Origin of the sequence: Micromonospora sp. DT43 (assembly GCF_049841645.1) — a bacterium.
Taxonomy (GTDB): Bacteria; Actinomycetota; Actinomycetes; order Mycobacteriales; family Micromonosporaceae; genus Micromonospora.
The window spans coordinates 1-55,916 of record NZ_JBNCKR010000004.1; the positions used below are offsets into that span (position 1 = coordinate 1).

The 55,916-nt window shown below is 71.6% G+C and carries 55 protein-coding genes, 2 tRNA genes and 1 other RNA gene (1 of these 58 running past the window's edge); 33 read left to right on the forward strand and 25 right to left on the reverse strand.

All coding sequences use genetic code 11. The features are described from left to right. The first annotated feature begins 152 nt into the window (after positions 1-152). Positions 153-383, forward strand: a complete 231-nt coding sequence (locus ACLQ26_RS11500) for a hypothetical protein (RefSeq protein WP_425744412.1) — start codon at positions 153-155, stop codon at positions 381-383. Positions 384-421: 38 nt separating this feature from the next. Further along, positions 422-1,360 carry a cyclase family protein gene (locus ACLQ26_RS11505; RefSeq protein WP_425744413.1) on the forward strand — a complete coding sequence of 313 codons (939 nt, stop codon included), beginning with the start codon at positions 422-424 and terminating at the stop codon, positions 1,358-1,360. Positions 1,361-1,381: 21 nt separating this feature from the next. Here the strand turns inward: ACLQ26_RS11505 and ACLQ26_RS11510 are convergent, their stop codons facing one another. After that, a complete protein-coding gene (locus ACLQ26_RS11510; RefSeq protein ID WP_425744799.1) occupies positions 1,382-3,202 on the reverse strand; it encodes a VanW family protein in 1,821 nt (606 codons plus the stop codon). A 200-nt stretch (positions 3,203-3,402) separates the two neighbouring features. Between ACLQ26_RS11510 and nudC the strand changes: the two genes are divergently transcribed. From nudC to ACLQ26_RS11525, 3 genes are all read left to right on the forward strand, one after another. Beyond that, positions 3,403-4,323 carry an NAD(+) diphosphatase gene (nudC, locus tag ACLQ26_RS11515; protein ID WP_425744414.1) on the forward strand — a complete coding sequence of 307 codons (921 nt, stop codon included), beginning with the start codon at positions 3,403-3,405 and terminating at the stop codon, positions 4,321-4,323. Between the two features lie 447 nt (positions 4,324-4,770). After that, positions 4,771-5,325, forward strand: a complete 555-nt coding sequence (locus tag ACLQ26_RS11520; protein ID WP_393298119.1) for a DUF6230 family protein — start codon at positions 4,771-4,773, stop codon at positions 5,323-5,325. 80 nt (positions 5,326-5,405) lie between these two features. Next, complete coding sequence (locus ACLQ26_RS11525; RefSeq protein WP_425744415.1) at positions 5,406-6,986, forward strand: DUF6114 domain-containing protein; 1,581 nt, start codon at positions 5,406-5,408, stop codon at positions 6,984-6,986. 48 nt (positions 6,987-7,034) lie between these two features. Here ACLQ26_RS11525 and ACLQ26_RS11530 read toward each other — a convergent pair whose 3' ends face one another. Continuing rightward, complete coding sequence (locus tag ACLQ26_RS11530; RefSeq protein WP_425744416.1) at positions 7,035-8,705, reverse strand: DUF885 domain-containing protein; 1,671 nt, start codon at positions 8,703-8,705, stop codon at positions 7,035-7,037. Positions 8,706-8,812: 107 nt separating this feature from the next. On the opposite strand from ACLQ26_RS11530, the gene ACLQ26_RS11535 reads away from it, so the two are divergent. Beyond that, positions 8,813-9,823 (forward strand): DMT family transporter, encoded by a 1,011-nt coding sequence (locus tag ACLQ26_RS11535; RefSeq protein ID WP_425744417.1) that lies wholly within the window; start codon positions 8,813-8,815, stop codon positions 9,821-9,823. 154 nt (positions 9,824-9,977) lie between these two features. Here ACLQ26_RS11535 and ACLQ26_RS11540 read toward each other — a convergent pair whose 3' ends face one another. Next, positions 9,978-11,048 (reverse strand): PHP domain-containing protein, encoded by a 1,071-nt coding sequence (locus ACLQ26_RS11540; RefSeq protein ID WP_425744418.1) that lies wholly within the window; start codon positions 11,046-11,048, stop codon positions 9,978-9,980. A gap of 29 nt (positions 11,049-11,077) precedes the next feature. Beyond that, a complete protein-coding gene (locus ACLQ26_RS11545; protein ID WP_425744419.1) occupies positions 11,078-11,845 on the reverse strand; it encodes a M23 family metallopeptidase in 768 nt (255 codons plus the stop codon). 62 nt (positions 11,846-11,907) lie between these two features. On the opposite strand from ACLQ26_RS11545, the gene ACLQ26_RS11550 reads away from it, so the two are divergent. The 4 genes from ACLQ26_RS11550 (at position 11,908) to ACLQ26_RS11565 (ending at position 13,862) form a co-directional block, all read left to right on the forward strand. Continuing rightward, a complete protein-coding gene (locus tag ACLQ26_RS11550) occupies positions 11,908-12,297 on the forward strand; it encodes a hypothetical protein (protein WP_425744420.1) in 390 nt (129 codons plus the stop codon). 112 nt (positions 12,298-12,409) lie between these two features. Next, the gene (locus tag ACLQ26_RS11555) at positions 12,410-12,577 is read left to right on the forward strand and encodes a hypothetical protein (RefSeq protein ID WP_167626078.1); all 168 of its coding nucleotides are present in this window, start codon (positions 12,410-12,412) and stop codon (positions 12,575-12,577) included. Between the two features lie 117 nt (positions 12,578-12,694). Continuing rightward, positions 12,695-13,222 (forward strand): tRNA adenosine deaminase-associated protein, encoded by a 528-nt coding sequence (locus ACLQ26_RS11560; protein ID WP_425744421.1) that lies wholly within the window; start codon positions 12,695-12,697, stop codon positions 13,220-13,222. Positions 13,223-13,418: 196 nt separating this feature from the next. Beyond that, on the forward strand, positions 13,419-13,862 hold the full coding sequence (locus ACLQ26_RS11565; RefSeq protein ID WP_363686794.1) for a nucleoside deaminase: 444 nt from the start codon (positions 13,419-13,421) through the stop codon (positions 13,860-13,862). A gap of 70 nt (positions 13,863-13,932) precedes the next feature. Here ACLQ26_RS11565 and ACLQ26_RS11570 read toward each other — a convergent pair whose 3' ends face one another. Next, the gene (locus ACLQ26_RS11570; protein ID WP_425744422.1) at positions 13,933-15,087 is read right to left on the reverse strand and encodes a sensor histidine kinase; all 1,155 of its coding nucleotides are present in this window, start codon (positions 15,085-15,087) and stop codon (positions 13,933-13,935) included. Then, a complete protein-coding gene (locus ACLQ26_RS11575; protein WP_193376595.1) occupies positions 15,084-15,740 on the reverse strand; it encodes a response regulator transcription factor in 657 nt (218 codons plus the stop codon). The genes ACLQ26_RS11570 and ACLQ26_RS11575 overlap by 4 nt, the downstream gene beginning before the upstream one ends. Positions 15,741-15,880: 140 nt before the next feature. Here ACLQ26_RS11575 and ACLQ26_RS11580 point away from each other — a divergent pair, with 140 nt between their 5' ends. From ACLQ26_RS11580 to ACLQ26_RS11595, 4 genes are read left to right on the forward strand one after another with little or no spacing between them, the layout of a single operon-like run. After that, positions 15,881-16,393 carry a hypothetical protein gene (locus ACLQ26_RS11580; RefSeq protein WP_425744423.1) on the forward strand — a complete coding sequence of 171 codons (513 nt, stop codon included), beginning with the start codon at positions 15,881-15,883 and terminating at the stop codon, positions 16,391-16,393. Next, a complete protein-coding gene (locus ACLQ26_RS11585; RefSeq protein ID WP_425744424.1) occupies positions 16,390-17,475 on the forward strand; it encodes a peptidoglycan-binding protein in 1,086 nt (361 codons plus the stop codon). Before ACLQ26_RS11580 ends, ACLQ26_RS11585 begins: the two co-directional genes overlap by 4 nt. Beyond that, the gene (locus ACLQ26_RS11590; RefSeq protein ID WP_358102724.1) at positions 17,472-18,167 is read left to right on the forward strand and encodes an ABC transporter ATP-binding protein; all 696 of its coding nucleotides are present in this window, start codon (positions 17,472-17,474) and stop codon (positions 18,165-18,167) included. The genes ACLQ26_RS11585 and ACLQ26_RS11590 overlap by 4 nt, the downstream gene beginning before the upstream one ends. Next, positions 18,167-19,366 carry an ABC transporter permease gene (locus tag ACLQ26_RS11595; protein ID WP_425744425.1) on the forward strand — a complete coding sequence of 400 codons (1,200 nt, stop codon included), beginning with the start codon at positions 18,167-18,169 and terminating at the stop codon, positions 19,364-19,366. Before ACLQ26_RS11590 ends, ACLQ26_RS11595 begins: the two co-directional genes overlap by 1 nt. 162 nt (positions 19,367-19,528) lie before the next feature. Here the strand turns inward: ACLQ26_RS11595 and deoD are convergent, their stop codons facing one another. Further along, entirely contained in the window at positions 19,529-20,236 is a 708-nt protein-coding gene (deoD, locus tag ACLQ26_RS11600; RefSeq protein WP_074315244.1) for a purine-nucleoside phosphorylase, read from the reverse strand. Positions 20,237-20,311: 75 nt separating this feature from the next. Between deoD and ACLQ26_RS11605 the strand changes: the two genes are divergently transcribed. Further along, positions 20,312-20,398, forward strand: a tRNA-Ser gene (locus ACLQ26_RS11605). Positions 20,399-20,454: 56 nt separating this feature from the next. On the opposite strand, the gene ACLQ26_RS11610 is transcribed toward ACLQ26_RS11605, so the two are convergent. Continuing rightward, the gene (locus tag ACLQ26_RS11610; protein ID WP_425744426.1) at positions 20,455-21,204 is read right to left on the reverse strand and encodes an SDR family oxidoreductase; all 750 of its coding nucleotides are present in this window, start codon (positions 21,202-21,204) and stop codon (positions 20,455-20,457) included. A 131-nt stretch (positions 21,205-21,335) separates the two neighbouring features. On the opposite strand from ACLQ26_RS11610, the gene ACLQ26_RS11615 reads away from it, so the two are divergent. Continuing rightward, positions 21,336-21,968, forward strand: a complete 633-nt coding sequence (locus tag ACLQ26_RS11615; RefSeq protein WP_425744427.1) for a TetR/AcrR family transcriptional regulator — start codon at positions 21,336-21,338, stop codon at positions 21,966-21,968. A gap of 202 nt (positions 21,969-22,170) precedes the next feature. Here the strand turns inward: ACLQ26_RS11615 and ACLQ26_RS11620 are convergent, their stop codons facing one another. The 4 genes from ACLQ26_RS11620 to ACLQ26_RS11635 form a co-directional block, all read right to left on the reverse strand. Further along, positions 22,171-24,609 carry a hypothetical protein gene (locus tag ACLQ26_RS11620; RefSeq protein WP_425744428.1) on the reverse strand — a complete coding sequence of 813 codons (2,439 nt, stop codon included), beginning with the start codon at positions 24,607-24,609 and terminating at the stop codon, positions 22,171-22,173. A gap of 159 nt (positions 24,610-24,768) precedes the next feature. After that, on the reverse strand, positions 24,769-25,263 hold the full coding sequence (locus ACLQ26_RS11625) for a hypothetical protein (protein WP_425744800.1): 495 nt from the start codon (positions 25,261-25,263) through the stop codon (positions 24,769-24,771). A gap of 92 nt (positions 25,264-25,355) precedes the next feature. Further along, a complete protein-coding gene (locus ACLQ26_RS11630) occupies positions 25,356-25,910 on the reverse strand; it encodes a hypothetical protein (protein WP_425744429.1) in 555 nt (184 codons plus the stop codon). Positions 25,911-26,018: 108 nt separating this feature from the next. Then, positions 26,019-26,729, reverse strand: coding sequence for an alpha/beta hydrolase (locus ACLQ26_RS11635; protein ID WP_425744430.1), 711 nt, complete (start codon positions 26,727-26,729; stop codon positions 26,019-26,021). An 85-nt stretch (positions 26,730-26,814) separates the two neighbouring features. On the opposite strand from ACLQ26_RS11635, the gene ACLQ26_RS11640 reads away from it, so the two are divergent. After that, a complete protein-coding gene (locus ACLQ26_RS11640; protein ID WP_425744431.1) occupies positions 26,815-27,384 on the forward strand; it encodes a TetR/AcrR family transcriptional regulator in 570 nt (189 codons plus the stop codon). A 35-nt stretch (positions 27,385-27,419) separates the two neighbouring features. Here ACLQ26_RS11640 and ACLQ26_RS11645 read toward each other — a convergent pair whose 3' ends face one another. Both ACLQ26_RS11645 and ACLQ26_RS11650 read right to left on the reverse strand, forming a co-directional pair. Further along, on the reverse strand, positions 27,420-27,611 hold the full coding sequence (locus ACLQ26_RS11645; protein ID WP_425744432.1) for a DUF397 domain-containing protein: 192 nt from the start codon (positions 27,609-27,611) through the stop codon (positions 27,420-27,422). Next, on the reverse strand, positions 27,602-28,369 hold the full coding sequence (locus ACLQ26_RS11650) for a helix-turn-helix domain-containing protein (protein WP_425744433.1): 768 nt from the start codon (positions 28,367-28,369) through the stop codon (positions 27,602-27,604). Before ACLQ26_RS11650 ends, ACLQ26_RS11645 begins: the two co-directional genes overlap by 10 nt. Before the next feature lie 195 nt (positions 28,370-28,564). Between ACLQ26_RS11650 and ACLQ26_RS11655 the strand changes: the two genes are divergently transcribed. Continuing rightward, a complete protein-coding gene (locus ACLQ26_RS11655) occupies positions 28,565-28,804 on the forward strand; it encodes a flavin reductase (RefSeq protein WP_425744434.1) in 240 nt (79 codons plus the stop codon). A gap of 49 nt (positions 28,805-28,853) precedes the next feature. Here ACLQ26_RS11655 and ACLQ26_RS11660 read toward each other — a convergent pair whose 3' ends face one another. Together ACLQ26_RS11660 and ACLQ26_RS11665 are read right to left on the reverse strand one after the other, a co-directional pair. Next, positions 28,854-29,681 (reverse strand): class I SAM-dependent methyltransferase, encoded by an 828-nt coding sequence (locus tag ACLQ26_RS11660; protein WP_425744435.1) that lies wholly within the window; start codon positions 29,679-29,681, stop codon positions 28,854-28,856. A gap of 119 nt (positions 29,682-29,800) precedes the next feature. After that, positions 29,801-29,885 (reverse strand) — tRNA-Ser (locus tag ACLQ26_RS11665). Between the two features lie 82 nt (positions 29,886-29,967). Between ACLQ26_RS11665 and ffs the strand changes: the two genes are divergently transcribed. Both ffs and ACLQ26_RS11675 read left to right on the forward strand, forming a co-directional pair. Next, positions 29,968-30,057, forward strand: an RNA gene (gene ffs, locus ACLQ26_RS11670) — signal recognition particle sRNA small type. Between the two features lie 181 nt (positions 30,058-30,238). Continuing rightward, on the forward strand, positions 30,239-33,298 hold the full coding sequence (locus ACLQ26_RS11675; protein ID WP_425744436.1) for a DNA polymerase III subunit gamma and tau: 3,060 nt from the start codon (positions 30,239-30,241) through the stop codon (positions 33,296-33,298). Between the two features lie 152 nt (positions 33,299-33,450). Here ACLQ26_RS11675 and ACLQ26_RS11680 read toward each other — a convergent pair whose 3' ends face one another. Continuing rightward, positions 33,451-34,128, reverse strand: coding sequence for a DUF998 domain-containing protein (locus ACLQ26_RS11680; protein WP_425744437.1), 678 nt, complete (start codon positions 34,126-34,128; stop codon positions 33,451-33,453). A 392-nt stretch (positions 34,129-34,520) separates the two neighbouring features. Here ACLQ26_RS11680 and ACLQ26_RS11685 point away from each other — a divergent pair, with 392 nt between their 5' ends. The 7 genes from ACLQ26_RS11685 (at position 34,521) to ACLQ26_RS11715 (ending at position 41,576) form a co-directional block, all read left to right on the forward strand. Then, on the forward strand, positions 34,521-34,829 hold the full coding sequence (locus tag ACLQ26_RS11685; RefSeq protein ID WP_425744801.1) for a YbaB/EbfC family nucleoid-associated protein: 309 nt from the start codon (positions 34,521-34,523) through the stop codon (positions 34,827-34,829). Between the two features lie 8 nt (positions 34,830-34,837). Continuing rightward, entirely contained in the window at positions 34,838-35,431 is a 594-nt protein-coding gene (recR, locus tag ACLQ26_RS11690; RefSeq protein WP_007466277.1) for a recombination mediator RecR, read from the forward strand. 315 nt (positions 35,432-35,746) lie between these two features. Next, positions 35,747-37,408, forward strand: coding sequence for an ABC transporter substrate-binding protein (locus ACLQ26_RS11695; protein WP_425744438.1), 1,662 nt, complete (start codon positions 35,747-35,749; stop codon positions 37,406-37,408). Positions 37,409-37,490: 82 nt separating this feature from the next. Then, the gene (locus ACLQ26_RS11700) at positions 37,491-38,495 is read left to right on the forward strand and encodes an ABC transporter permease (RefSeq protein ID WP_355238747.1); all 1,005 of its coding nucleotides are present in this window, start codon (positions 37,491-37,493) and stop codon (positions 38,493-38,495) included. Then, positions 38,492-39,454, forward strand: coding sequence for an ABC transporter permease (locus ACLQ26_RS11705; protein WP_363686715.1), 963 nt, complete (start codon positions 38,492-38,494; stop codon positions 39,452-39,454). Before ACLQ26_RS11700 ends, ACLQ26_RS11705 begins: the two co-directional genes overlap by 4 nt. A gap of 8 nt (positions 39,455-39,462) precedes the next feature. Further along, positions 39,463-40,476 carry an ABC transporter ATP-binding protein gene (locus ACLQ26_RS11710; protein ID WP_425744439.1) on the forward strand — a complete coding sequence of 338 codons (1,014 nt, stop codon included), beginning with the start codon at positions 39,463-39,465 and terminating at the stop codon, positions 40,474-40,476. Then, complete coding sequence (locus tag ACLQ26_RS11715) at positions 40,473-41,576, forward strand: ABC transporter ATP-binding protein (protein WP_425744440.1); 1,104 nt, start codon at positions 40,473-40,475, stop codon at positions 41,574-41,576. The genes ACLQ26_RS11710 and ACLQ26_RS11715 overlap by 4 nt, the downstream gene beginning before the upstream one ends. Before the next feature lie 90 nt (positions 41,577-41,666). Here the strand turns inward: ACLQ26_RS11715 and ACLQ26_RS11720 are convergent, their stop codons facing one another. After that, positions 41,667-42,059, reverse strand: a complete 393-nt coding sequence (locus ACLQ26_RS11720; protein ID WP_425744441.1) for a hypothetical protein — start codon at positions 42,057-42,059, stop codon at positions 41,667-41,669. Continuing rightward, complete coding sequence (locus ACLQ26_RS11725) at positions 42,059-42,700, reverse strand: HNH endonuclease family protein (RefSeq protein WP_425744442.1); 642 nt, start codon at positions 42,698-42,700, stop codon at positions 42,059-42,061. Before ACLQ26_RS11725 ends, ACLQ26_RS11720 begins: the two co-directional genes overlap by 1 nt. A 107-nt stretch (positions 42,701-42,807) precedes the next feature. Between ACLQ26_RS11725 and ACLQ26_RS11730 the strand changes: the two genes are divergently transcribed. After that, on the forward strand, positions 42,808-44,301 hold the full coding sequence (locus ACLQ26_RS11730; protein WP_425744443.1) for an MFS transporter: 1,494 nt from the start codon (positions 42,808-42,810) through the stop codon (positions 44,299-44,301). A gap of 30 nt (positions 44,302-44,331) precedes the next feature. Here ACLQ26_RS11730 and leuA read toward each other — a convergent pair whose 3' ends face one another. Together leuA and ACLQ26_RS11740 are read right to left on the reverse strand one after the other, a co-directional pair. Continuing rightward, a complete protein-coding gene (leuA, locus tag ACLQ26_RS11735; RefSeq protein WP_425744444.1) occupies positions 44,332-46,083 on the reverse strand; it encodes a 2-isopropylmalate synthase in 1,752 nt (583 codons plus the stop codon). Between the two features lie 237 nt (positions 46,084-46,320). After that, complete coding sequence (locus ACLQ26_RS11740; protein WP_425744445.1) at positions 46,321-47,592, reverse strand: MFS transporter; 1,272 nt, start codon at positions 47,590-47,592, stop codon at positions 46,321-46,323. A 72-nt stretch (positions 47,593-47,664) separates the two neighbouring features. Between ACLQ26_RS11740 and ACLQ26_RS11745 the strand changes: the two genes are divergently transcribed. Next, a complete protein-coding gene (locus ACLQ26_RS11745) occupies positions 47,665-48,657 on the forward strand; it encodes an ArsR family transcriptional regulator (RefSeq protein WP_425744446.1) in 993 nt (330 codons plus the stop codon). 5 nt (positions 48,658-48,662) lie between these two features. Here ACLQ26_RS11745 and ACLQ26_RS11750 read toward each other — a convergent pair whose 3' ends face one another. After that, complete coding sequence (locus tag ACLQ26_RS11750) at positions 48,663-49,193, reverse strand: nitroreductase family protein (protein WP_425744447.1); 531 nt, start codon at positions 49,191-49,193, stop codon at positions 48,663-48,665. Between the two features lie 84 nt (positions 49,194-49,277). Further along, entirely contained in the window at positions 49,278-50,066 is a 789-nt protein-coding gene (locus ACLQ26_RS11755) for a hypothetical protein (RefSeq protein WP_425744448.1), read from the reverse strand. A 267-nt stretch (positions 50,067-50,333) separates the two neighbouring features. Between ACLQ26_RS11755 and ACLQ26_RS11760 the strand changes: the two genes are divergently transcribed. Together ACLQ26_RS11760 and ACLQ26_RS11765 are read left to right on the forward strand one after the other, a co-directional pair. Next, positions 50,334-51,599 (forward strand): aspartate kinase, encoded by a 1,266-nt coding sequence (locus tag ACLQ26_RS11760; protein ID WP_007466238.1) that lies wholly within the window; start codon positions 50,334-50,336, stop codon positions 51,597-51,599. A gap of 5 nt (positions 51,600-51,604) precedes the next feature. Further along, positions 51,605-52,666, forward strand: coding sequence for an aspartate-semialdehyde dehydrogenase (locus ACLQ26_RS11765; RefSeq protein WP_425744449.1), 1,062 nt, complete (start codon positions 51,605-51,607; stop codon positions 52,664-52,666). A gap of 26 nt (positions 52,667-52,692) precedes the next feature. On the opposite strand, the gene ACLQ26_RS11770 is transcribed toward ACLQ26_RS11765, so the two are convergent. Beyond that, positions 52,693-54,069 carry a diguanylate cyclase gene (locus ACLQ26_RS11770; protein ID WP_425744802.1) on the reverse strand — a complete coding sequence of 459 codons (1,377 nt, stop codon included), beginning with the start codon at positions 54,067-54,069 and terminating at the stop codon, positions 52,693-52,695. A 214-nt stretch (positions 54,070-54,283) separates the two neighbouring features. On the opposite strand from ACLQ26_RS11770, the gene ACLQ26_RS11775 reads away from it, so the two are divergent. Both ACLQ26_RS11775 and ACLQ26_RS11780 read left to right on the forward strand, forming a co-directional pair. Next, the gene (locus ACLQ26_RS11775; protein ID WP_425744450.1) at positions 54,284-55,063 is read left to right on the forward strand and encodes a phosphodiesterase; all 780 of its coding nucleotides are present in this window, start codon (positions 54,284-54,286) and stop codon (positions 55,061-55,063) included. Between the two features lie 10 nt (positions 55,064-55,073). Then, positions 55,074-55,814, forward strand: a complete 741-nt coding sequence (locus tag ACLQ26_RS11780; RefSeq protein ID WP_425744451.1) for a histone deacetylase — start codon at positions 55,074-55,076, stop codon at positions 55,812-55,814. A 52-nt stretch (positions 55,815-55,866) separates the two neighbouring features. Here ACLQ26_RS11780 and ACLQ26_RS11785 read toward each other — a convergent pair whose 3' ends face one another. Beyond that, on the reverse strand, positions 55,867-55,916 hold the end of the coding sequence (locus ACLQ26_RS11785) for an alpha/beta fold hydrolase (protein WP_425744452.1). Its footprint extends 748 nt past the window's final position; only the last 50 of its 798 coding nucleotides appear in the window; its start codon lies off the right edge, out of view; its stop codon occupies positions 55,867-55,869.

Here is a 55,916-nt window from a genome sequence, read left to right on the forward strand (position 1 = left end):
GCGCCGATGGTACTGCACTCGTGAGGGTGTGGGAGAGTAGGACACCGCCGGACAATCTTTCAGAAAAGCCCACCCCTTTCGGGGTGGGCTTTTCTGCGTTTCCGCGCCTGGCGCTGATGCCGACGGCCGATGCCATGGCCTAGGCTCGGCCCGTGGACGACGTCCTGATCTTCCTGACGTTCGCGTGCTGCGTGGCCGCGGTCCTGGGCGCGTTGGCGTGGCTGGGCGTCCGTGGCCGCCGCCGTGGGGTCGGTGGTGAGGTCATGGGGCCGTTCGAGGAGATGTGGCATCCGGCCGCGACCCGGTACCGGGCCGAGATCCGGATACAGGAGGAGCGCATGGTGCCGATGCCCTCAGCCGATGGGAAGGATCAGATCGCGTGACCGGAGGAGTCGAGGCGGGGATGACCGCGGAGCGACAGATGCCCACGCAGGACGACGTGCTCGGATACTTCGACACGCTGTCCAACTGGGGACGGTGGGGTGACGACGACGAGCTGGGCACCCTGAACCACATCACCGACGAGGTCCGGCTGGCGGCCGCGCGGGCCGTCCGCCACGGCCGGAGTGTGTCCTGCGCGTGGGAGGTCGCCGTACCGGTCGAGATGGAACGGTCGACCACGTCGTGCCCGTGTGCCGCCGACATGCCGGGTGCCGAGAACATGCCGGTCGCCGCCTTCCACGCCGACCGGCGGTGGGGCTTCTCGACCGAGCGGCTCGGCATGACCTTCCACGGCAACACCATCACCCACATCGACTCGCCGTGCCACCTCTTCTGGGACGGCAAGATGTACAACGGCCGGTCGCACTCGTTGGTCGACGTCGAGACGGGATCGGGGTGGGCGGCCGTCACCGCGGCGGCGAACGGGATCGTCACGCGTGGCGTCCTGCTGGACGTCGCGGGGGCCCGTGGTGTGCCGTGGCTGGAACCGGGCCAGGGCGTCTTTCCCGAGGATCTGGAGGAGGCCGAGCGTCGGCAGGGCGTCCGGGTGCGGCCCGGCGACGCGGTGCTGCTGCGGACCGGCTACGGCCGCTTCCGACACGAATCCGGTGTGGCAAGCGGTTTCACGCAGGCCGGGTGGCACGCGTCCTGCCTGCCGTGGCTGCACTCGCGCGGGGTCGCGCTGATCGGCGCCGACACCCCGCAGGACGTCCAGCCGTCGGGGTACGACGACGTGCTGATGCCTGTGCACGCCGTGAGTCTCGTCGCGATGGGGCTGTGGCTGCTCGACAACTGCGACCTGGAGGCGTGCGTGGCAACGGCCGCCGAGCTGGGCCAGTGGGACTTCCAGCTCGCTGTCGCACCGGTCCGCTTCGCCGGCACGTCCGGCAGCCCGGTCAATCCCATCGCCACCTTCTGACGGCGGCGCACGCACCAAAACTCAGGAGGGCTTGGGGCCGCAGACGTAGCGGGGCTCCGCGTCGTAGCGCCAGGTGAACTTCTCCCGCTTGACGACCACGCCACCCTTCTTGATGACGCGGAACGCGTCCTGGGCGAAGCCGTTGATGCCGTTGCTCGGAATGCACGACGGGCCGGGCTCCAGGTGGATGACCTTCGGAGTGGTGATGTTGCGCCGAGGGCCGTACTCCGTCTTCACGCTGTCGTAGATCTTCGTGCTCCAGATCGAGACGGTCACCGAACTCGACGTGTACGAGGTGTCGATGAGCAGGCCGTGTTCGGTGTTGTTGCGGAACTTGAAGTCCAGGCTCGGCCAGAAGATGGTCGACTCGATGACGGCCGGGTACCTGTCGAACCAGTACGAGTGCGGCTTGTGCTCGACGTCCTCCAGGCCCGCGTAGTAGGTGGCATTGAACAGGGTGGTGGTGAACTGCGAGGTGCCACCGCCGACGCCCGGCACCAGCTTGCCGTCCAGGATGACCGGCGCGTCCCGGTAGCCCTGCGCGTAGCCGCGTTCGCCGGTGTGCCCGTTCAGGGAGAACGTCCTGCCCGGCAGCACGACCGTGCCGTCCACCTCCTTGGCGATGGTGGCGATGTTCTGGCTGCGCGACGACGCCATGCCGCCGGTAAACCGCGTGGTGAAGGTGGACACCCGCTCCTTGATGCCCAGACCGGCCAGCTTCTCCGCGGTCAGCTCCGGCGGTGTCGCCTTCAGCTCGCCTGTCACCTCGCGTCCGTCCGACCGTGGCAGCACGGCCAACAGGTCACGACCCAGGGTGGCGGTGTCGAGCTGCTGGCCGGCGCGGCCGTCGGTGACCTTCGGCCGGCCACCGGAGATGGTCATCGACGCGTCCTTCGGCGGCACCTCGATCGCGTCCAGGTCGTCGCCGAGGGCCGTGCGCAGCCGCTTGACGTCGACCGTCGGGGTGAGCTTGCCGGCCTTGTCGGCGGTGAACCGGAGGCTCTTCGCGATTGCCGCCGGTGGCACCCGTACCGAGCCCCTGCCGGTGCGCAGGGTGACAGGCGCGGCGACGGCCGGCCTGGCCAGCTCGGCGACCAACCGGTCCAGATCCTCGGCCGTGGTCGCCGGCTGGCTCTCGACCAGCGGCACGGTGACCGGGGTGCCGGCCAGCCACCCGGCGCGGACGGCGTCGGCGGAGCGCTGCGCGTCGAACGCCAGGCCCGGCTTGGGGCGTACGACCTTCGGGGTGGTGCCCTGGTAGGTGATGGCCGGCATCGTCATCGGACGGATCTGGTCGCCGAGCACCCTGCGCAGGGCCGCGTCCAGCCGGTCGGTGTCGATGGTGACCACCGGGTCGACGATCCGGGAGCCGACCAGCCGACTGACCGGGTGCGCTTCGGCCTCGGCGGCCGCTGCCACGGTGGCCGCCACGTCGACGCCCAGGCCCACGTCGGCGGGCTTGATCTCGGCGGTGCGCTCCCCGACTGTGATCCGCAGTGGCGCGGCGAGGGCCGCCGCCCGCCGGTCCAGCTCCGCCCGCAACTCGCGGTCGGCGGCACCGCGGCTCCGACCGCCCAGCTCGGTGCCGAGCACGCTGGTGCCCCGAGGCACGTCCCCGGCATACGCCCAGGCGCCGGCGCCGGCCACTGCGGCGAGGACGCCGCCGGTGACGCCTGTCGCGAGCAGCATCCGCACCCGGCGGGGACGGCGTCCACCGTTGTTCGGCTCCGCGGTGGCCGTCGGCGGTGTGACCGGCTCCGGCTCGTCCGGCCAGGTGACCGCGGTGACCAGCACTGTGGGCCGGTCGTCGGCGGGTGGATGTTTGTCGCCGTACAGCGTCACTGCAACCTCGATCGCCAGGTGCACGGGAGGTCCCCCCTCCCGGAGGACACCACGGTAACCAATGCCCGGCCGTCGGCGGGCTGCGCCCGCTCCGTGCCGCCGTCGCGTGTCGTGCGGTGTGTCGCGTGGGCCGGCGGCGAGCCGGGGCCGACGCCGGGGTCGGTGCCGACGCCGGCCCGCCGCCGTGGCACGGTGACGGGGTGGACACTGCGGAGCGGGTGTTGGCGTACGGCGGCGGTTGGCTGGACCGGGCGGGCGAGCTGCGTGCCGATCCCGCGCGACTTGAGGCGTTGCTGACCGAGCCGACAAGCGTGGTGCTGCCGCTGTGGCGGGACCGCTGCCTGGTCGACGGGGACGGTCCGGTCCGGTTGACGGGCGACCGCGCGTCCCTCGTCCGGACGGCCGCCGACGAGACAGTCTTCCTGGGGTTCGACGGGGACGTCGCGGTGTTCGCCGTGGACCTCTCCGGGCTCGGCGAGTCCGCCGCCGTCGAGATGGCGGGCGCGGCGCGGGCCGTCGACGTACGGGCCCTGGTGGGGCGACTCGACCCTGCCGGCGCGGCGGTTCAGGCGTACGCCCGGGGGTTGCTGCACTGGCATCGGCAGCAGCGTTACTGCGGCACCTGCGGTGCGGTGGCCGTTGCCGGCGGTGGCGGGCACGTGCGGACCTGTTCCGGCGCGGAGTGTGGTCGTCTGCTGTTTCCCCGGATCGAACCGGCGATCATCGTGCTGGTCGAGGCGCCCGGCTCGCCGGAGCGCTGCCTGTTGGCCCGGCACGCCGGTGCGGCGGAGGACTCCTACTCGACGCTTGCCGGCTTCGTCGAGGTCGGCGAGAGCCTGGAGGACGCGGTCCGCCGGGAGATGGCCGAGGAGGCCGGGATCACCGTCACGGACGTGACCTATCGGGGGTCGCAGGCGTGGCCGTTCCCCGCCGGGCTGATGGTGGGCTTCCGGGCCACCGCGACGTCCGACGAGGTACGCGTGGACGGCGTGGAGTTGCTGGAGGCGCGCTGGTTCACCCGGGCGGAGCTGCGGGAGCGGGTTGCGGGTGGCCGGCGGCTCGGCCGGGTCGACTCGATCGATCACCAGCTGCTGAGCGGCTGGCTTGCCGAGGCGCGGTGACGCTGTTTCCGGGGCCTCCGCTCAGCCGTACGGATGAGTCGTGGCTCATCTTCAGCGGTTTTTCAGCCCGACGTTACGTAAATGTAACAATGCTGTGCAGCAACTACCTGCGGTAAGAGCCTCGCAGGTATTTCGTGTGGTTCGAACGTTTTGTTCCGCGCCGCAGCCGGCTTGGGGCTGACTCACGGTGACGCCTCGCGATCTTGCCGCCGGACGTGGGTTACCGGCCAGTAGCAGCGCCCTTGTGAGGTAGGTCGCTTCGCGAGAGCATCCAATCCGCACACTGCCGATCCGCCGACCGTCCCCGGAGCGGCCGCAGCGGCCACGTGCTTTCCCGCAGTCCCGAGTCGCGATCGCGATCGGTGACCCCCGGTTCGAGGAGGACCCGTGAAGGATTCGGAAACCCGTCAGGCGCAGGGCGGCACTCGCTGGCGTCGCTTCGCCGCGATGATGGTTCCCGCTGTGGCAGTTGCCGGCGGCATCGTCTTCGGTATGGCCAACGGCGCCATCGCCGCCAACATCACGGTGGCCGGCAAGCCGTTCAAGGTCTCCGCCGCAGAGCTGGACGGTGACGGCTTCAAGCAGTACGGCGGTGTGGTCACCACCAAGGACGGCAAGGTCATCCCGGTAGCGATGTCGGAGATCGGCGACGCCACGCTCACCAAGCTCTGCCAGTCGGTCGACGCCTCCGTGCCCGGTCTCCCCAGGATCGTGCTCACCATCAACGCGGGCGACGGCGGTCCCGGCAAGGAGGCCCACGCCAAGGGCATGCTGATCGCGATGGAGTCGCTCGAGGGCGACGCCGAGTTCACCAACATCAATATCGGTAGGGACGCCAGCGACCTCGGCCCGGCTCCGGCGGGTTCGTTCGGTCAGGACGCCACGCACGTGAACATCAAGGGCCTCGAGCAGGTTGCCCGCTACACCACCGCCGGCACGTTCACGCTTACCGGCCTCAAGCTCAAGGTCAACGTCGGCGCCGACGCCAAGGAATGCTTCTGAGTTGACGCCGAGGCTCGCGAGGGGCGCCCTTCGCGAGCCTCGGGCCCGCCCCACCCCTTTTCACCGCCAGGAGGACGTACGTGTCGACCGCCACTCATCGCGCGCAGCCCGGCCGTGTCGGTCGAGCCTGGCGCGGTTTCCGCCGCTGGCGGCGGTCCCGGCCCTTCTGGGGCGGACTCTTCACCATCCTGGCCGGAGCGGAGATCCTCAGCACCACGAAGGTCAGCCTGGCCGGGCTGACCCTGCAGATGGGGCCGACCGGCTTCCTGTCCTGGCTGATCCCCACCATCCTGGTCACCTGCGGCCTGCTGATGTGGCTCAGCCCGACGCAACGGATCTTCTACGCCATCGTCGGTGCGGTGACAGCGGTCTACTCGCTGATCGGTGTCAACCTCGGCGGGTTCTTCATCGGCATGCTGCTGGGCATGGTCGGCAGCGCACTCGGCTTCGCCTGGGTGCCGGCCAAGGGCGCTGCCGCCGTGTCGCCCCCGACCGCCGAGGAGCCGGACGACCGGCTGACCGAGGACGGTGAGACCGGCGACGAACCGGCGCTCGTCGACGAACTCCTTCCGGCGCGGCAGCGGGAGGACGAGACCACCGGGCTGCTCACCGACACCATCCCGCAGCCGCGTGGAACGCTGCGCGAGCCGGCGCCGCACGCGAGCGACGCCACCGAGGCGCCGCCCGTCGTCGAGCCCGAGGCACCGCAGACCAGGTCGACGATGGCCCGCGACCCGAAGACGTACGTGGTGACACTGCTCCTGCTGAGCCTCGCCAGCGCGGGCCTGACGACTGTCGACGGCGCCTCGCCGGTGCGGGCGGCGGAACTCTCCTGCCCGACGCCCTCGTCGTCGACCCGGCCCAGCACACCCGCCGCCCCTGCCAGCCCGAGCCCGAGCCTCAGCCCGAGCCCCAGCGCCACGTCGGAGAAGTCGGACGGGAACCTGATCACCGACATTGTCGACGGCATCGGTGACCTCCTCACCGGCGGCGACGACGAGGCGGAACGGTCCACCACCGATTCGAGCGCCGCCGCCACGGCCGAGCCCACCAGCGGTGCCGCGCGAGCCAGCCAGCCGGCCACCCCGAGCGCCGCCCCCACCCGTACCGCCAGTGCCACCCCCAGCGTCACCCGGACGGCGACCACCCCGGGCACCCCTTGTGCCAGCCCCAAGCCGAACAAGCCGGCGCCCGTCGAGCCCGGCAAGCCGCTGCCCAAGCTGGCGGCGGACCCGGACATGCCCACTGTCGCCGCCACCCCGGCGAAGCTGACCGGCTCCAAGGTGGTGATGACGGGGCTGCGGTTTCGGGGAGTCGAGCCGTTGCGCACCGCCAACGGCGAGATGAAGGCGCTGAAGTTCACCATGAGCAGGGCGGTGACAAGCGACTTCGCATTGCTGGTGGCCGGGCCGTCGGGCGGCTCGCTGTTGAGCGAGACGAACGAGCTGACCATCGACGGTGACGTGACCTTCTACGCGACCCGGTTCGTCGGCCGGTTCCTGGGCATCAAGGTCACCTTGACGCCGGACCTGCCCTTCCCGGACGGCATCCCGATCACCTCGCCGCTGCCGCTGACCTTCACCGACCCGCAGATCGACCTGGCCTTCATCTCCTGCCACACGTTGACCGGCCGGCCCACCCTCAGGCAGACGCTGCACTGACCGCACCGCGCGGCGGCGTCCAGACCGGACGCCACCGCACGGTAGGTCCTAGAGCCGGGCCAGCGCCTTGCGCAGCGGGTCGAGGCCCAGCGCGCCCAGGTCCAACGCCTGCCGGTGGAACTCCCGCAGGTCGAAGTCGGCACCCTTGCGGGCCTTGGCGTCCTCGCGGGCCTGCAACCAGATCCGCTCACCCACCTTGTACGACGGCGCCTGCCCCGGCCAGCCCAGGTAGCGGTTCAGCTCGAAGCGCAGGTTCTCGTCCGGCACGCGGCAGTGCGCCCGCATGAACTCCCAGCCCAGCTCGGGCGTCCATCGCTCGCCCGGGTGGAAGCCGAACGGGTTGTCCTTCGGGATCTCCAGCTCCAGGTGCATGCCGATGTCGACGATCACCCGGGCGGCGCGCATCGCCTGGCCGTCGAGCATGCCGAGCTTGTCGCCCGGGTCCTCCAGGTAGCCCAGCTCGTCCATCAGCCGCTCCGAGTAGAGCGCCCAGCCCTCGCCGTGCCCGGAGACCCAGCACAACAGCCGCTGCCAGCGGTTGAGCAGGTCGGCCCGAACGGCGGTCTGCGCCACCTGGAGGTGGTGACCCGGCACGCCCTCGTGGTAGACCGTCGTCACCTCCCGCCAGGTGGAGAAGTCCGTGATTCCCTGCGGCACCGCCCACCACATGCGCCCGGGGCGGGAGAAGTCCTCGCTCGGGCCGGTGTAGTAGATGGCGCCGTCACTGGTCGGGGCGAGGCAGCACTCGATCCGGCGGACCTGCTCCGGAATGTCGAAGTGGGTCCCGTGCAGTTCGGCGATCGCCTTGTCGGCGAGCGCCTGCATCCAGTCGCGGAACGCCTCCTTGCCCTGGATGGTCCGCGCCGGGTCGGCGTCGAGCGTGGCCACCGCCTCGTCGACGCTCGCGCCCGAGCCGGCGATACGCCCGGCCACGACCCGCATCTCCGCCTCCAGGCGGGCCAGCTCGGCGAAGCCCCAGGCGTACGTCTCGTCCAGGTCGACCTTCGCGCCGAGGAAGTACTGCGAGGCGAGCTCGTAGCGTTCCCGACCGGCGGCCTGCTTGTCCCGCCCGTGCGGGGCCAACTCGGCGCGCAGGAACTGGCCGAACTCCGCGGTCGCCGCGGTGGCCGCCGCCGCGCCCCGGCGCAGCTCGGCACCGAGCGTGCCGTCCGCACCCAGCCGTTCGACAAGGCCGTGGAAGAAGTTGTCCCCGGTCGGGTCGGTCCACGTGTCGCACTGCTTGGCCACCTCGATGAGCTGCACCTTCGAGCTGACCCGCCCGTCGGCCAGCGCCTCGCGCAGCGTCGTCTTGTAACCCTCCAGGGCGCCGGCCAGGCCGTTGAGCCGGGCGGCGACGTTGGCCTGGTCGTCGGCAGTCGCCGTCGGCATCAGGTCGAACACCATGCGGACCTCGTGCAGGCCACTCTCGATCACGCTGATTTCGCTCGTCGTCTCGCCGGCCTCGTAGCGGGCCAGGTCGAGGCCGAGCCGTTCCTGCATGGCCTCCTTGGCGGTGCGTTCCGCCTCGGAGTCCGGCTCGGTCACCTCGAGCTCGGTGAGGGTGCGGCGGGTGAGGTCGGCCTTGGCCCGGTAACCCTCGGGTGAGAGGTCGTCGAGCTGGTCGTCATGGCCGGCGATGCCGACGTATGTCGCGCCGGTGGGGCTCAACGGCGCCCACTCGGCCACGTAGCGGTTGGCGAGTTCATCAATTCGTCCCACGGTGCGACACTACGTGACCGCCCCGCCCCGGTGTCGATGCTGTTTCTCGTGTCCAACCAGCAGAAAGTCGCGGGACTTTGTCGTACCCCTGCGGAAGAGTGTCAGGGGTGACCACCGATGTTGCTCCTGACAAGGCGCCGCTGCGCGCCTGGCTGCCGGGTTTCTGCGCCCTCGCCGCCATCTGGGGATCCAGCTTTCTGTTCATCAAGGTCGGTGTGGCCGAATTGCACCCCGTCCAACTGACCCTCTACCGCGTCGTCTCCGGCGCGCTGACCCTGCTGGTCGTTCTCGCGGTGCTGCGCGACCGGCTGCCCCGCGAGCCCCGTGTGTGGGCGCACCTCTTCGTCGTCGCCGCGTTCGGCGTGGCGGTGCCGTTCACCCTCTTCGGTTACGGCGAGCAACGGGTCGAGTCGATGCTCGCCGGCATCTGGAACGCGACGACGCCGTTGATCGTGCTGCCGCTGGCGGTGCTGGTGTTCCGCACCGAGCAGTTGACCGTGCGCCGCGCGATCGGCCTCGGGCTGGGCTTCCTCGGCGTGCTCGTGGTGCTCGGGGTCTGGGAGGGCGTCGGCGGGGCGCACTTCGTCGGGCAGTTGCTGTGCTTCGGGGCGGCCGCCTGCTACGGCGTCGCCATCCCGTACCAGAAGCGGTTCGTCGCGGGCAGCGCGCACTCCGGGCTGTCGCTGTCCACGGCACAGTTGCTGCTCGCCGCCGGGCAGCTTGCCGTCGTCACCCCGTTCGTCGCGGGTGCGCCGCCGCTGCCCACCGAGCTGTCGCCGAAGGTGGTGGTGAGTGTGCTGACCCTCGGGGCGCTCGGCACCGGGCTCGCCTTCGTCATCAACATGCGCAACATCCGGGTGGCCGGCGCGAGCACCGCCTCCACCGTCACGTACCTGATTCCGATCTTCGCGGTGCTGATCGGCGCCGTGGTGCTTGACGAGCGGCTCAACTGGCACCAGCCGGTCGGCGCGCTCATCGTGCTGCTGGGCGTCGCGGTCGCGCAGGGCGTGTTCGGCCGCCGCAAGCCTCGGCCGGTGGCCGGTGTGGGCGCGCCCGTCGCGCCCGCCGCCGAGGCCGCCGCCGCGCCTGCCGAGCCCGCCGCGCGCGCCCGCGGCTGATCAACTCGGCTTCCTTGAAACCGGGGTGTCCTACGTTCCAGGACACCCCGGTTTCAGCGATCCCGAGTCGATCAACGCCGAGCCCTTCAGCGACCGCTAGTCGATCAACGCCCGAGCGGGGCAGCGATCCCGAGTCGATCGACGCCGAGCGGCGTCAGGCCCTTGCGTGTGTCCACTCCACGAGCTGCTCGGCCGACCAGGTGTTTACCACCCGGTCGGCCGGGACGCCGCAGAGCGCGGCCCGCTCGCAGCCGAACCGCTGCCAGTCGAGCTGACCGGGCGCGTGCGCGTCCGTGTTGATCGCGAAGCGGCAGCCCGCCTCCAGGGCGCGGCGGATCAGCCGCTTCGGCGGGTCCTGCCGCTCCGGCCGAGAGTTGATCTCTACGGCGGTGTCGTGCTCCGCGCAGGCGGCGAAGACCGCGTCCGCGTCGAAGTCGCTCTCGTTCCTGGTGCGCGCCCGGTGCCCCCGATCACCCGGGCCGGTCACCCCCGCCGGGCGGGACGACACCATCCGGCCGGTGACGTGACCGAGGATGTCCAGGTGCGGGTTGGCGACGGCCTTCAGCATGCGCCGGGTCATCTTCGCCCGCTCGTCCTTCAGACCGCTGTGCACCGACCCGACCACCACGTCGAGCCGGGCCAGCAGCTCGTCGTCCTGATCGAGTGAGCCGTCCGCGAGGATGTCCACCTCGATCCCGGTCAGGATCCGGAAACCCTCCGGCAGCGCCGCGTTGACCTGCGCCACGTGGTCGAGCTGCCGGCGCAGCCGCTCGGCGGTCAGCCCGCGCGCCACCGTCAGCCGGGGCGAGTGGTCGGTAAGCACCACGTACTCGTGGCCCAACTCCACCGCGGCCAGCGCCATCTCCTCGATCGGCGAGCCGCCGTCGGACCAGTCCGAGTGGGTGTGGCAGTCGCCCCGCAGGGCGGCGCGCAGCGCCGTGGCCTCGGCATCCAGGTCGCTGCCCTCGGTCGCCACCAACCGGCGCAGATAGACCGGCTCCTCACCGGCCAGGGACTCCGCCACGCAGCGGGCCGTCACGTCCCCCACACCCGACAGCTCGGTGAGGGTGCCGTTGCCGGCCCGCTCGGCCACCTCCTCCGCCGGGAGGCCGGCCAGCGCCTTCGCCGCCGAACGGAACGCCCGCACCCGGTAGGTGGCCTCGTTCGCCCGTTCCAGCAGGAACGCGATCCGGCGTAGGTCGGCAATGGGATCCCGAGCGCTCATCCCACCGAACCTAGTGCGTACGAGTCGCGTCAGGGAGCCTTCGGGCAGCCGTGTTTGCGCTGCCACGAGGTCACCTCGGCGGCGGGCTCCCGGTTGCCGCCCTGCCGCCACGAGTCCAGATACCGCGCCGGCCACAGCACACCACGCCGGATCCACCACCCGTCCTTGCCCGTGCACGGCGGCGAGATGCCGAAGTGCACGTGGCAGACGTTGTTGGCGTTACCGGTGCGGCCCACCTTGCCGAGCTGCTGCCCGGCGCGAACCCGCACCCCGGCCTCGACACCGCTGCCGACCACGCTCAGGTGCGAGCCGTAGTAGCGCACACCGTCGTCGCCGAGCAGCGAGACGGACAGGCCGCCGTTGTCCGGGCCCTGCGGCCCACTCTTGGAGTACCTGTCGACACGACTCACCTCCAGCACCTTGCCGTCGGTCACCGCCACGAAGGGCTCACCGCAGTCGGCGAACACGTCCGTCGCCGGGTACGCGCCGTGCGTCGTGTGGTAGTCCACGTTGTCGGCGCGTACCGGAAAGACGTGCCGGATCCCGGCGCGGGGTGCGCTCGGCGACGGCTTGGCCGACGACGGCGTCGGGCTGGCCGGGCGGGTCGGCGGCGGCGGAGTGGCCGTCGGCGCGGCAGGCTGCCCACCTGTCGCCCAGACCGCCGACGGCGCCGGCGCGGCGCCGTCCGGTGGCACTCCGGGCCGGGTCGTCGCGCAGCCGGCGGCAAGCACCGGGGCGAGCAGCAACAGGATCGGGTACGCCGGACGCACGCGGCGACCGATCGTCGGCGAGGGCATTCGGACATCCTGACAGACCGGTACCGTGGGCACGAGCGACGCGCGTGAGGGGAGGGCAACCGGTGACCATCGCCCGACCCGACCCCGTCCCGGATCCCGGTGCCGCCCGCCCGGCGTCGCGTACCCCGTCGGGGCTCTTCCCGGCCGGGCCGCCGACCAGACCCACGTTCCGCGAACCGCACCCGGTGACCGGCGGTGGTGTCGCCGTCGGTGGTGGCGCGGCTGCCGCCTGGCTGCTGCTGTTCGGGCTGCTCGGCACCGACGTGGTCAGCTACGCGTGGTGGACGGTGGTGGCCGGCCTGCTGGCCTGGCTGACGGCCCTGGTCCTGGTCCGCTACGGCGATCGCGGCGTGGCCACCGGGGTGGCGATCGTCACCGCCGGTGGTTGGAGCATCGCCGCCGCCGTGGTGGCGGTCCGTTGGGCGACAAGCGCCGACTGGCCGCTGTGGTGAGCGTGTGCCGACCGGCCCGGATTCGGGCGTGGACGACTGCGCCGCGTGCCCGGTTGGCTGCGTAGCGAACGCCGTCTTGACGTGGCCGTCGAGACTCGGCACCCTCGGCACTATGGCCTGGACCACCCCGCGGCAGGACCCGGATCGCAACCGCCGCCGCCTCCAGTTGCTCGCCGAGTTGGCGGGCGCTCGGGCGGTACGCCAACGCAGCCGGCCGCAGCGACAGCGCACCGAGCGTCTGCGCCAACTGATCGCCACCCGCCGTCGGGTAGCCGGCTGACCCGACTTTGTCAGGTTTGGCCGGCGTCTCGGGGCGTTGACCGGTCGCCCGCCGACCCGACCGGCTAACGTGCACCCTTGACGAGTCGGCGCTGTGCCGAGGGCTTTTGGGGGAACCGTGTCGTACTTCGCTGCGGCCGTGGTGCGTGACGACAGTGGCTGGACCGCCGCCGAGGTCAGCCTGCGGGGCGCCACCGACATCGATGAGGTCGCCGACCGGCTGCGCGACGTCGACCAGGAAGCCGACGTGTCGCTGCTCTTCGTCGAGGCCGACGACGCGTACCTGGTGATCCTGCGTCTCGACGAGGGCGAGGATCTGCGGGTGTTCGGCTCGGATTCGGCGTACGCCGAGGAGTCCCGGCTGGGTCAGCTGCTGGTCGGTGACCTGAAGACGTCCGTGACCGGGCTCGACGGCGACGACGAGCCACGCCCGGTCGCGAGCGGCGACGAGGAGAGCGAGCAGCCCGCCGTCGATCCGGAGGCCGATCCGGTGGGCGACGCCGACCTGTTGGCCAACCTGGGCATCTCCGCGCAGAAGCTGCTGACGCTCTGCGGGACCGAGGGGATGCTGCCGGCGGACGTCACCTCCGAGATCTGCGAGGTCCTCGGATGCGCCGACGAGGTCGAGGAGCTGCGTGAGGTCTGACCCCACCGGGTCGGCAGCGTACGAGGGGATCGTGCCCGCGGGCGGCGCGGAGCCGGCCGACGCCACCGATCCGCTGTTGGAGACGATCCGGCCGGGGCAGCCGACGCCCGGCGCGGTGGGTCGAGCCGGCCCGGGCGCGCACGAGGGGCTGGCCGACCCGGGCGACCTCGGGCGGCGGCAACGGCACGAGCTGTGGATGCGCCGGGCCCTTGAGGTGGCCGTCACCGGCCCGGCCGCGTCGGTGGGCGCCGACGCGATCGATGACATCCCGGTGGGCGCGGTGCTCTACGGCCCGGACGGCGTCGAGCTGGCGACCGGGCGCAACGAGCGGGAGCTGACCGGCGACCCCACCGCCCACGCCGAGGTGCTGGCCCTGCGGCGTGGGGCGGAGCTCACCGGCCGGTGGCGGCTGGACGGCTGCACCCTGGTGGTCACCCTGGAGCCGTGCACCATGTGTGCGGGCGCGCTGGTGCTGGCCCGGGTCTCCACAGTCGTCTTCGGCGCGTGGGAGCCGAAGACCGGCGCGGCCGGCTCCCTCTGGGACGTGCTGCGCGACCGCCGGCTCAACCACCGTCCGGAGGTCTACGGCGGGGTGCTGGAGACCGAGACCGCCGCCGTCCTGCGCGCCTTCTTCCGCTGAACCCGAGTCGGCACACCGCCGCACCTGCCGTCGCCCAGCCGGTCCGGCAGTGGGCCGGGCGACCCGGCGGTCAGGCTGCGGGAAGGGTCACCGTGACGGTCAGGCCACCGGCCGGGCGGGGCCGCGCGTCGACCGTGCCGCCGTGGGCCCGAGCCACCGCGCGGACGATCGACAGCCCCAGACCGAAACCCCGCGCGCCCGCGACCCGCTCCCGGGACAGCCGACGGAATGGCTGGAACATCGTCTCCACGTCGTAGCCGGCGACCACCGGGCCGGTGTTGCGCACCGTGAGGGTCGGCTGGCCGTCGACGAGCCCGGTGCACACCTCGACCCAGCCCTCGGTGGGTAGGTTGTGCCGCAGCGCGTTCTCCACCAGGTTGAATGCGAGCCGTTCCAGCAGCACCGGGTCGCCGAAGACCTGCGCCGGCGCGAGCGAGCGGTGCACCCGAAGGTCGGGTGCCTGCTGTACGGCCTGATCGGTGACGTGCGCGCAGACCTCGGCCAGGTCGACAGGCGTACGTTCGGTCAGCTCGTTCTCCGAGTCCGCCAACGTCAGCAGGCCGTCGATCAGCCGCTCGTGCCGCTCGTTGACCGCCAGCAGCGATTCGCCCAACCGTTGGGTCTCCGCCGACGCGTCGGGACGGGTGATGGCCAGCTCCACCAGGGCGCGGTTGAGCGCCAACGGGGTACGCAGCTCGTGCGAGGCGTTCGCCACGAATCGGCGCTGCCCGTCGAACGAGCGGTCGAGCCGTCCCAGCATCTCGTCGAACGTGTCGGCGAGTTCGCGTACCTCGTCGCGGGGGCCGCGGAGCGCGATCCGCTCGTGCAGGCCCCGCCCGGCGGTGTCCGCGCCGGCGATCCGCCGCGCCGTGTCGGTGACCTGCTGCAACGGCTGTAACGCCCGGCCGGCGAGCAGCCAGCCGAAGGCGATCGCCACCGCCGACACCACTACCAACGCGATGCCACCCTGCGTGAGCAGCGACTCCAACGCGCTGCGTTTCGCCTCGTCCTGCGCCTCCTGCAGGATGGCGCGCAGGTTGTCGACGTTCTGCCCGCTGGGCGTCGTGGCGCTGACCTTCGGCAGGTCGCGCAGGCTCACCCCGAACGGCTGCGGCATCCGCTGATCGACAAGCACGTACGTGACGGCGAGCAGCACCATGCCGGCCAGCAGGAACAGGCCCCCGTAGATGAGGGTGAGCCGGGCGCGGATGGTCAGGCGTTTCATCGGATCTGGTACCCCGCTCCCGGCACCGTCTCGATCACCGGCGGGTCGCCGAGCTTGCGGCGCAGCTTCATCATCGTCACCCGGACCACGTTCGTGAACGGGTCGATGTGCTCGTCCCAGGCTCGTTCCAGCAGGTCCTCGGCGGAAACCACAGCGCCGTCGGCGCGGAGCAGCTCGGCCAGCACCGCGAACTCCTTGCGGGACAGCGCCACGTGCCGGTCATCGCGGCGTACCTCGTGTCGGGCCGCGTCGAGCTGGATGCCGGCGCGGCGCAGCGTCGGGGGCGCGGCCGGGCGGGCACGGCGGGTCAGCGCGTGCACCCGAGCCGACAGCTCGACCAGGGCGAACGGCTTGGTGAGGTAGTCGTCCGCGCCGAGCGCCAGCCCCGCGACCCGCTCCCGGACGGCCGCCGCGGCGGTAAGCATCAGCACCCGGGTCTCCCCGCCGGCATCCACGATCGCCCGGCACACGTCGTCGCCGTGCACCACCGGCAGATCCCGGTCCAGGACGACCACCGCGTACTCGTTGACGCCGAGCCGTTCCAACGCGGCGTCCCCGTCGTACGCCACGTCGACGGCGAACGACTCCCGACGCAGCCACTCCGCGATGGCGTCGGCAAGCATGGTCTCGTCCTCGACCACAAGCACTCTCACCCCTCCATGGTGCTCGGGACGCGGTAACGGCGGCATAACCGCAGACGGTAACGCCGGGGATACGGCCGCCGGCGTCCACTGGTGTCACGTTCGGCGAACCGCGCCGGACCTGAGCGGAAGTGGACACCATGCGACGACAGATGCTTGCGATCCCCGTCCTGCTCGCCCTGGCGCTGCCCGCGTGCGGCGCGGGAGGCGACGACGGCGGCGGGGTCGCGACCGCCGGTGGAACGACTGCCGAGGCCACGGCGAGCGGCACCCCGGTCAGTGACTCGGACCGCCAGCTCGCCTTCGCCCGGTGCATGCGGGAAAACGGGGTGGACATGCCCGACCCGGAGCCGGGTGCCCGTCCCAACTTCCGCTTCGGCGCGGACGTGGATCAGCAGAAGGTCCAGGCAGCCATGGAGAAGTGCCAGGACAAGCTGCCCAACGGCGGGCAGGGGCCGCAGCTCAATCCCGAGCAGGCCGAGCAGATGCGCGCCCTCGCCAAGTGCATGCGCGAGAACGGTGTACCGGACTTCCCGGACCCGGACGCCGAAGGGAGGCTCCGGGTCGGGACCGGGGACAACGCGATCAACATCGGGGATCCGGCCCTGAGGGCTGCGATGGAGAAGTGCCGGCAGCTCGCGCCCCAGCTCGGGGGCGGCAAGTGACCGACGCCACCCGACGCCCGGGGCTGCGCGCCGCTGTCGCAGCGGGGATCGTCCTGGTGGTCGCCGCCGTGGGTGTCGTCGCCGCAGTGGGTTTCGGCGGCGACGCCGGGGACGCCACCCACGCCAGCGGCCCGGCGGCGACCGCCCCGATCACCCGGCAGACCCTCGCGGACACGCAGACCGCCGACGGTGAGTTGGGGTACGGAACGACGCGTACCGCCACGGCGAAACTCAGCGGCACGATCACCGGGCTGCCCGCGACCGGGTCGACAGTGCGGCGGGGCAAGGCGCTGTACCTCGTCGACAACGAGGAGGTCGTGCTCCTCTACGGCGGGCTGCCCGCGTACCGGACGCTCGAGCCCGGCGTCGATGGTCCGGACGTCACCCAGTTCGAGCGGAACCTCAAGGCGCTGGGCTACACCGGGTTCACCGTCGACGACGAGTACACAGGCGCCACCGCCGACGCGGTCCGTGACTGGCAGGAGGACCTCGGTCTGCCCGAGACCGGCCGGATCGAACAGGGCCGCGTCGTGTACGCCGACGGGGAGGTCCGGGTGGAGAGCCACCAGGCCGACGTCGGTGCCGCGGCGCAGCCCGGTCAGGCGGTGTTGACCTACAGCGGCACCAGTCGCGTGGTCACCGTCGACCTCGACATGGACGACCAGCGGCTGGCCAAGCGGAACTCGAAGGTCAGTGTGAAGCTGCCGGACGGACGGGCGGTCGCCGGCACGATCAGCACGGCCGAGACTGTCATCCAGGCCGGTGCCTCCGGCGCGAACGGGCAGTCCGGCGAGGAGGAGACGAAGATCGAGGTGACAGTCGCGGTCACCGACCCGAAGGCCCTCGCCGGCTTCGACCAGGCAAGCGCCACAGTGACATTCACCGCCTCGGAGCGCCGCGACGTGCTCACCGTCCCGGTGGCGGCGCTGCTGGCGCTCGCCGAGGGCGGTTACGGCGTCGAGGTCGTCGACGGCGACGGCAGCCGGATCGTCGCGGTGACGACCGGATTGTTCGCCGACGGCCGGGTCGAGGTCAGTGGGTCGGAGATCGCCGAGGGCATGACGGTGGCGATGCCGAAATGACAGGTGACGTGATCGTCCTCGACCGGGTCAGCAAGCGGTACGCCGGTGGGGTGGTGGCGTTGGACGACGTCTCGTTGCGGATCGGTCATGGCGAGTTGGTGGCCATCGTCGGTCCGTCCGGGTCGGGCAAGTCGACGATGCTGCACCTGATCGGCACCCTGGACCGGCCGTCGTCGGGCAGCGTGCTCCTTGACGGGTACGACGTGGCGAAGCTGACCGACCGGGAGCTGTCGGCGTTGCGGGCCACCCGGATCGGCTTCGTCTTCCAGCAGTTCCACCTGGCCCCCGGCGTCCCGGTCGTGGACAACGTCGCCGACGGGTTGCTCTACTCCGGCGTACCCCTGCGGAGGCGTCGGGAGCGCGCGGAGGCCGCGTTGGTCCGGGTTGGCCTGGGCCACAGGCTCGGCCACCGGCCGCACGAGCTGTCCGGCGGCGAACGGCAGCGGGTGGCGGTGGCCCGGGCGGTGGTCGGTGAGCCGGCGGTGCTTCTCGCCGACGAGCCAACCGGCAACCTCGACTCCCAGTCCGGCGCCGGCGTGTTGGAGCTGCTGCACGACCTGCACCGGGCCGGCACCACAGTCGTGGTGATCACGCACGACCGGGAGATCGCGGAAAGCCTGCCCCGGCAGGTGCGGATGCGCGACGGCGCGGTGCGGCACGACTCGGCCTTCGCGTCGGGCGGGGTCGGCTGATGGCGACCCTGACCCCGGCCCGGCTGGGGCCGGCGGACGTCCTGCGCGTCGGTGGGGTGGGGCTGCGGACCCGTCCGCTGCGGGCCTTCCTCTCCGCGTTGGGTATCGCGATCGGCATCGCCGCGATGATCGCGGTCGTCGGCATCTCCTCGTCGTCCCGGGCCGAACTGGACCGGGCGCTCGACGCCCTCGGCACCAACCTGCTCACCGTCGAGCCGGGCGACACCCTGTTCGGCGCGGACGCGCAGCTTCCCGAGGAGTCGATCGCCATGATCGGCCGGATCGGTCCCGTGACGCAGGTGACCGCCACCGCGCAGGTTCCCGACGCCAAGGTGTACCGCACGGACCGGATTCCGGCGGCGGAGACCGGAGGCATCGCCACCCAGGCGGCACGGCTGGACCTGCTGGGTGCCGTCGGCGCCGAGCTGACAAGCGGCACCTGGCTCAACGAGGCCACCGCCCGCTATCCGGCGGTCGTTCTCGGCGCGACCGCCGCGCAGCGGCTCGGCATCACCACAGCCGATCCGCAGGTGCGGGTGTGGCTGGGCGGACGGTGGTTCACAGTCGTCGGCGTCCTCGCGGCCGTGCCGCTCGCCCCGGAGCTGGACTCCTCGGCGCTTGTCGGCTGGGCCGCCGCGACCGACCACCTGGGGTTCGACGGGCACCCGACCACCGTCTACACGCGGGCGCAGGAGTCGCAGGTGGAGGCGGTGCGGTCGGTGCTCGGCGCGACCGCCAACCCCGAGGCGCCGAACGAGGTGGAGGTGTCCCGCCCCTCCGACGCGCTGGCCGCCGCCGAGGCGACCGACGACGCGTTCACCGGGCTGCTGCTGGGCCTCGGGGCGGTCGCCCTGCTGGTCGGCGGGGTAGGCGTGGCCAACACCATGGTGATCTCGGTGTTGGAGCGCCGGGCCGAGATCGGCCTGCGCCGCTCACTCGGGGCGACCCGCGGTCAGGTACGCACACAGTTCCTCGCGGAATCGCTGTTGCTGTCCGCGTTCGGCGGGATCGGCGGAGTGCTGCTGGGCATCGCGGTCACCTCGGGGTACGCGCTGTCGCAGGGCTGGCCGACGGTGGTGCCGGCGTGGGCGATGCTCGGTGGAGTCGGCGCGACGCTGGTGATCGGTGGCTTCGCCGGTCTCTACCCGGCGGTCCGCGCCGCCCGCCTCTCCCCGACGGAGGCCCTGACCACGGTCTGACCGGCGTGCCGGTTTGTGCGCGACGTGGCGGTCTGGGCGCGGCGCGGTTCGGGACCGGCGTGGCGGCCTGGGGCCGGCGTGATGCGGAAGAGCGGTATGACTCTGAGGCATATTTATACCTCTGAGTCATACCGCTCTCGGCAGTGACACCCGCCGGACGGGTCAGGCGATGATCGTGTCGAGCGCGATCTCGACCATCTGGCTGAACGTCTGCTCCCGCTCCTCCGACGTGGTCTTCTCGCCGGTCTTGATGTGGTCGCTGACGGTCAGGACGGTCAGCGCGCGGGCCTTGAACCGGGCGGCGATCGTGTAGAGCGCCGCCGACTCCATCTCCACCGCCAGCACGCCGTAGTCGGCGAGCGTGTCGTAGAGGTCCGGCCGGTCGGTGTAGAAGGCGTCCGCCGCCAGGATCGGCCCGACGTGCATGGTGATGCCGCGCCGCTCGGCCACCTCGACCGAGGTACGCAGCAGCCCGAAGTCGGCCACCGGGGCGTAGTCGATCAGCCCGTCGAACCGCATCCGGTTCATGTTCGAGTCGGTGGACGACCCGATCGCCGCGACCACGTCGCGCAGTTGCAGGTCGGTGCTGAGGGCACCACAGGAACCGACCCGGATCAGCGTCTTGACGCCGTACTCGTTGATCAACTCGTGGGCGTAGATGGAGGCGGACGGCATGCCCATGCCGGAGCCCTGGACCGAGACCTCGACGCCGTTCCAGCGGCCGGTGAAGCCCAGCATGCCCCGAACCGTCGAGTAGCAGGTGGCGCCCTCGAGGTAGGTCTCCGCGATCCACTTGGCCCGCAGGGGGTCACCCGGCATCAGGACCCGCTCGGCGATCTCGCCCGGCTTCGCGCCGATGTGCGTACTCATGGCAAAGATCCTGCCAGGCCGGCCGGAGCGATACCGGTTCGGCGTCCGAACCGGCGGTCCTGTACCCTCGTCGGCGGTGGCGTGTCCGAGCGGCCTAAGGAGCACGCCTCGAAAGCGTGTGAGGGTTAACGCCCTCCGAGGGTTCAAATCCCTCCGCCACCGCTCTGTAGTGCAGAAACGCCCGGTCGATCCGCGAGGATCGACCGGGCGTTTCCGCGTCAGAGCTGCTGCTCGCCGCCGTCGGCGAACAGCTCGCTGCCGGTCATGAAGCTGCTCTGGTCGGAGGCGAGGAAGAGCGCGGCGTTGGCGATCTCGTCCGGGTGGGCCATCCGGCCCATGGGCACGTTGGACGCGATGCCCTTGAGCAGGCCGGGGGCCTCCTCGGGGCTGGACGCCAGGCCCGCGAGCCCAGGGGTCTCGGTCGGGCCGGGGACCAGGGTGTTGACCCGGATCTTCCGGCCGACCAGCTCGGCGGCCCAGGTGCGGCCGAACGAGCGGATGGCGGCCTTGGAGGCGGCGTAGACGCTGAACGCCGGGGTGCCGTTGCTGGCAGCGGTCGAGCCGGTCAGCACGATCGAGGCGCCCTCGTTGAGCAGGGGCAGGGCCTTCTGCACGGTGAAGATGGTGCCGTAGATGTTGGTGTCGAAGGTGTTGGCGACGTGCTCGACCGTGATCGAGTCGAGCGGGCTGAACTCGCCGCCGCCGGCATTGGCGAACAGCACGTCCAGCCCCGCGCCCCGGGCCTCGATCGCCTGCATGATCCGGTCCAGGTCGTCGTGCTTGCCGACATCGCCGACGATGCCTGTGACGTTGGCGCCGATGCTGGCCACGGCCTCATCCAGCGGGCCCTTGCGGCGGCCGGTGACGAAGACGTACGCGCCTTCGGCGGCGAAGCGGCGGGCGGTGGCCAGGCCGATGCCCGTGGTGCCGCCGGTGACGAGGGCGGTCTTGCCGTCGAGCTGTCCCACGATGAATCTCCTTCGCAAATTCTGTACCGAGCGGTATGCAACTGACCGTAGCAACTACGGCCGGTGCCGACAAATTTCTGTACCGATCGGTTTCCATCGTGGGTAGGATGAGTTGAGGGAGGTGGTGGGCCGTGCCACAACGAGGGCGACCACGCGGCTTCGACGCCGACGAGGCGCTGGAGCGCGCGTTGGAGGTGTTCTGGCGTCAGGGGTACGAGGGCGCCTCGATGAGCGATCTCACCGCCGCCATGGGCATCAACAAGCCGAGCCTCTACGCCGCCTTCGGCAGCAAGGAGGAGCTGTTCCGCAAGGCCGTGGCCCGCTACGCCGAACAGGACATGGAGTACGCGCGGCGCGCTTTCGCCCAACCCACCGCGTACGAGGTCGTCGCCACTCTGCTGCGCGAGAACGTGCTCGCAGTGACCCGACCCGACCGCCCGGCCGGCTGCCTGTCGATCCAGGGCGGCACCGCCTGCTCCAGCGACAACGCGGCGGTGGCCGGGTTCCTCGCCACCAGCCGCCTGGCCGGCGAGCACGCCCTCGCCGACCGGTTCACCCGCGCGGTGGCCGAAGGCGACCTACCCGCCGACGCCGACCCGGCCGCGCTCGCCCGCTTCGTCATGAGCGTGACCGAGGGGCAGGCGATCCACGCCGCCGCCGGGGTCGCCCGGGAGGCTCTGCGTCAGACGGCGGAGATCGCGCTCGCCGGCTTCGCCGCCGTGTCCGGAGCGCGGTCCCCCGAGCAGGTCGCCGAGTCCGTCTGAGCACCGGCCGCCCGAACCCGGGTGGCCCCGCCTGCGCGAGCACGCCCCGTACGTGCGGGTCCTGGCCGGTGACGGCGGATCGGGCACGACGGACTTCGCGGCGACACACTCGTACGACTTCTGGCGGTCGCTGCGCGGCTGAGCGCGGTGCGTGACCGGCGGGCCGGCCCTCCAACCTTGTGGAGGGCCGGCCCGCCACCCGTCACGCGGTCGGGGCGTTGCCGTCCCGGTGCGTCAACCGGTACGAGGCGTCGACGGCATCCGTCTCCAGGATCACCGTGACCGCACCGGCGGGCAGGGTGCAGGTGACGGTCCGTTCGATGGCCGGGCCCGTGGGACCGCAGTACCGGATGCCCTGGCTGTCGAAGACCGACAGACGGGCGTCACCGGCGCCTGCGGTACGCGTCCAGGTGAAGCTCTCCCGGCTGGCGTGCTGGTCGGCCGGAACCGTGTAGCAGACCGCGAAGTGGTCCGCCCCGGTGGTCGCCGTGGCGCCGGCCGCGTCCCCGGGCAGGACCGGGCAGGCCGGCGGCCCGTCGACCCGGGCGAAGCCCACGGCGTACGAGGCGGTGGGGAACCCCTCATCCGCGGTGAGCAGCACGGAGAAGGGCGCCTCGCCGGTCAGCTCGCAGCTGTACTGACGCAGCGAGGAGTAGTCGCACACCTGATCGCCCGCGGCGTTCACCACGATGATCTCCGGTGAGGTCTCGGCGGTCACGTCCCCGGGCAGCAACTCGGCGACGTGAGCCCCCGTCGGGCTGGGCAGCTGTAGGCAGTTGTGCTGCCCGGCCGCCTCGAAGCTGCCCCGGTGCGGGGCATCCTGCCAGCCGGTGTCGGACACCGGCGTGCAGTCCGACGGCTTCCACGGCAGCAGCGCGACGGCGTAGAGGAAGTCGGTGTCGATCACCTCGTTGGGCGCGCCTCCGCTGAGGACCATCGTGTACTTCCCGGCCGCGGGGATCTTGCACCAGGTATCGGTGCAGACCTTCAGGCCGGCGGAGTCGTAGACGGTGGCGTACGACCGGTAGTTCTCCGCGCTCACCGCCGTGACCCGGTACGTGCCGGCGCTGGGGAGGTCCAGGGTCCGGCAGCGGATGCCACCGAGGGCACCGGCCGGTGCCGAGTTGTACGTGCCCGGGGTGATGGTCGGGCAGCCGACCGCGTCGGAGAGTCGACGGACCTGAACCTTGTACGTGAGGTCCTCGCTGTCGGCGGCCCAGTTTCGCAGGTAGGAGACGACGCGGTAGGTCCCGGTGGAGGGCAGGACGCACCCGTCCTCCTCCGTCCAGTCGGTGCACAGCACGGCACCCTGCTCGTCGACGATCCAGGCGAAAACGTCGTTGTACCGGTCCGGGGCACGGTAGACCATGACGCGCTCCCCGGCCTCGCCGTGGAACGGCTGGCAGTTGGTCTGCACCGTCGAGGTCTGGTGCACCGTCAGGGCCGGCTGGTCCCAGTTGAGCCCGGTGGGGGCGGCGCAACCGTCGGCCTGGTCGAGGCGGGCCACCGCCACCTGGTAGGTGACCGGTTCCCAGCCGCCGTTCTGCGCCACAAGCGTGTAGGCGCCAGCCGCCGGTGCCGCGCAGGAGCGCCAGGAGTCGTACTCCGAGCACACCACCTGGCCCGCGTTGTCGTACAACTGCCAGTAGAGGTACTGGTCCGCGAACTGGTTGATGCGGACGATCAGGCGGCCGGGGGTGGTGACCCGCAGCGACTGGCAGCTGATCCCCTGATAGGGAGGAACGGTGCCGGTCCCGACAGCGGCGCCCGGGTCACCGAAGGCGGCCAGGGGCAGGGCCGGGCAGCCGACCGACTGCGAGATCCGGGGCATCTTGAGGGTGTACGCGGCCTTGCTGCCATACATTTCGCCCAGGAAGAGCCGGTACGGTCCGGGCCCGCTGAGCGTGCACTCAGTGGGGTAGCGCACCGCGCAGATCGGCTGGAACTGCCCGTCCAGGATGTTGCCCTGGATGTCCTCGGCGCCGCCCGGGTCGGCCAGGTGCAGGACACTGCCGGTGGGCTGCTTGAAGGTGAAGCAGCGGGCGGCAAGGCCGGCGGGCAAGGTGCCGCTGCGACCGGTGGAGGCGAAGGAGAAGAAGCTCGCGGGCAGATTGACGCAGGTGGAGGGCGCCCGCATCGACTCTGCCGACAGTGAGTAGGCGCCCTTGCCGGTGCCGTAGTAGAGCGCGACGGTGACGGTGTAGACGCCCGCGGCACCCAGCTTGCAGTCCGTCAGGTACGAGCTGACGTAGCAGACATTACTGCCATCCGGGCCCTTGACCGTTGCGCTGACGCCATCACCCGAGACCTGTCGGAGCCGCACGAACAGGGTGTCCTGGTCGACTGTCGACGTGACCGTCCAGGTGTTTTTTGCCGTGCCCGTGATCGACGCGCAATTCTTGACCGGGCCCAGTGGCAGTTCGCCGCCGCAGGTGGCGGACGTGCTGCCGACCTTGGCCTGGGGCTCGGTGGCCCTGCTCGGGGCGGGGGCCGCAGGGGTGACGGGCACCGCCGCAGATGGCGCGGTGGCGGGGCGCGGCCGCTCGGTCGTCAGTGTCGGTCGCGGCGACGGATCGGCAGTCGGGGCGGCGGTGGCGGGGCCGGCCAGCAGGCCCGCCCCCGTGAGGCCCAGGGCCGCCACAGCGGCCCATCTTGCGAGGTGTCTCCACAATGGATCGGGCACGGTTGTACGCACGATGTCCCCCCGTGTTGGTCGCGCGATCTGCGCGAGCGAGAGGATAATTTCATGACGGCCGATCCCGGACAATCAGCTTGTCGACTGGACCGGGGACGCACTTGTTCAGCAGGGCCCGGCGCCCTCGTCGAAGAGCCGGCGGGCCCAGTCGGCGTACCCCGCGATGGTTTTTCGGACCGTGCGTCCGTCGTGCAGGAAGAGGTACGCGCGGTCGCCGCTGCGGGCGAGTAGCCCGTCGAGCCGGTGCGTCCCCTGTGGAGCCGGGAGCCGCGTGACCGACGGGTAACGGGCCCAGACCTCGTCGATCGGTGAGCCGGCCGTGATGCCCTCCGGTGTCCGCATCGGGTCGCCGACCCAGAGCAGCACCAGTCTGTCCTCGACGAAGACCGGGCTGACCGTGTCGTGGCCGGTGAGCATCGGTCCGCAGGCGTCCAGGTCGGTACGCAGGACGCCCCGGCGGGTCAGTTCGGCCTCGGTGTCGCCGAACTCGATGTTCCGCAGGCCGTGCAGGTCGATGACCTCGACGTTGCCGGCGGGCCGGTTCGGCGGCATCGGGCCGGGCGGCGTCGTACCGCTGCCCGCGATCGAGGCAGCAGTCAGCAGCATGGCAATAAACGCGAATTGTCGCAATTTCATGGAATCCCCCAGTCCCCAACGGGACGGGGCCGCTCAGGTTGCTGCCCATCGCCGGATTACTGGTTTTCCCACTGTTCGACAAGCTCGTCCCAGTAGTCGGCGCTGAGCCGACGCCGCCCGTGCGCCAGCCACCCGTCGGTGTTGCGCTCCAGGTGCAGGCCCACCTCGGCGAACGGGTCGATCCACGCGCCGCGTTCGACACCGAGCCGGACCAGCGCCGCGTTGATCGGCCACTCCTCCCGTGGCGCGTCGAGGACGTCGTCGAAGCGCGGACCCCAGGACAGCGCGCCGCCCAGCCACACCACCGCCGACTGGTGGCCGACGCCACCGCCGAACTCGGCCTCCACGTACGCCACCGGCCCCGAGCGCGACCAGCGCGCCAGCGGCTCGACCAGCGCGGGCGACAGCACCAGGTCGAACGGACGGGCGGCGCTACGGTCGTCCGTCGCGTAGTCCGGCAGCGACCCGGTCAGCTCCAGCACCAACTGCGGGGTGATCGGCAGCAGGGCGAAGTCCTGCCGCAGCTCGCCGAGGACCGCGTGATCCAGCCCGGCGGTCTGCTCGCGGAGCAGGTCGGCGTCCGCGACCACCGCGCTGAGCTGGTAACCCATCGAGCCCTCCGCTGTCCACAGCCTGTGGATGGAACATGTGTACGACGGGTTCGCGGTCCGCCGGTCCCTGGCACGCTACCGGTGCCGTGCCTGCCGCCGTCGCCGTCGTTACGGCTGATCTGGTTTCAGCGCCACGTCGCGCAGGGCGGCGGCGAGCAGGTGCGGGTGCGAGAGCATCGGGTGGTGGCCGGTGGGCAGTTCGACGACGCGGGTGGCGCGAGCGGCCTGAGCACGTTGCAGCGCGGGTGGGGTGGCACGATCCCCGGCGCAGACGATCGCCGTCGATGGTCGGTGCCGCCAGCCGGCATGCTGGACCGGGGCGGTGAGCACCGCGGCCGGCTGGCGGGTCAGCCGGGCGACGGCGCCCTCGGCCGCCTGCTCGTCGCAGTCGTACAGGAACAGGTCGCGCAACGACTCGCGCCGTACACCGAACGTGCCGTCAGGCGAGAAGTCCAGGTGGGGGGCCGGCTCACCCGGGCCGAGATCGGCCAGGGACTGGCCGACGTCCGGCAGGAACGAGCTGACGTACACCAGATGACGCACGTCCCCGACGGCCTCGCTGCCACCGACGGCGGCCTCGGTGGCTACCACGCCGCCGTAGGAGTGCCCGACAAGCACCGCCGGCCCGACCTCGCGCAGCACCCGGCGGGTCTCCGCGACGTCCGCCGCGAAGTCGGGAGCCACCCCGGGCACCTCGCCGCAGCTCGGCAGCCGGACCGCGACGCTGTCCAGGCCGTCGGCGTGCAGAGCGGCGGCGACCCGCGACCACCACCACTCCCCGTCGCGGACGCAGGCGCCGTGTACGAAGACCACAGTCATCACCGTCTCCCATCCGGCGAACCCTCGGCGGGTCGCCCCGCGATCGAGGTTAGACGTATCGATCGTTACGTGAAAAAGTGGCGGTGTGGGACGTCGACCGCAGCCGGAGATCCGCGACAGACTGCTCGACGGTTGCGTCGACCACCTGTTGGAGCACGGCCTCCCGGTCACCTCGCTGACGCCTGTCGCGGCGGCGCTCGGGGTCAGCCCGCGCATGTTGATCTACCACTTCGCCACCAAGGACCGGCTGGTCCGGGCTGCGCTGGTTGAGGCCCGGCGACGGCAGCGGGCGCTCTTCGACGAGGCGCTGCGCCACCGCCCCGACACCCGGTACGTCGACACCCTCGCCGCGGCTTGGACGACGCTCTCCGGCCCGGCGGCCCACCGCTACGTACGCCTGTTCAGCGTCGTGCACGACCTGCCGCCGAGCGAGACACCGTGGCCCGACTTCCCGACGATGGCGGTGCACGACTGGCTGCCGACTATCGCCGCCGGACTGCGCGCCGACGACCACGCCCAGCCGGACGTGTTGGCCACGCTGGTCCTCGGGGTGGTGCGCGGGCTTCTGCTCGACGGTCGGGCAACCGGCGAGCACGACCGGGCGGCCGAGGCGTACCAAGCCTTCCTCGCCCTGCTCGACGATTCCCTCCGCTGACACCGCCGCCGGCCGTGGCCTACGGCGGTGGGCCGTCAGGCGCGGTGGGGGAGCTGGGTGACGAACGCGCGCCAGGCCGTCGGCCCGAAGGTGAGGGCCGGCCCGCCCGGGTCCTTGGAATCCCGTACGCCGATCACGCCGGGCAGGTTGTCGGCGACCTCGACACACGCGCCGCCGTTGCCGCTGCTGCGGCTGCTCTTACGCCACCGGGCGCCGTTCAGCTCCATGTCTCCGCCACTTCCGTTATCAGATCGACCGACTGCCAGTGCGACAGCGCCTCGCCGCGCACGTTCTCCCATGCCGCCATTATGGTCGCGACGTCGTCCGGGTCGCTAGCCACTTGCCCCTGGAGCTGGTTGTCGAGGTAACCGGCGACCCGGTGGTCGTGACTGTGCGCGATCACGAACGGCCCGTTGAGGCCGGCGTACGCGCCGACCGCGCTGGGCACCACGTGCACCCGGATGTGCGGCTCCGCGCACGCCGCGACCACGGCCAGCAGCTGCTCGCGCATGGTCGCCCGGCCGCCCACCGGCCGGTGCAGGATCGCCTCGTCGATGACGGCCGTGAACTGCGGCGGGTCGTCGCGTTTGAGCACGCCCTGCCGGTTGAGCCGCACCGCGAGGTGCCGCTCGATCTCGCCGCGGGGGATCAGGCCCGCGCCGCCGAGCACCGCGCGGGCGTATGCCTCGGTCTGGAGCAAACCCGGCAGGACCGTGGACTCGAACCAGCGCAGCGACACCGCCTCGCGCTCGATTTCCTGCCACGGGCGAAACCAGATGGGGTCACGACGTCTTGAAGTGTCCGGCCAGATGTCCGACACGTCCTTGTGGAGGGCTTCCGCTGCCGCGAACCGGTGCCGAGGATGCGGAATGCGTCCCTCGGTCAACCAGCGCGCCACGGTCTTCGGGTCGACACCGACGGTCTCGGCGAGGGATTCGGTGGTGTGCCCGGTGTCGTTGAGCGCCACCCGCAGCGCGTCGTTCATGGCTCCTCCATCGGATGTCTCGAATATCTGGAAACCATATAGCTACGGGGTGTACTTGTCTGGTTACGCACCCAAGGGTGGTCCACAGAAGACGGCGAGGCCGGTGGAGGCGCGAGAGCCCGGCGGCCGACGTCAGTCAGGGGCCGCCCCGATGGGGAGGCGGGGCGGCCCCTTCCACAGCGAAGGAGGCCCGCCATGCCCCGCCGCAATCGGAACCACCTGCCCACCCGTCCCACCTGGCGCTGCACGGCGTGCGGCATCGCCTGGCCCTGCTCGGCGGCGAAGTTACGGCTGCTCGGGGAGTACCGGCAGGACCGGCTGGCGTTGACCGTCTACCTGGCGACGCTCCAGGCCGAAGCCGGTGAACACCTCCGAGACGTCGACCCGGCCCGGCTCACCGAACGCTTCCTCTCCTGGGCCCGCGCCCGAGGCTGAGGTCCGGCCGGGGCGCGTCCGGGGTCGTCGACGATTCGGTGGCGCCTTGTCAGGGTCGCCAGATGACGACGCCCACGTCCTGTCGCCGCTCTGCGAAGCGGCCGTCCCGCGCCGCCGCCGTCAACAGCTCCCGTAGGTCCGCCTCGAAGGCGGCGAGCCGGTCGGCGAACAGGTGCGGCGCCGAACTGGACAGCGAGAACACCGCCGAGACGATCTCGTCCACCGACCGTTCCACGACCATGCCCTGCTCGACGGTGACCCGGGTGGGGCCGGTGAAGCCCGCCGCCAGCATGATCTCGCCCTCGCCGCTCGGAGTGCCCGAGGGCAGCGATCCCTGACCGGCCCGGCGGACCGGCCCCAGGTAGCGCGCGACCAGCTCGTTGATCTCCGGCCACGGCGGCCGGGGGTACGGCAGCGGGTCATCGCCGGGCACGCCCTGATGGGTGGTGGCGCCGACGTGGACCCAGGCCCCGTCGGGCGTGAGCATGTCGCGGACCCGCCGGGCCACGAGTGGCCGATCCATCCAGTGGAACGACTGCGCGAACGTGGCGACCCGGAACGTACCCAGATCGGCCGGCAGGGCCTCGGCTCGCAGGCACCGCCACTCGACGGTGGTGGTCCCGGCCGCATCGGCTCGGCGTTGCGCCTCGGCGAGCATGCCCCGGTCGGGGTCGACCCCCACCGCCGCCTCGAACAGCGGCGCGAGCAGCAGCGTCAACGACCCGGGCCCACAACCGACGTCCAGGAGGCGACCGGTGCCGTCGAGGTCGAGCGCCGTACGGATCACGTCGGCGAGTTCGGGCGGATAGGGCAGCCGGCCCGCGCTGTAGTGACGCGCGGTGCCCGCGAACAACGTCTCGTCCCACTCCCATGCCACGCCGTCGATGAGACCACAGGCGTGGACCCGGGCCGACCGATATTCGGTCGAGGTCTCCGCAGACGGCTCAGGGCCGGTCCCCATGGGGCCGGCCCTGTCGTTTTGCCTGCTCAAGCGAGCGGAGGATACGAGATTCGAACTCGTGAGGGTGTAAACCCAACACGCTTTCCAAGCGTGCGCCCTAGGCCTCTAGGCGAATCCTCCGCGAGCCAGGATACAGGCCCTCGCCGGCCGGGCCACCCCACCACCCCCTGAAGATCGACGGGCGGTCGGGTAGGGTTGGCGTCACCTCCCGTGCGGCGGTATCTCGTGAACCTCCCCAGGGCCGGAAGGCAGCAAGGATAAGCGAGCTCTGCCGGGTGCACGGGAGGCCTTTTTGTCTGTGGGCCGGTTGATCCACTCGACATCCTTGATGTCGGGGCATCCCGGGCATGCGGACACCCCGATTTCCAGGAAGCCGAGTCGATCAAGCCCGAAGGCCTAGGCGCCCCGGCGGGGTGGGTGGTCACCCGCGCCCGACCGGCGCAGAATGGCTCGGTCGAGAGGAGGCGGGACGAGTGACGCTGGCGCTCTACCGCAAGTACCGGCCACGTACCTTCGCCGAGGTCATCGGGCAGGAGCACGTCACCGAGCCGCTGTCGCAGGCGCTGCGCAGCGGGCGGCTCAACCACGCCTACCTCTTCTCCGGCCCCCGCGGCTGCGGCAAGACGACAAGCGCCCGGATCATGGCCCGCTCGCTCAACTGTGAGCAGGGCCCCACCCCCGAGCCGTGCGGCAAGTGTGAGTCGTGCCGCTCGCTGGCCACCGACGGCACCGGCTCCATCGACGTGATCGAGATCGACGCGGCCAGCCACGGCGGTGTCGACGATGCCCGCGAGCTGCGCGAGCGTGCCTTCTTCGCGCCGGCCAGCAGCCGCTTCAAGATCTACATCATCGACGAGGCGCACATGGTCTCGACCCAGGGCTTCAACGCCCTGCTCAAGCTCGTCGAGGAGCCCCCGGAGTACGTCAAGTTCATCTTCGCCACCACCGAGCCGGAGAAGGTCCTCGGCACGATCCGGTCGCGGACCCACCACTACCCGTTCCGACTGTTTCCGCCGAAGGTGGTGCGCCCCTATCTGGAGCAGCTCTGCCAGGCGGAGGGAGTCACAGTCGAGCCGGCGGTCTTTCCGCTTGTGGTGCGCGCCGGTGGCGGCAGCATGCGGGACAGCCTCTCCGTACTCGACCAGCTCATCGCCGGCGCCGGCCCGGAGGGGGTCGGCTACGCCCGGGCCGTCGCGCTGCTCGGGGTCACCGACTCGGCGCTGATCGACGAGATGTGCGACGCGCTGGCCGCCGGTGACGGCGCGGCCGCGTACGCCACCGTCGACCGGGTCGCCGAGGCCGGGCACGACATGCGCCGGTTCGCCTCCGACCTGCTGGAGCGGTTCCGCGACCTGATCGTCCTGCAGCAGGTGCCGGACGCCGCCGCGAAGGGCCTGATCGACGGCCCCGCCGACCAGCTCGAGCGGATGGCCGCCCAGGCTGCGCAGCTCGGCTCGGCCACGCTGTCCCGCTGCGCCGACATCGTGCACAACGGGCTGGTCGAGATGCGCGGCACCACCGCGCCCCGGCTGCTGCTGGAGCTGATCTGCGCCCGGATGCTGCTGCCCGGCGCGGACGACTCCACCGGCGGCCTGCTCCAACGCCTCGAACGGATGGAACGCCGGCTCACCCTGAGCGGCACCGACGCGCCGTCGGCCGCCGCCGGCTCCGCGGCAGCGGCCCACCAGGAAGTACGCCCACAGCACGCCCCTCCGGTCCCGGCTGCCGCCACCCCGGCACCCGCCAACGCCCCGACCTCCGCACCGCCGTGGGACGTCGACCCGTCCGCGTCCCCGACACCGGGCACGCGGACCGCAGCCGCTGCGGGTTCGGGCGCTGCCGGGCCGGGCGCTGTCGGCTCGGGTGCTGCCGGTTCGGGCGCTGCCGGCTCGGGTGCTGCCGGTTCGGGCGTTGTGGGCTCGGACGTTCGCGCACCCGGTGCACCGGCCTCGTACGCACCCTCGGGGACCGACTCGCCGATTCCGGCATCACCCGGTGCGTCGGCCGTCCCCGCGCCGACGTCCGTTGACCGGGCCGCGCCCGTCTCGCCCGCCGGAGCGGACACCGGCTCGCCGGCCCCGCGTCGCGTGGTGCCGCCGTCGGCCGTACTGCCCGACCCGGCGACACCCGTGCCGCCCCGCCCTGGCGCGCCGGCGGCCGCACTGGACGCGGTCGCGGTCCGCCGTGCCTGGCCCGACGTGGTCGGCAAGGTCAACCGGACCAACAAGCGGATCGCCGCCCTCATGCGTGACGCGGTGGTGCGGGAACTCGACGGCGACATGCTGGTGCTGACGGTCAAGTCCACCGTGCTGGCGAAGATGATGGCCGATCACGCGGCGGTGCTCACCGACGCGCTCTACGAGGAGTTGGGCGGGCGCTGGCAGATCCGCTGCGAGGTGGCCGGCGAGCGGGGTGGCGTGTCGCTGTCCGGCCCGCCGCGCTCCCAGCCAGCCGCGCCGCCCCGCCCGGCCGGGCCGCCGAACGCACCCGCCGCCGCTCCGGCGAGCGCTCCGCCCGTGTCGAACGCGCACGCTGCCGCGCCGAGTGCTGGTCCGGCGAACGGCCATGCCGCTGCGCCGAGTGCCGGCCCGGACGCCGCGTCGAACGCGCACGCTGCCGCGCCGAGTGCTGGCGCGTCGAATGCGCACGCTGCCGCGCCGAGTGCCGCCGCGTCGAATGCGCACGCTGCCGCCCCGAGTGCCGCCGCGTCGAATGCGCACGCCGCGCCCGCGACGAACACGCACGTCTCGACCAACGCGCCCACTGCCGCCGGCCCGAACGCACCCTTCACCGCAGCGAATTCGACGGGTACTGCCGGCCCGGGTTCGCGGGGCGGTGTCGGTGCGGGCGGGTCCACCGGTCACGGTGTGGGTAGCCAGGGCGGCGGGCAGCCCGCCGAGGCGGCTGCCGATGAGGATGACTGGCCGGAGGCGGCCCGTCCCGGCGGCAACACCCCGGCCCCGGCCACCGATGACGAGGACTGGCCGGAAGCCGCCCGACCTGGCGGCGCAGCCACGGCCGACGGTGTCCCGGGCGATTCCGGCTCGGCACCCGCGTCGGCCAGCGCGAACGGTGCCGGCCCGGGTGCGGCGAACGGCTCAAACGGCGGCAATCCAGGTGGCACAGGTTCGACGACCGGTAGGCCGGGCGCGGGGGCGGCCAGCCCGACTGCTGTGGTCCGGCAGCCGGCGGCAGCCGGTGGCGCCCCGGTGAGCAGCGCCATCGCCGCGGCCCGTGCGGCGGCGGCGGGGCGCGGTCCGCGTACCGCGTCGGCAGTCCGGCCCGTCGCGGACGCCGAGTGGGCCGGCGAGCCTCCCTACGACCCGGACTTCGACGGCCCGCAGCGCGGTAGGCGGCCGGGGGGCGCGGCGCCGGCGGCGGCACCGGCCTACGAGGGGTTCGACCCGGGTGACGAACCGTTGGACGAGGTCATCGACGAGAAGACCGCCCGGGAGTCGAGCGAGGAGCAGGCGGTACGGCTGCTTCGGGAAACCTTCGGCGCCGAGAAGATCGACGAGGTCGACGCCCGCTAGGCCCTTGATCGTTGGCAGTTGAGCGACTCGACACGCCGAGCACCGCCCCGCTGAGCCGCCAACGATCCCCGTGCCCGTGCCCGTGCCCGTGCCCGTGCCCGTCCCCGTCCCCGTCCCCGTGCCCGTGCCCGTGCCGCTGCCGCGCCGCCACGCTAGGTCGCTGCGGCCGAGCGGCCATGTGCCGGCCGGTCGGCCGGGGTTTCGGCGAGCAGGGCGCCCAGGCAGCAGGCCCACACCGGAAAGGGCAGCACCGCTATGCGTTCCATGCCGCCGACGCCGATCCCGAAGCCCTCCTGGGCGAAGAACAGTACGGTTCCCGCCAGCGCGGTCAGCCCGGCGGCAAGCGTGAGCGCTCGCCAGCGGCCGAGCACCGTGGTGTTCGGCGCGAAGCCGGCGAGGAGCAGCCCGACGTTGCCCAATCCCATGATCAGGAATGCGCCGAGGACGTGCAGGTTCTCGTCGACGTCGGCCGGGTAGCGGGCCGCCAGGGCGTACCCGCCGGCCGCCAGCAGCAGCAGCGTCTGCGCGGAGCGCACCAGCCCACCGCGACCGAGTGACCGCCAGGTCAGCAGGAGCCCGGCGGCGAGCAGTACGGCGGTGGTCAGCATCGCGGCGTTCATCAACGGGTGCCAGGGTGAGCAGACGTAGCGAGGTCTGGTGGTGTCCCAGATGCCGCAGTGGACGTTGCCGAGGTCGCTGATGTTGTGGGTGGCCCAGCTGTAGGCCGGCTGGCGCCAACGCAGGCCGGTGACCAGGCTGGCGACGAGGAAGATCGGTGCGGCGACCACCCAGCACAGCGCGCCGGCCCGGCCCGTGCGGTTGAGGTTCATGCCGTCGAGCAGACCAGTGCGGTGGCACCCGGCGCACTACCCGCAGATGGCCGGTTCGGGGTAGTGGTAGCCGTACCGTCGCGGGGGCGACGGTCTTCGTCGCTACCGAGCGGCCCGGCGTGTGGGCCCTCGCCAGCCGGGACGCGGTCGTCGTGGTCGGCAGCGCGGTCGGCGGCTCGTCGGACACCGTGCCCGTCGTCGAGTCGCTGGTGCGCGAGCAGTACGACCGGCTGTGAGCCGCGTCATTCCCGGCCCGCATCCAGGCGTCGGCAAGGCTCGGCGGGGCGGACGCACCGGGCGGGAAGGGGTCGGTCCCAGCGGTTAGGCTGGTCGGCGGCCGAGCAGACGAGTGCGAGAAGGAGCCATCCGTGCGCCCAGGTGGACAGCCGAACATGCAGCAGATGCTGAAGCAGGCGCAGAAGATGCAGCAGCAGATCGCCGCCGCCCAGGCCGAGCTGGCCGAGGCCGAGCTGACCGGCACCGCCGGCGGAGGGCTGGTCACCGCGACGGTCTCCGGCTCCGGTGAGCTGAAGACCATCAAGATCGACCCGAAGGCCGTCGACCCGGACGACGTGGAGACGCTTGAGGACCTGGTGGTCGCGGCCATGCACAACGCCGCCGAGGCCGCGCGCGAGTTGACCGAGCGCAAGATGGGTCCGGTCGCCGGCGGCATGGGCGGCCTCGGCCTGCCCGGTTTCTGAGCCGGCAGATGTACGAGGGCGCCATCCAGGACCTGATCGACGAGTTGGGGCGACTGCCGGGCGTGGGCCCGAAGAGCGCCCAGCGGATCGCGTTCCACGTCCTGTCGGCCGACCCGGCCGACGTCACCCGGCTGGCCGGCGCGCTGCGCAAGGTCAAGGAGCTGGTGCGCTTCTGCACGACCTGTTACAACGTGGCCGAGTCCGAGCAGTGCCGGATCTGCCGCGACCAGCGCCGCACCGACGAGGTGCTGTGCGTGGTGGAGGAGCCCAAGGACGTGGTGGCCATCGAGCGGACAGGTGAGTTCCGCGGTCGCTACCACGTGCTCGGCGGCGCGATCAATCCGCTGGAGGGGATCGGCCCCGACAACCTGCGCATCCGGGAGCTGATGACCCGGTTGAGCGGCGGCGCGGTCCGGGAGTTGATCCTGGCCACCGATCCGAACACCGAGGGCGAGGCGACCGCCACCTATCTGGCGCTGATGGTGAAGCCGATGGGGATCGCGGTGACCCGGCTGGCCAGTGGGCTGCCGGTCGGCGGCGATCTGGAGTACGCCGACGAGATCACGCTGGGCCGGGCCTTCGAGGGGCGCCGCGCCGTCTGAGCCCCGCAGCGTACGGCCGATGGCTGGCACCCGATCCGGGTGCCGGCCATCGCTGCGTCCCTGCCCGGAAATGATCTGACACCAGGTCCCTCATTGGGGCGGTTCGACGTAACAGTTTGGCATCGCGGGTGCGGAATGTACGGTCGCGGGCCCGTTTCACCTTCGAATCGTTTGTCAAGCAGCGATTGAGGCACGATCCGATACCAACAGTCCACTCGGCGGTTTCCGGGTGGACACAACGAGAGCTATGGTCACGGCCATCGGTGACCCCTGTCACCACGTTGTCCGTACCCCCAAGGACGAGGTGAAGCACACATGCGTGCACCCAGGCCGAAGGTCGCCATCGCGGCCGTCGCGGTCGCGGCCCTCGCGGTAGCAGGCTGCGCCGAGAGCAACCGCGACGACAAATCCGGCGGTAGCAAGAAGGACACCCTCGTCTTCGGCGTCGCCGGAGACCCGAAGGTGCTCGACCCGAGCTTCGCGAGCGACGGTGAGTCGCTGCGTGTGGCGCGCCAGGTCTTCGAGACCCTGGTCCGACCGGAGGAGGGTGGCACGAAGGTCACCCCCGGCCTGGCCGAGTCCTGGACCCCGGACGCCGCCGGCACCACCTGGACGTTCAAGCTCCGCTCCGGCGTGAAGTTCCACGACGGCACCGACTTCAACGCCGAGGCGGTCTGCGCCAACTTCGACCGCTGGTACAACGCCAAGGGCCTCATGCAGAGCCCGGACGTCACCGCGTACTGGCAGGACGTCATGGGTGGCTTCGCGAAGAACGAGAACGCGGACCTGCCGCCGAGCCTCTTCAAGTCGTGCTCCGCAAAGGACGCGACCACTGTCGACCTGGCGTTCACGCGGGTCTCCAGCAAGATCCCGGCCGCGCTGATGCTGCCCTCGTTCTCCATCCACAGCCCCAAGGCGCTGCAGGAGTTCGACGCCAGCAACGTCGGCGGCACCGCGGACGACATCAAGTACCCGGCGTACGCCACGGCGCACCCGACCGGCACCGGCCCGTTCAAGTTCAAGTCCTGGGACGTCGCGAACAAGACGCTGACCCTTGAGCGCAACGACGACTACGCCGGCAACAAGGCCAAGCTGAAGACCCTGATCTTCAAGACGATCTCCGACGAGAACGCCCGCAAGCAGGCGCTGCGCTCCGGTGACATCCAGGGCTACGACCTGGTCGGCCCGGCGGACGTCGAGCCGCTGAAGGGCGAGGGCTTCAACGTCCTCACCCGCCCGGCGTTCAACGTGCTCTACCTGGCGATCAACCAGAAGGGCAACCCGAAGCTCGCCGACATCCGCGTCCGGCAGGCCATCGCGTACGCGTTGAACCGTCAGCAGCTCGTCGACTCGAAGCTGCCTCCGGGTGCGAAGGTCGCCGACAACTTCATGCCGGACACGGTCGAGGGCTGGAACGGTGACGTCACCAAGTACACCTACGACCCGGCGAAGGCGAAGGCTCTGCTGGCCGAGGCCGGCGCGTCGAACCTGACCCTGAAGTTCCACTACCCGACCGAGGTCACCCGGCCGTACATGCCGAACCCGAAGGACATCTTCGAGCTGCTGTCGGCGGACCTGAAGGCCGTGGGCATCACCGTCCAGGCGATCCCGCTGAAGTGGAGCCCGGACTACCTGAACGCCACCACGTCCGGCAGCAAGCACGACATCCACTTCCTGGGCTGGACCGGCGACTACGGCGACGCCTACAACTTCATCGGCACCTTCTTCGACCGGCCGAAGGACGAGTGGGGCTTCAACAACAAGGCCCTGTTCGAGCAGTTCAAGGACGCGGACACCACCGCGGACATCGCGGCCCGGACCGAGAAGTACAAGGCCCTGAACAAGTCCATCATGGACTTCCTGCCGGGTGTGCCGATCTCGCACTCCCCGCCGGCGATCGTGTTCGGCAAGGACGTGACCGGGGTCAAGGCGAGCCCGCTCACCGACGAGCGGTACGCCACCGCCGAGTTCAAGTAGGTCCTGCACCAACGCAAGGAACGCGGGCGGGCGCTGTCACACAGCGCCCGCCCGTAACCCTCCGCAACCCTTCGAGGCCGCCGTGTTCCGGTTCATCGTCAGACGCCTGCTGCAGCTGATACCCACGCTGTTCGGGCTCTCCCTCCTGCTCTTCATCTGGCTCCGGCGACTGCCCGGCGGCCCCGAGACCGCCATCCTCGGCGAGCGCGGCACGCCCGAGATGCGTGCCGCGATCCGGCACAACATGGGCCTCGACGAGCCCATCCTCGTGCAGTACGGCCGCTTCGTCCGACGGATGGTGCAGCTCGACCTGGGCACCTCGACCTCCACCAAGAGGCCGGTCACCACCGAGTTCATCGAGCGCTTCCCCGGCACCGTCGAACTGACCATCACCGCGATGGTGATCGCGATCGGTGTGGGTATTCCGCTGGGCTACCTGGCCGCCCGCCGTCGGGGCCGGTTCCTCGACCACGCCTCCGTGGGCGGCTCGCTGATCGGCATCTGCATCCCGGTCTTCTTCCTGGGCTACGTCCTCAAGGCGATCTTCTCGGAGAACCTGCACTGGTTCCCGTCCAGCGGCCGACAGGACCCGACCCTCGGGGCGACCCGGATCACCAACTTCTTCGTCCTCGACGGGCTGATGACCCGCGAGTGGGACGCCGCCGCCGACGCGCTCTGGCATCTGGTGCTGCCCAGCATCGCGTTGGCAAGCATCCCGCTGGCGATCATCGTCCGGATCACCCGGGCGAGCGTGCTCGAGGTGCTCAACGAGGACTTCGTGCGTACCGCCGAGGCCAAGGGCCTGACCGAGCAGACGGTCCGGCGCCGGCACGTGCTGCGTAACGCGATGCTGCCGGTGGCCACCTCGATCGGTCTGCTCGCCGGCGGTCTGCTCTCCGGCGCCGTGCTGACCGAGACCGTCTTCGCCTTCAGCGGCATCGGAGCATTCGTCGCCGAGGCGATCGGCCAGCGCGACTATCCGGTGCTGATGGGCTTCATTCTGATCATCGCGGTGGTGTACGTGCTGGTGAACCTCCTGGTCGACCTCTCCTACAGCTTCATCGATCCGAGGGTGAGGGTGCGATGACGCTCAGCCCAGGCAAGAAGCGCGAGAAGATCGACCGACTCTCCGAGTTGGCGGCCCGCGACGACGAGCGGGGGGTGAGTCTCTGGCAGGAGGCGTTCCGCCGGCTGCGCGGCAATCCGGCCGCTATCGTCGGCGCGGTCATCCTGGCCCTCTTCGTGCTGGTCGCGGTGATCGGCCCGTTCCTCGTGCCGTACGCGCCGACCGACACGATCGGCATCCGGGAAGGGCTGATCAAGCCCGGTGTCATCCCCGGAGTCGACGGCGACCACTGGTTCGGGTACGACCACCAGGGCCGCGACGAGTTCAGCAGGATGATCGTGGGCGCCCGGCAGACCCTGCTCGTCGGTGTGGTCTCCACGCTCATCGGTCTGGCCATCGGTGCCCTGATCGGTGGTGTCTCCGGCGCCGCGGCCGGCCTCGGCGGGCGGTGGGGCCGGTGGATCGACACCACCCTGATGCGGTTCGTCGACATGCTGCTGGCGATGCCGAGCCTGCTGCTGGCGGTGAGCATCGCCGCCCTGCTCGGGGCCAGCCTGACCACTGTGATGATCGCGGTCGGCGTGGTTTCGGTGCCGGTCTTCGCCCGGCTGCTGCGCGGCTCGATGATCTCTCAGGCCAACAGCGACTACGTGCTGGCGGCCACCTCGCTCGGTGTGAAGAAGTCGAAGATCGCGTTGACCCACGTCGTACCCAACTCGCTCGCCCCGGTGATCGTGCAGGCCACCCTGACCCTGGCTACCGCGATCATCGAGGCCGCGGCGCTCTCCTTCCTCGGCCTGGGCAACCCGGACACGGCCGTACCGGAATGGGGTGTGATGCTCGCCGACGCGCAGCAGTACCTGGGCATCCGGCCGTCGTTGGCGATCTACCCGGCAATCGCGATCATCATCACCGCGCTCGGGTTCACCCTGCTCGGTGAGGCGATGCGTGAGGCCCTCGACCCGAAGCTGCGGAAGTAGGCCCGGAAATGGCACTGCTCGAAGTGGACGACCTCTCCGTCACGTTCGCCCGGCGCGGCCAGCGTGCCGTGCACGCGGTCGACGGTGTGTCCTTCTCGGTCGACGCCGGTGAGGTGGTCGGCCTGGTCGGCGAGTCCGGCTGCGGCAAGAGCGTCACGTCACTGGCGATCATGGGCCTGCTGCCGAAGCAGCCCGGGTTGCGGGTCGGTGGGAAGGCCGTCTTCGACGGCACCGACCTGCTCCAACTCGACGATCGGTCGCGGCGTGACATCCGCGGCCGGGACATCGCGATGATCTTCCAGGACCCGCTGTCCTCGCTGAACCCCGTGATCCCGATCGGGTTGCAGGTGACCGAGGTGCTCGCCCGGCACCGGGGGATGAAGGGCGAGGCCGCCAGCAAGGAGGCGGCCGAGCTGCTCGACCGGGTCGGCATCCCCGACCCGAGGCGCAGGCTGAAGGAGTACCCGCACCAGCTCTCCGGCGGAATGCGGCAGCGCGCGCTCATCGCCATGGCGGTGGCCTGCCAGCCTCGGCTGCTGATCGCCGACGAGCCCACCACCGCCCTGGACGTCACCATCCAGGCCCAGATCCTGGAGCTGCTCAAGGGTCTGGTTCGTGACTCCGGCACCGCGTTGCTGATGATCACCCACGACCTCGGGGTGGTCGCCGGCATGTGCGACACAGTCAACGTGCTCTACGGCGGCCGGGTGGTCGAGACCGCCCGACGTCGGCCGCTGTTCCGCGCGCCGCGACACCCGTACACAGTGGGTCTGCTCGGCTCGGTGCCGCGCCTGGACGCCGGGCGGGGCGAGAAGCTCAACCCGATTCCCGGCTCGGTCCGCGACCTGCTGCCGTGGCCGGACGGCTGCGCCTTCGCGCCGCGCTGCGCTCGGCGGACGGACGAGTGCGTCGGTGAACCGCCGCAGCTGGTGCTCGCCCACGACGGTCGTAGCTACCGGTGCGTCAACCCGGAGCCGGTGCCCGGCACCGTGCCCGCCCCGCGCGAGGAGGAGCCAGCGTGAGCGACAACGACGCGCTCGTCGAGGTTCGCGATCTGAAGGTGCACTTCCCGATCAAGCGGGGAGTGCTGTTCGACCGGGTGGTCGGCCATGTGCAGGCCGTCGACGGTGTCGACCTGACCATCGCGCGCGGCAAGACGTACGGCCTGGTGGGCGAGTCCGGCTGTGGCAAGTCCACGCTAGGGCGGGCGCTGCTCCAGCTCACCCCGCCGACGTCCGGGGAGGTCAGCTTCGACGGCGTCGAGCTGACGACGCTGGCGCCGGGCAAGCTGCGCGCGATGCGCCGCCGGATGCAGATGATCTTCCAGGATCCGATGTCCAGTCTCGACCCGCGGCAGAACGTCGAGTCGATCCTCACCGAGGGGATGCAGACCCACGGGATCGGCGCCGACCGCACCGACCGGCGGCGGATCATCGGCGAGACGCTGGACGCGGTGGGGCTGCCGCGCTGGGCGCTGTCCCGCTATCCGCACGAGTTCTCCGGCGGGCAGCGGCAGCGCATCGGCATCGCCCGCGCGCTCGTGCTCGGGCCCGAGCTGATCGTCGCGGACGAACCGGTCTCGGCGCTGGACGTCTCGATCCAGGCCCAGGTGGTCAACCTGCTCGACGAGCTACAGGACAGCCTGGGGCTCACCTACCTGGTGATCGCGCACGACCTCGCGGTGGTTCGGCACATCTCGGACACGGTCGGTGTCATGTACCTGGGCGCGCTTGTCGAGGAGGCGCCGAGCGACCGGCTCTACACGGAGCCGCTGCACCCGTACACCCGGGCGTTGATGTCGGCGGTTCCGGTGCCGGACCCGGACGTGGAGGACCGGCGGGAGCGGATCCTGCTCGCCGGCGACCTGCCCTCGCCCGCCAACCCGCCGTCCGGCTGCCGCTTCCACACCCGCTGCCCGTGGGCGCAGCCCACCCGCTGCTCCGACGAACGTCCGGTGCTGCGGGAGATCGGCGCCAGTCGGGTGGCCTGCCACTTCGCCGAGCAGATCGCCAGCGGTGAGCTGCGTCCGCACCAGGTCAGCGCGCAGATCACCCGGCCCGCAGGCGAGGGCGACGCGCCGGGAGTGGTCTCGGCGCCCAGCGAGCCCGGCTCGTACGTCTGACGCGCACCTGGTCCGCGTGAGCGTGGCCGGCCCGCTCGATCTGATCATCGACCGGGACCGGCCGCGCACCGCCTCCGCACGGGCGCTCGGTCAGCCCTCGGGGCGGTGCAGCAGGGCCACCGCCACGGCGTGCACCGCGTCCAGCCCGGCCGGGTCGCCCAGCGGGACCGAGCCGCCTGTCACCACGTACCACTCGTCCGCGTCCTTGTACTGCACCCGCAGCGTGACCTTGCCGTCGGCGTACTCGGTGCGCAGGGTCAGCTCCCCGGTGACCACCCCGACCTCGTCGGTCATCACCCCGCCCGGACCGGGCACGATGTCGGCGGTGCGGCTCTGCGCGCCACCGGCGCCGTCGGAGTCCGCGACCATGCCGGCCCCCGGCACCGCGGCCGAGGGTTCGGCGCTGCCATCCGCGGTCATGCCGGCCGCGGCCGGGCCTGTGTCACCTTTCGGCTCGGCGCCTGTCGCAGCTCCCTCACTCATCAACAGCCCTCCAACATGTCGGTCAGGGCGGCCTTCTCGGCACTTGTCACCGTCAGCCGCCAGTGGTGCTTGACCGTCACCCAGTCTCTGGCGTACTGGCACCAGTACGACCGGTTCGCCGGCTTCCACTGGGACGGGTCCTGGTCACCCTTTGCCCGATTGGAGGACGCGGAAACCGCGAGGAGCTGCGGCCGGGTCGTGTCGTTGGCGAAGTCGCCGCGCTTCGCGTCGTCCCACTCGTCGGCGCCCGAGCGCCACGCGTTGGCCAGCGGCACCATGTGGTCGATGTCCACGTCGGAGGGGTCGGTGGCGGTACGGCCGTCGTACACGCTCTCCCAGCGACCGCCGACGACGTTGCAGCCGGACAGCTTCACGTCCTTGCCGTCACGTTGCAGGATGCTGTCCCGCACGTCGCAGTTCTTCCCGGTGTTCCGCCAGTGCGGGAAGTGCTCCCGGCTGTAGCCCTTCATCGAGCCGGCGGTGGCGACGGTCAGCTGGCCCAACTGCTGCGCCGCGTTGCCGCCGTCGCCAGGTGGGGGCGGCGTTCCCGTCTCGTCCGGAGGGACGCAACCGGCTACGCCGAGCGCCAGCGCCGCGACGAGCGCGGTCACCGCCGCGCGCGGTCCTGATCTGGTACGCACAGACGACACCTCTCCAGCTTGCGGGCTTCTGGCGATTGCGCACAGTACCCGGGAACGGTTTCGGCGTTTCGTGGCGTCTCCCACATCCTGCAAGGCAGATTGGTGAGATGACCACAGCCTTACCGTCGCCCGCTCTTAGAATGGGCACCGCCGCCGGCCGGGGGACGCTGCTCGCTGCGGTGCTCGCCTCCGGCATGGTCTTCCTCGACAGCACAGTCGTCAACGTGGCGCTGCCGAAACTCGGCCAGGATCTCGGGGCCAACGTTGCCGATCTCCAGTGGACCGTGAACGGCTACCTGCTGATGTTGGCGGCGTTCGTGCTGCTCGGTGGCGCGCTCGGGGACCGCTTCGGCCGACGACGGCTCTTCCTGATCGGGGTGGTGTGGTTCACCCTGGCGTCGGTGTTGTGCGGGCTGTCCCAGGGCACCGGCTGGTTGATCGGGGCCCGGTTCCTCCAGGGCGCGGGCGGGGCGCTGCTCACGCCCGGCTCCCTGTCGGTGCTCCAGGCCAGCTTCCACCCGGACGACCGGGGAAAGGCGATCGGCGCCTGGGCCGGGCTGTCCGGCGTGTCCACCGCGCTGGGCCCCTTCCTCGGCGGCTGGCTGATCGACGCGCTGTCCTGGCGGTGGATCTTCTTCCTGAACGTGCCGATAGCCGTGTTGGTGGTGCTGGCCACCGCCCGCTGGGTGCCGGAGAGCCGGGACGAGAACGCCTCCCGGACGCAGGGGCCGGGCCGGACGCGACGCCGCTTCGACGTGGCCGGGGCGCTGCTCGGCGCGCTCGCGCTCGCCGGCGTCACGTACGCCCTGATCGACGCGCCCGCGCGGGGCTTCGCCTCGGCGTCGGTGCTGATCGCCGCGCTGGTCGGGGTGCTGGCCGCGGTGGCCTTCGTGCTGCTGGAACGGCGGCGCGGCGACACGGCGATGCTGCCCACCGGGCTGTTCGGCAGTCGGCTCTTCTCCGTCCTGAACATCTTCACAGTCGTGGTCTACGCGGCGCTCAACGGGTTCACCTTCTTCTTCGCCGTCTACCTGCAGAACGTGGTCGGGTGGTCGGCCTTCCGCACCGGGATCGCGCTGCTGCCGATGACGTTGCTGCTGCTCGTCGGGTCGGCGCGGGCAGGTGCGCTGGCGGCGCGGATCGGTCCCCGGCTGCCGCTTGCCGTCGGGCCGGTGGTGGCTGCCGTCGGTCTGCTGCTGCTGCGCGGCGTCGATCCGGGCGCGTCGTACTGGACCGACGTGCTGCCCGGAGTGCTGCTCTTCGGCCTCGGGCTGACGCTCGTGGTGGCGCCGCTCACCGCGTCGGTGCTCGCCGCGGTCGGGGACCGGTTCTCCGGGGTGGCCAGCGGCTTCAACAACGCCGCGTCCCGGGCCGGCGGTCTGCTCGCGGTGGCCGCGCTGCCGCTGCTCGTCGGCCTCTCCGGCGGCGGGTACGAGCAGAAGACCGAGCTGACCGACGCGTTCCGGGGAGCGCTGGCCTGGTCCGCGGGGCTGTTGCTGGTCGGCGCGGTGCTGGCCCTCGTGCTGGTGCACCGGCCGTCCCGGGAGGCCCCGCCGTCGCAGCCCTGTCACTCGATGCCCGCCGCCACACCCCCGAAGTAGCGAACCACCTCGGGGGCGCGGCACGTGCGATCAGCCGCGGGCGCGGTTGACGGCGCTGGTGACCGCCTTGATCGAGGCCGTGACGATGTTGGCGTCGGTGCCGACACCCCAGACCGTCCGACCGTCCACCTCGCACTCCACATAGGCGGCGGCCTGCGCGTCCCCACCGGAGGACAGCGCGTGCTCGTGGTAGTCGAGCACGCGGACGGCCACACCCACCGACTGGAGCGCGTTGACGTACGCGTCGATCGGGCCGTTGCCGACCGCGGCGAGCGCGCGCTGCTCGCCGCCCACGCCCACCTGCGCCTCGATCTCGACCTTGCCGTCGGTGGTGCCGATCGTGTAGCCGCCGAACCGGATCGCCGGGTTCGGCTGGTGGTCGAGCAGGTAGTGCGTCGCGAAGATCTCCCACATGGCGCGGGGGTCGACCTCGCCGCCGTCGTGGTCGGTGACCTGCTGCACGACACCGGAGAACTCGATCTGGAGCCGGCGGGGCAGGTCCAGCTGGTGCTCGCTCTTCATGATGTACGCGACGCCGCCCTTGCCGGACTGCGAGTTGACCCGGATGACGGCCTCGTAGGTGCGGCCCAGGTCCTTCGGGTCGATGGGCAGGTAGGGCACTGCCCAGGTGTGCTCGTCCATCTGCACACCGGCGGCCGACGCATCGGCGGCGAGGGCGTCGAAGCCCTTCTTGATGGCGTCCTGGTGGGAGCCGGAGAAGGCGGTGTAGACCAGGTCGCCCGCGTACGGGTGGCGCTCGTGCACCGGGAGCTGGTTGCAGTATTCGACCGCGCGCCGGATCTCGTCGATGTTCGAGAAGTCGATCATCGGGTCGATGCCCTGGGAGAAGAGGTTGAGGCCCAGCGTCACCAGGTCGACGTTGCCGGTGCGCTCGCCGTTGCCGAACAGGCAGCCCTCGATGCGGTCCGCGCCGGCCAGCAGGCCCAGCTCGGCGGCGGCCACCCCGGTGCCCCGGTCGTTGTGCGGGTGCAGGCTCAGCACCACGCTGTCCCGGCGCGGCAGGTGCCTGTGCATCCACTCGATCGAGTCGGCGTACACGTTGGGGGTGGCCATCTCGACGGTGGCCGGCAGGTTGATGATCAGCGGCCGGTCGGGCGTCGGGTCGATCACGTCGATCACCCGGGAGCAGACCTCCAGCGCGTACTCCAGCTCGGTGCCCGTGTACGACTCCGGCGAGTACTCGTAGAAGATCTCCGTGTCCGGGGTGTGGATCTCGGCGTACTTCTGGCAGAGCCGCGCGCCGGTGGTGGCGATGTCGGCGATGCCGTCGCGGTCCAGGCCGAAGACCACCCGCCGTTGCAGCGTGGAGGTCGAGTTGTAGAAGTGCACGATGGCCCGCTTCGCGCCGCGCAGCGACTCGAACGTCCGGTCGATCAGGTGCTCCCGGCACTGGGTGAGCACCTGGATGGTGACGTCCTCCGGGATCATGTCCTGTTCGATGAGCTGCCGGACGAAGTCGAAGTCGGTCTGGCTGGCCGACGGGAAGCCGACCTCGATCTCCTTGTAACCCATCTGCACGAGCAGCTGGAACATCCGGCGCTTGCGTTCGGGCGACATCGGGTCGATCAGCGCCTGGTTGCCGTCGCGCAGATCCACCGCACACCAGCGCGGCGCGGCCTCGACAGTGCGGGTGGGCCAGGCGCGGTCGGGCAGGTCGACCCGGAACTGCTCCCGGTACGGCTGGTAGCGGTGGTACGGCATCTGGCTGGGGCGCTGCCGGGCGATCGGATCGGTCTCGGCGTCGGTGACAGGTTGAGCCATGTCGGAGTGCTCCCTGGAACATGTGGCGTCAGCAGATCGGAAGGTGTCGGCGCGCTGCCGGGCGACGATGCCCGACGGTGCCGAGGGGAAGCTCAGATGTGCTGGACGGCGCGATGCGACTCCGCGACGAGGTGCCGGCCGGTCAGGCCTCGTCGCGGCGGCTAAGGAGGAGAAGCGCCCGCCACATGACCAGGTCACCCTACGTGATGTAGGGGAGGGTGGAAAGGCTGGTCCGGACTATGGGACCGGTGTCATGTCCGACTCCGGGGCCTCGGCACCAAGCCTCGGCGTCCGTTGCGCCCAGGCCACCGCGGGCACGATCGCCACCGCGATCAGCACGAAGATCGCTGCCGTCGGTAACCAACCCCACCCGCCGGTGGACACCCCGAGCGCGGTCAGTCCGGCCGGGGCGACCAGGTACTGGAGCTGCACGCCGAGCCCGAGCGCCCCCACGTACGCACCGCGCTCACCGGCCGGTGGCAGGGTGGCGGTGAGCCCCCAGGTGCCCGCCGACTCGATCAGCTCGGCCAGGATCAGCAGCAACGCGGCGGCAAGCAGCACCACGACTGTGAGCGGGCCCCGGGTCATCCCGGAGATCGGCAGGACCAGGCAGGCCAGGGCGACCAGCAGCCCACCCCGGCGGGAGGCCCGCGCCGCGCCCGCCGCGGTGTCCGTGCCCCGGCTGACCCGCACCTGGAGCAGCACGATCAGGATCGTGTTGAGCAGCACCAGAGCGGCGATCACCGTCTTCGGGGCGTCGGTGTGGGTGAGGATCCACAGCGGCATGACCGTCAGGTAGAGCACCTGGTGCGCGGTGAGCAGCCCGGACAGCAGGGACACCGTCATGAACGGACGGTCCCGCAGCACGGCGAGCCGGCTCATCGGCTCCGCCCGTCGGGCCACCTGCGGCAGCCGGGGCAGTCGCCGCACGAAGAGGGCCGTCACGAGGAAGACCGTCGCGATGAACCAGACCATTCCCCGGTACGCCGTGATCGTGTCCACCGCCAGCACCAGGCCGCTGATCACCGCGCCGAGCCCGAAGCCGACGTTCAGCGACGAGCGCTGGTACGCCATCGCGGTGACCCGTTCGGCCGGTGGGAGCGCGTTGATCGAGTAGACCTGCCGGGCCACGCCGACGGCGGCGTCGACGGCGGCCAACGCCACCACCACGGCGAGGAAGCCGGCGAAGCCGCCCACGAACGGGTACGTCGCGAACAGCGCCGCGTTCAGCACCAGCCCCACCACCCAAACCCGCTGCGCTCCGTACCTGTCGGTGAGCCCGCCCAGCGGCACCGTGCCCAGCAGCGACACCCCCGCCGCGATGGACAGCCCCAGCCCGACCTGGGCGGCGCTGAGCCCCAGCGCCCGGGTGAAGAAGACGGCGCTGCCGGCGTGGAACAGCCCACTGCCGACGGCGTAGACCATGGCCTGCACCGCCAGGGCGCGGATCAGCCCGGCCGGCGGTACGACGTCTCGAACTGCGGTACGAATGGTGTCTCTGGTCCCCATGGCGGGGAAGTGAACCGTGCCCCCACGGAGTCGGTCGAGCCTTTTAGGCTGGACCGAATCCTGCGTCCGGGGGTGCGTGTGTCGGAGTTGCGGTTCAGCCTGGCCGACGTGGCGGGCGTGCGGCTCGTCGTGTCACCGGCCAACGAGACGGTCATGAGCATGTGGGCGCTCGCCGACCCGATCCGCCACGCCGTGCACCTGCCCTGGATCGACCGGGCCCGCGTCACCCTGCGTCGTCCCGAGGTGGCCGTGCGGGTCCGACCGCTCGTGGACCTGACCCGGCCACAGCGCTGGCTGCCCGACTTTCTCACCCCGGCGGCCCTGCCCAACATGGGTATGGCCGAGCAGCTCGACCAGATCGCGGCAACACCACCGGCCGTGGTGGTCCGAGATCTGCTGGCGACCACCCCGAATCGACCGTTGAGCCCGTTCGGGCTGGCGTTGCTCGCCGATCCCCGCGGGCTGCTGCCGCAGCTCGTCGACGCGGTGCGGGTCTGGTATGACGAGGCGATCGCCCCGGACTGGCCACGGATGCGGGCGCTGCTCGACGCCGACGTGGCGTACCGGGCCGCCCAGCTCGCCGAGGGTGGCGCCGGTCGCTTCTTCGAGCAGCTCCACCCGAGCCTGCGCTGGCACGGCGACCGGGTGGTCAGCGATGACCCGTTCGAGCGGGACTTCGACCTTCGCGGGCGCGGGTTGGCGCTGAACCCGGGCGTGTTCGCCAACCGGCGGGTGCTGTGGAACCTGCTGGAGGACTCGATGCCGGCTGGGGCGTACCCGGTCCGGGCCGTCGGGACCTTCTGGGAGGGGGCCGGCCGGCCGTCCGGCGACCCACTGGCCCGGGTGATCGGCCCGGGGCGGGCCGCGCTGCTGGACCTGCTCGACACGGCAACCACCACCACCGACCTGGCCCGACTCACCGGAATGTCGGCCGGAGGCGTCTCCCAGCACCTGGCCGCGCTGCACGCCGCCGGCCTGGTCGTCCGGTCCCGACAGGGGCGGCACGTGCTCTACCGCAACACCGACGCCGCCATGGTCCTGCTCCGGGCCAGCCGGGGACTGTGACCCGATCAGGCGAGCAGCAGGTCGGCGACCGGCCGCCGGTGCCGCAGGCCGGTTTCCCGGGCGCGCAGCTCGGCGGGGAGAGCGAAGGGGTCTCCGAGCCGACCGACGGCGGCGACCACAAGCGGTCGGACGCCGCCGGGCAGGTCGAGTTCGGTGGCGAGGCCGACCCGGTCGAAGCGGACGAGCTGGCGGACGTGCAGGCCGAGCGCCGTGGCCTGCAGGGTCAGGTGGGCCATCGCCTGACCGAGGTCGTACGCGGCCCGCTCGGCGTCGCCACCTGTGTGTGCACCGACCACCAGGGTGGCGGCGTGCCGGGCCCAGCCCTGGTCGTCGGCGGGAAGGCTGACCAGGATCCGTTTCCAGTTCTGGTCGTCCCGGTGGCCGAGCGCGAACCGCCAGGGCTGCCCGTTGTCCGCCGACGGCGCCCACCGCGCTGCCTCCAGCAGCGAGGCCGCCTCCTCCGAGGTCAGGGTGGCACTCGGGTCGAAGGCCCGAGGGCTCCAGCGGAAGGCGAGCAGCGGAGTCAGGTCAGCCATGTGGAAAATCGTCCTGTATGGGCGATTAGCTGCCTTAGGTGGGCCGAGGAGATGTGGGCAAAAGCACCCGTAACGGGATGGAGATCAGGACGTTCCCGCGCTCGGGCTGAGTGACGGGTCGGGCGTCGGAGGGGCCGCGGTGTCGAGGGGTTCCGCGTCCGCCACCACCGGTCCGGCCAGCTGCACGGTGGCGGGCGCCGGACCGGGCGGGGCCGCCAGCCGCAACGTGCCGGCCTCGGTCCGGACGCCCGTCGGCGTGCCGTCGGGGTCGTAGCAGTAGATGCCGACGTCCACGGGCGCGTTCAGCGATGCGGAGGTGGAGTCGACCGAGTAACACGTCCCACTCAGGCCCTTGGGCGTGGCGGCCAGGGCCACCGCGAGCGGCGCGCGTCTGTCGGTAAGCACGTCCAGCCAGTCGGTGAGCGGATGCTGGATCCGGGGATCCAGTCGGCGCGGGAGCGCGTCGTCGCGCTCGCCGAGGCGTACGCAGCGCGCCGGCTCCGGGTGACCGGTCGAGGGCAGGGCGCACTGGAACAGCCCGTCGCCGGTGGCGGCCAGCGAGACGTCGGCGGTGCCACCCAGCGCCCCACCCGGCACGTCGACCCGCCAACTGCCGTCGTTCGCGCTTGTGAACACGATGTCGCGGTCCGGTTGGCCGGACTTGGCGAACACGTACCGCGCCACCAGGTGGCGATCCTGTGCGGCGGCGGCCAGGGCGGCCAGCTCATCCCGGGTGGCGTCCACCTCGACCGGCCCGGGATCGGCAGGCGGCGGAGGCGGAGGCCGCTCGGTGGTGCAGGAGACGAGGACTACCGGCAGGGCGAACACGAGCGGCCCGAGCAGGCGGCCGGCCGAGCGGGAGAGGACGGGCACCGGCCCATTCTGGTGGGTACGGGCCAGCCACGGGCAGCGGCGCGCAGCCGTCCGCCCCGGCGTGTCGTGCGCGGACTTTCGGCGTACCGCCCGACCTCGCGGACCTGGCCACGCGCGTTGCAGGGACGGCCGCGCGGGCCGGATGGTGGGATCACCCGACCCGCCGCCGTGACCCGCCGGATACCCTCATGGGGTCTGACACGCGCCGCCGGCCCCGGTTCCGGCGGCGTCGGCACGCTCAGGGTCGCTGGGAGGGAGTGCACAGTCGTGGCACTCGTGGTGCAGAAGTACGGCGGGTCCTCCGTCGCCAACGCCGAGCGGATCAAGCGGGTGGCCGAGCGCATCGTCGCCGCCCGCAAGGCCGGCGACGACGTGGTGGTGGTGGTCTCCGCGATGGGCGACACCACCGACGAGCTGCTCGACCTGGCCAACCAGGTCAGCCCGCTGCCGCCGGGCCGCGAGCTGGACATGCTGCTCACCGCCGGGGAGCGGATCTCCATGGCCCTGCTAGCCATGGCCATCCACAACCTGGGGTACGAGGCCCGCTCGTTCACCGGCTCGCAGGCCGGTGTGATCACCACCTCGGTGCACGGCCGGGCGCGGATCATCGACGTCACCCCGGGGCGGCTCAAGGGCGCGCTCGACGAGGGCTCGGTGGTCATCGTGGCCGGCTTCCAGGGCGTCTCGCAGGACACCAAGGACGTCACCACGCTGGGTCGCGGCGGCTCGGACACCACTGCCGTGGCGCTCGCCGCCGCGCTGCACGCCGACGTGTGCGAGATCTACACCGACGTGGACGGCGTCTTCACCGCCGACCCGCGGATCGTTCCCAACGCCCGGCACATCCGGGACATCACCTACGAGGAGATGCTGGAGCTGGCCGCGTGCGGTGCGAAGGTGCTGCACCTGCGTAGCGTGGAGTACGCCCGACGGGCGGGGTTGCCGATCCACGTCCGTTCGTCATACTCGACCAACACCGGCACGATGGTCACCGGATCGATGGAGGACCTTTCCGTGGAGCAGGCACTGATCACCGGGGTCGCGCACGACCGCAGCGAGGCCAAGATCACGATCGTCGGGGTGCCCGACGAGCCGGGTGCCGCCGCGGCGATCTTCGACACCGTCGCCGGCGCCGAGATCAACATCGACATGATCGTCCAGAACGTCTCCACCGAGGGCACCGGCCGCACGGACATCTCGTTCACGCTGCCCAAGGCCGACGGCCCGACCGCGATGGCCGCGCTCAGCAAGATCCAGGAACCGGTCAAGTTCAAGGGCCTGCTGTACGACGACCACGTCGGCAAGGTCTCCCTCATCGGCGCGGGCATGCGCTCGCACCCCGGTGTGGCCGCCGGCTTCTTCGCCGCGCTCGGCGCCGCAGGGGTCAACATCGAGATGATCTCCACCTCCGAGATCCGCGTCTCCGTGGTCTGCCGGGACACCGACCTCGACGCCGCGGTCCGCGCCATCCACGACGCGTTCGAGCTGGGCGGCGACACCGAAGCCGTGGTCTACGCCGGGACGGGTAGGTAGCGCCGATGACGGCGCTGCCCACCCTCGCCGTGGTCGGAGCGACAGGTGCCGTCGGCACCGTGATGTGTGAGCTGCTCAGCGGGCGTCGCAACGTCTGGGGTGAGATCCGGCTCATCGCCTCCGAGCGATCGGTCGGGAGGCGGGTGCGCTGCCGGGGCGAGGACGTCGTCGTCCAGGCGCTGACCCCGGAGGCGTTCGACGGGGTCGACGTGGCGATGTTCGACGTGCCCGACGAGGTCTCCGCCGAGTGGGCGCCCATCGCCGTCGCCCGTGGCGCGATAGCCGTGGACAACTCCGGCGCCTTCCGGATGGACCGGGACATCCCGCTGGTCGTCCCGGAGATCAATCCCGAGCAGGTCCGCAACCGCCCCCGGGGCATCATCGCGAACGCCAACTGCACCACCCTCGCGATGATCGTCGCGGTCGCGCCCCTGCACCGCGAGTACGGCCTGCGGGAGCTGGTGCTCGCCTCCTACCAGGCGGCATCCGGCGCCGGTCAGGCCGGTGTGGACATCCTGCACGACCAGCTCACCAAGGTCGCCGGGGATCGGGCGCTCGGCTCGCGTACCGGCGACGTCCGGCAGGCGGTCGGCGACGACCTCGGCCCGTTCCCGGCGCCGCTGGCGCTCAACGTGGTGCCCTGGGCGGGCTCGTCGGCCGACGGTGGCTGGTCGTCGGAGGAAATGAAGATCCGCAACGAGTCGCGGAAGATCCTCGGCCTGCCCGACCTCAAGGTAAGCGCCACCTGCGTACGTGTGCCAGTGGTGACCGGCCACTCGGTGGCCGTGCACGCGGTCTTCGCCAGCGAGGTCGACGCCGAGGGCGCCCGCGAGGCGCTGCGCAACGCCCCCGGCGTGATCCTGGTCGACGACCCCGCCGCAGGCGAGTTCCCGATGCCTATCGACGCGGTCGGCACCGACCCGTCGTGGGTCGGCCGGATCCGTCGCGCCCTGGACGACCCGCGCGCCCTCGACTTCTTCGTCACCGGCGACAACCTCCGCAAGGGCGCAGCCCTCAACACGGCCCAGATCGCCGAACTCCTCGCCAAGGAACTCCGCACCGCCTGACCGCTCCCGAGTCACGCCGGTGGGGGTCAGGCGGCGGCTAGGTGGACTCCGTCTCGGCCCTGGCGTTTTACCTTGTAAAGGGCCTGGTCGGCTCTTCGTAGAGTGCGGTCGGGGGATTCGCCGGGGCGGGGCAGCGCGACGCCCACACTTATCGTGCGGCCGGTCCGTCGGGCCGCCTCGGCCAATCGCTCGGCGATCCGGACCGCCTCCTCCGGACGGCTCACCTCGATCACCGCGACGAACTCGTCGCCACCGATCCGGTACAGCTCGTCGCCGTGGCGCAACGCACCCTCCAGCGCCCGGGCCAGCCCGACCAGCACCTGGTCACCGGCCTGATGGCCGTACGTGTCGTTCACCGTCTTGAAGCCGTCCACGTCGATCGCCAGCAGAGCCGTACGCCCCGGGGTGGCCGCCGCGATCCGCTGCCCGAACGGGCCGGTGTGCCGCAGGCCCGTCAGCGGGTCCGAGCTGGCCTGCTCCCGCAGCCGGGCGAGCGTCCGCAGCCGGTCCAGGCTGGTCCATGCCTGCCCGGCGAGCAGCTCCATGAGGCTGACAGTGGTCGGGTCCGGCAGCAGCGCCCGATCGTCGGCGACGAGCAGCGCCCCACCGGCGTCCGACGGCCCGACCGGAACGGCGATCAGGGTGCGTACCCCGGCCCGGGTCAGCGGCCGGTAGTCCTCGGTCGGCGGGTGCCCCGCCTCGCCCAGCGTGTAGCCGGCGCCGTACCGGTGCGCCCGGTCGACGATCCGGCCGAGCGCCTCCGGCCCCGCCTCGGCCAACTCCGCCCGGATGCGCGCCTCCAACTCGCAGTCGGCAAGCGACGGCGGCCCGACCTGGGCGCCCTGCGGGCCGCCGATCAGCAGCACGGCTGTGGAGAGGGTGGACACCTCCCGGGCGGCACAGGTCGCCGCACCGATCACGGTCTCCTCGGTCGACGCGGCGGAGAGCGCGGCGGCGTGCCGGAGCAGTTTCTCGCTGCGGCTCTCCGACGGAGGGCCACCGAGCGCGGCAATCCGCGCGCCGAGCCGGGCCGCCAGCCGTTGCGCGGTCTCCCGCCACGGCTCCAGGTCGACAGGCCCACTCCACTGCAGGTCCAGTACGCCGATCACCCGGCCCGCCGGGTCGCGCACGGGCACGCACAGCTCGGCCGTCACGTCGGGGCGTACCGGGAGGTAGTCGGGGTCGACTGTGACGTCCGGGACCACCGCCGTCACGCCCGTCGCGTACACCCGGCCGACGATTCCGGTGCGCGCGGGGACGGTCGCGAAGACCTGCCACGCGCCGGTCGCCGCCACACAGCGCAGCCGGTCGTGGGCTTCGAGCAGCACCGAGATGGTGGCCGGGGTGTGGCGGGACAGCGCGGTGACCGTCCACCGGCAGGCCTCCGGCGCGCTCGACGCCATCGACAGGCGGACGCTGACCTCACGGCTGACTCGCTGATGATCCACTCGCACGTCGTTCCAGGTAGGGGAGGGGTCGGCGCGATCAAGCGTACCCACGCCGGCGAGGGCCGCCGAGCTTCGTACACATGTGCTATCCACAGGCTGTGGACGCGGCCTGTGGAAAGAGGCGGCGGGCGATAGCGTGGAGTTCCCCGCGCCGAGGAGGCGAGCCCTGATGCTCATCGCCCAGCTCAGTGATCCGCACGTGACCACCGGCCTGCTCGCCGCCGAGCCCGCCGCCGGCCTGCACCGGGCGCTCGGCCGGGTGCTGGCCCTCCGTCCGCGCCCCGACTGCGTGGTCATCACCGGCGACCTGGTCGACCACGGCCGGCCCGACGAGTACGCGGCGCTGCGCGACCTGATCGGCCGGTTCCCGCTTCCGGTTCACCTGGCCGCCGGCAACCACGACGACCGGGAGTCCCTGCTCGACGCGTTCGGCGGCACGCCCTGGCTCGGCGGCGGATTCTCCGCCTACTACCACGTCGACCACGAGGCGGCGACAGTCGTCGTGCTCGACTCGCTCACCCCCGGCAGCGGCGGCGGCAACCTGGGCGAGGAACAGCTCGGTTGGCTCGACGGCGTCCTCTCCGGTCGACCCGACGTGCCCGCGGCGATCTTCCTGCACCACCCCCCGGTCGCGGTCGGCATCCCAACGGCTGACACCATCCGGCTCGCCGACGGGCCCGCGCTGGCCGAGGTGATCGGCCGGCACCGGCACGTCGTGCGGGTCGCCGCCGGGCACCTGCACCGCACGGTCACCACGGGGTACGCGGGCACTGTGCTCACCGTGGCGCCCAGCACCTGGAAACAGTCCACGCTCACGATGGCCACCGACGAGCAGATCGGCTGGGTCGCCGAGCCCACCGCCTTCCTGCTGCACCGCATCGAGTCCGGCGGCTGCGTGACCCACGTCGTGCAGGTCAGCCACTCGGCCGGCCAGACCTGCGGCTTCTGATCGCAGGCTCATGCCCGGCAACGTCTGGTACGTCGCGTACGGCTCGAACATGCACGCCGCCCGGCTGGCGTGGTACATCGGCGGCGGCTGCCCGCCCGGCGGCCTGCGGACGTACCCGGGTTGCCGCGACCCCCGCCCACCGAGCCGGTCGGCACCGGTGTGGCTGCCCGGCGGGATCTACTTCGCCGGCGAGTCCCGCGCCTGGACCGGTGGGATGGCGTTCTACGACCCGCAGTTGCCGGGCGAGGCCGCCGCGCGGGCCTACCTGGTCACCATCGAGCAGTTCACCGACATCGCCGCCCAGGAGATGTACCGCCCGACAGGCGACACCGCCGACCTCGTCCCGGCGACCGGCGCGGCAGTCGACGCGGCGGTGGCCCACGGGCGGGCGACGCTCGGCCCGGGGCGCTACGAGACTCTGATCTGCCCCGGCCGGCGTGCCGGCGTCCCGCTGCTCACCTTCACCGCGCCCGAGTCGGCGTCGGCCGTGCGGTGCCGCCCACCGGCACCGGCCTACCTGGGCATGATCGCCCGAGGGCTGCGCGAGTCACACGGCTGGCCGGCCGAGCGGATCGCCGACTACCTGGCGCAGCGCCCGGGAGTCGCGGGAGGCTGGCCGCCCGAGGCGGTCAGGGCCCTGGTCACCGACGCGCTCGCCGCGGCCGCGCCGGTCACCGACGACGCGCTCACCGACGACGTGCTGGTCAGCGACGATGGGCGCCGCGCTGACGACCTGCTCGCCGCGGAGTGACTGGGCGGTCGGCGCGGCCCGGTCGTGGCCCCGGCCCGTCCCGGCGGGGTCGTCAGCCGAGCAGGAACTCGCGTAGGGCGGGGGCGAGCGTGGCGGGCGGCA

Coding starts and splice junctions, on each gene's coding strand:
- ACLQ26_RS11505 (WP_425744413.1), top strand. CDS start 422: ATGCCCACGCAGGACGACGTGCTCGGATACTTCGACACGCTGTCCAAC.
- ACLQ26_RS11520 (WP_393298119.1), top strand. CDS start 4,771: ATGATGGTTCCCGCTGTGGCAGTTGCCGGCGGCATCGTCTTCGGTATG.
- ACLQ26_RS11540 (WP_425744418.1), bottom strand. CDS start 11,048: ATGAGCGCTCGGGATCCCATTGCCGACCTACGCCGGATCGCGTTCCTG.
- ACLQ26_RS11545 (WP_425744419.1), bottom strand. CDS start 11,845: ATGCCCTCGCCGACGATCGGTCGCCGCGTGCGTCCGGCGTACCCGATC.
- ACLQ26_RS11555 (WP_167626078.1), top strand. CDS start 12,410: ATGGCCTGGACCACCCCGCGGCAGGACCCGGATCGCAACCGCCGCCGC.
- ACLQ26_RS11565 (WP_363686794.1), top strand. CDS start 13,419: ATGCGCCGGGCCCTTGAGGTGGCCGTCACCGGCCCGGCCGCGTCGGTG.
- ACLQ26_RS11570 (WP_425744422.1), bottom strand. CDS start 15,087: ATGAAACGCCTGACCATCCGCGCCCGGCTCACCCTCATCTACGGGGGC.
- ACLQ26_RS11580 (WP_425744423.1), top strand. CDS start 15,881: ATGCTTGCGATCCCCGTCCTGCTCGCCCTGGCGCTGCCCGCGTGCGGC.
- ACLQ26_RS11590 (WP_358102724.1), top strand. CDS start 17,472: ATGACAGGTGACGTGATCGTCCTCGACCGGGTCAGCAAGCGGTACGCC.
- ACLQ26_RS11595 (WP_425744425.1), top strand. CDS start 18,167: ATGGCGACCCTGACCCCGGCCCGGCTGGGGCCGGCGGACGTCCTGCGC.
- deoD (WP_074315244.1), bottom strand. CDS start 20,236: ATGAGTACGCACATCGGCGCGAAGCCGGGCGAGATCGCCGAGCGGGTC.
- ACLQ26_RS11630 (WP_425744429.1), bottom strand. CDS start 25,910: ATGGGTTACCAGCTCAGCGCGGTGGTCGCGGACGCCGACCTGCTCCGC.
- ACLQ26_RS11635 (WP_425744430.1), bottom strand. CDS start 26,729: ATGACTGTGGTCTTCGTACACGGCGCCTGCGTCCGCGACGGGGAGTGG.
- ACLQ26_RS11645 (WP_425744432.1), bottom strand. CDS start 27,611: ATGGAGCTGAACGGCGCCCGGTGGCGTAAGAGCAGCCGCAGCAGCGGC.
- ACLQ26_RS11650 (WP_425744433.1), bottom strand. CDS start 28,369: ATGAACGACGCGCTGCGGGTGGCGCTCAACGACACCGGGCACACCACC.
- ACLQ26_RS11655 (WP_425744434.1), top strand. CDS start 28,565: ATGCCCCGCCGCAATCGGAACCACCTGCCCACCCGTCCCACCTGGCGC.
- ACLQ26_RS11680 (WP_425744437.1), bottom strand. CDS start 34,128: ATGAACCTCAACCGCACGGGCCGGGCCGGCGCGCTGTGCTGGGTGGTC.
- ACLQ26_RS11685 (WP_425744801.1), top strand. CDS start 34,521: ATGCAGCAGATGCTGAAGCAGGCGCAGAAGATGCAGCAGCAGATCGCC.
- recR (WP_007466277.1), top strand. CDS start 34,838: ATGTACGAGGGCGCCATCCAGGACCTGATCGACGAGTTGGGGCGACTG.
- ACLQ26_RS11695 (WP_425744438.1), top strand. CDS start 35,747: ATGCGTGCACCCAGGCCGAAGGTCGCCATCGCGGCCGTCGCGGTCGCG.
- ACLQ26_RS11705 (WP_363686715.1), top strand. CDS start 38,492: ATGACGCTCAGCCCAGGCAAGAAGCGCGAGAAGATCGACCGACTCTCC.
- ACLQ26_RS11710 (WP_425744439.1), top strand. CDS start 39,463: ATGGCACTGCTCGAAGTGGACGACCTCTCCGTCACGTTCGCCCGGCGC.
- ACLQ26_RS11720 (WP_425744441.1), bottom strand. CDS start 42,059: ATGAGTGAGGGAGCTGCGACAGGCGCCGAGCCGAAAGGTGACACAGGC.
- ACLQ26_RS11730 (WP_425744443.1), top strand. CDS start 42,808: ATGACCACAGCCTTACCGTCGCCCGCTCTTAGAATGGGCACCGCCGCC.
- leuA (WP_425744444.1), bottom strand. CDS start 46,083: ATGGCTCAACCTGTCACCGACGCCGAGACCGATCCGATCGCCCGGCAG.
- ACLQ26_RS11740 (WP_425744445.1), bottom strand. CDS start 47,592: ATGGGGACCAGAGACACCATTCGTACCGCAGTTCGAGACGTCGTACCG.
- ACLQ26_RS11750 (WP_425744447.1), bottom strand. CDS start 49,193: ATGGCTGACCTGACTCCGCTGCTCGCCTTCCGCTGGAGCCCTCGGGCC.
- ACLQ26_RS11765 (WP_425744449.1), top strand. CDS start 51,605: ATGACGGCGCTGCCCACCCTCGCCGTGGTCGGAGCGACAGGTGCCGTC.
- ACLQ26_RS11770 (WP_425744802.1), bottom strand. CDS start 54,069: ATGGCGTCGAGCGCGCCGGAGGCCTGCCGGTGGACGGTCACCGCGCTG.
- ACLQ26_RS11775 (WP_425744450.1), top strand. CDS start 54,284: ATGCTCATCGCCCAGCTCAGTGATCCGCACGTGACCACCGGCCTGCTC.
- ACLQ26_RS11780 (WP_425744451.1), top strand. CDS start 55,074: ATGCCCGGCAACGTCTGGTACGTCGCGTACGGCTCGAACATGCACGCC.